At 43.8% G+C, this 57,292-nt stretch carries 57 protein-coding genes and 2 pseudogenes (1 of these 59 cut by a window edge); 36 read left to right on the top strand and 23 right to left on the bottom strand.

All coding sequences use genetic code 11. The annotated features are described in order from the left end of the window. Both IM485_RS04305 and lspA read left to right on the top strand, forming a co-directional pair. On the top strand, window positions 1-139 hold the end of the coding sequence (locus tag IM485_RS04305; RefSeq protein WP_104397966.1) for a biotin transporter BioY. It extends 512 nt beyond the left edge of the window; 139 of the gene's 651 nt are visible here — the last part of the coding sequence; its start codon lies off the left edge, out of view; it ends in the stop codon at window positions 137-139. 11 nt (window positions 140-150) lie between these two features. Continuing rightward, a complete protein-coding gene (gene lspA, locus IM485_RS04300) occupies window positions 151-618 on the top strand; it encodes a signal peptidase II (protein ID WP_287741517.1) in 468 nt (155 codons plus the stop codon). Between the two features lie 309 nt (window positions 619-927). On the opposite strand, the gene IM485_RS04295 is transcribed toward lspA, so the two are convergent. Further along, entirely contained in the window at window positions 928-2,721 is a 1,794-nt protein-coding gene (locus IM485_RS04295; RefSeq protein ID WP_287741515.1) for a fatty acyl-AMP ligase, read from the bottom strand. A 292-nt stretch (window positions 2,722-3,013) separates the two neighbouring features. Between IM485_RS04295 and IM485_RS04290 the strand changes: the two genes are divergently transcribed. The 6 genes from IM485_RS04290 (at window position 3,014) to IM485_RS04265 (ending at window position 7,712) form a co-directional block, all read left to right on the top strand. Continuing rightward, on the top strand, window positions 3,014-3,736 hold the full coding sequence (locus tag IM485_RS04290) for a Uma2 family endonuclease (RefSeq protein ID WP_287741512.1): 723 nt from the start codon (window positions 3,014-3,016) through the stop codon (window positions 3,734-3,736). A gap of 82 nt (window positions 3,737-3,818) precedes the next feature. Next, window positions 3,819-4,352: a 5-(carboxyamino)imidazole ribonucleotide mutase gene (gene purE, locus IM485_RS04285; protein ID WP_002802634.1), complete on the top strand. Its 534-nt coding sequence runs from the start codon at window positions 3,819-3,821 to the stop codon at window positions 4,350-4,352. A gap of 42 nt (window positions 4,353-4,394) precedes the next feature. Next, window positions 4,395-5,195, top strand: coding sequence for a tetratricopeptide repeat protein (locus tag IM485_RS04280; protein ID WP_104397970.1), 801 nt, complete (start codon window positions 4,395-4,397; stop codon window positions 5,193-5,195). A 468-nt stretch (window positions 5,196-5,663) separates the two neighbouring features. After that, window positions 5,664-6,485, top strand: coding sequence for a phosphoadenosine phosphosulfate reductase (cysH, locus tag IM485_RS04275; protein WP_287741510.1), 822 nt, complete (start codon window positions 5,664-5,666; stop codon window positions 6,483-6,485). Between the two features lie 57 nt (window positions 6,486-6,542). Continuing rightward, the gene (locus IM485_RS04270; protein ID WP_104397972.1) at window positions 6,543-7,409 is read left to right on the top strand and encodes an alpha/beta fold hydrolase; all 867 of its coding nucleotides are present in this window, start codon (window positions 6,543-6,545) and stop codon (window positions 7,407-7,409) included. Between the two features lie 99 nt (window positions 7,410-7,508). Then, a complete protein-coding gene (locus IM485_RS04265) occupies window positions 7,509-7,712 on the top strand; it encodes a hypothetical protein (RefSeq protein ID WP_149987003.1) in 204 nt (67 codons plus the stop codon). A 151-nt stretch (window positions 7,713-7,863) separates the two neighbouring features. Here IM485_RS04265 and IM485_RS04260 read toward each other — a convergent pair whose 3' ends face one another. Further along, on the bottom strand, window positions 7,864-8,061 hold the full coding sequence (locus IM485_RS04260) for a hypothetical protein (RefSeq protein WP_002762603.1): 198 nt from the start codon (window positions 8,059-8,061) through the stop codon (window positions 7,864-7,866). A 575-nt stretch (window positions 8,062-8,636) separates the two neighbouring features. Between IM485_RS04260 and IM485_RS04255 the strand changes: the two genes are divergently transcribed. Next, a complete protein-coding gene (locus tag IM485_RS04255) occupies window positions 8,637-8,843 on the top strand; it encodes a hypothetical protein (protein ID WP_002762605.1) in 207 nt (68 codons plus the stop codon). A gap of 2 nt (window positions 8,844-8,845) precedes the next feature. Beyond that, a complete protein-coding gene (locus tag IM485_RS04250) occupies window positions 8,846-9,367 on the top strand; it encodes a hypothetical protein (protein WP_287741507.1) in 522 nt (173 codons plus the stop codon). Between the two features lie 138 nt (window positions 9,368-9,505). Here the strand turns inward: IM485_RS04250 and IM485_RS04245 are convergent, their stop codons facing one another. The 7 genes from IM485_RS04245 to rlmN form a co-directional block, all read right to left on the bottom strand. Further along, the gene (locus IM485_RS04245; protein WP_287741504.1) at window positions 9,506-11,377 is read right to left on the bottom strand and encodes a GTPase family protein; all 1,872 of its coding nucleotides are present in this window, start codon (window positions 11,375-11,377) and stop codon (window positions 9,506-9,508) included. A gap of 45 nt (window positions 11,378-11,422) precedes the next feature. Next, window positions 11,423-11,602 carry a hypothetical protein gene (locus IM485_RS22640; protein WP_002776187.1) on the bottom strand — a complete coding sequence of 60 codons (180 nt, stop codon included), beginning with the start codon at window positions 11,600-11,602 and terminating at the stop codon, window positions 11,423-11,425. Next, window positions 11,589-12,464 (bottom strand): 3'(2'),5'-bisphosphate nucleotidase CysQ family protein, encoded by an 876-nt coding sequence (locus IM485_RS04240; RefSeq protein ID WP_104397976.1) that lies wholly within the window; start codon window positions 12,462-12,464, stop codon window positions 11,589-11,591. Before IM485_RS04240 ends, IM485_RS22640 begins: the two co-directional genes overlap by 14 nt. A 92-nt stretch (window positions 12,465-12,556) precedes the next feature. Further along, entirely contained in the window at window positions 12,557-13,399 is an 843-nt protein-coding gene (locus tag IM485_RS04235; protein ID WP_104397977.1) for a ChaN family lipoprotein, read from the bottom strand. Window positions 13,400-13,497: 98 nt separating this feature from the next. Beyond that, complete coding sequence (cpcD/petH, locus tag IM485_RS04230; RefSeq protein ID WP_104397978.1) at window positions 13,498-14,697, bottom strand: bifunctional rod-capping linker CpcD/ferredoxin--NADP reductase PetH; 1,200 nt, start codon at window positions 14,695-14,697, stop codon at window positions 13,498-13,500. Between the two features lie 287 nt (window positions 14,698-14,984). Further along, window positions 14,985-15,209 carry a rod-capping linker protein CpcD gene (cpcD, locus tag IM485_RS04225; RefSeq protein WP_002772199.1) on the bottom strand — a complete coding sequence of 75 codons (225 nt, stop codon included), beginning with the start codon at window positions 15,207-15,209 and terminating at the stop codon, window positions 14,985-14,987. Between the two features lie 288 nt (window positions 15,210-15,497). Further along, the gene (gene rlmN / locus IM485_RS04220; protein WP_287741500.1) at window positions 15,498-16,511 is read right to left on the bottom strand and encodes a dual-specificity RNA methyltransferase RlmN; all 1,014 of its coding nucleotides are present in this window, start codon (window positions 16,509-16,511) and stop codon (window positions 15,498-15,500) included. Between the two features lie 457 nt (window positions 16,512-16,968). Between rlmN and rimK the strand changes: the two genes are divergently transcribed. The 4 genes and pseudogenes from rimK to ffh all read left to right on the top strand — a co-directional run bounded on the left by rimK (window position 16,969) and on the right by ffh (window position 21,469). After that, window positions 16,969-17,874, top strand: a complete 906-nt coding sequence (rimK, locus tag IM485_RS04215) for a 30S ribosomal protein S6--L-glutamate ligase (protein ID WP_002776181.1) — start codon at window positions 16,969-16,971, stop codon at window positions 17,872-17,874. A gap of 240 nt (window positions 17,875-18,114) precedes the next feature. Beyond that, a pseudogene (locus IM485_RS04210) lies at window positions 18,115-19,157 on the top strand (IS630 family transposase). Between the two features lie 289 nt (window positions 19,158-19,446). Further along, window positions 19,447-19,917, top strand: a complete 471-nt coding sequence (locus IM485_RS04205) for a hypothetical protein (protein ID WP_192576022.1) — start codon at window positions 19,447-19,449, stop codon at window positions 19,915-19,917. 115 nt (window positions 19,918-20,032) lie between these two features. Continuing rightward, window positions 20,033-21,469: a signal recognition particle protein gene (gene ffh, locus IM485_RS04200; RefSeq protein ID WP_104397980.1), complete on the top strand. Its 1,437-nt coding sequence runs from the start codon at window positions 20,033-20,035 to the stop codon at window positions 21,467-21,469. A 3-nt stretch (window positions 21,470-21,472) separates the two neighbouring features. Here the strand turns inward: ffh and thiL are convergent, their stop codons facing one another. Further along, window positions 21,473-22,441, bottom strand: a complete 969-nt coding sequence (thiL, locus tag IM485_RS04195) for a thiamine-phosphate kinase (RefSeq protein WP_104397981.1) — start codon at window positions 22,439-22,441, stop codon at window positions 21,473-21,475. A 39-nt stretch (window positions 22,442-22,480) separates the two neighbouring features. After that, window positions 22,481-23,152 (bottom strand): MBL fold metallo-hydrolase, encoded by a 672-nt coding sequence (locus IM485_RS04190; protein ID WP_104397982.1) that lies wholly within the window; start codon window positions 23,150-23,152, stop codon window positions 22,481-22,483. A gap of 266 nt (window positions 23,153-23,418) precedes the next feature. On the opposite strand from IM485_RS04190, the gene IM485_RS04185 reads away from it, so the two are divergent. The 4 genes from IM485_RS04185 (at window position 23,419) to cax (ending at window position 28,009) form a co-directional block, all read left to right on the top strand. Then, on the top strand, window positions 23,419-24,516 hold the full coding sequence (locus IM485_RS04185) for an RRXRR domain-containing protein (protein WP_104397983.1): 1,098 nt from the start codon (window positions 23,419-23,421) through the stop codon (window positions 24,514-24,516). A gap of 112 nt (window positions 24,517-24,628) precedes the next feature. Then, window positions 24,629-26,113 carry a site-2 protease family protein gene (locus IM485_RS04180; protein WP_287741495.1) on the top strand — a complete coding sequence of 495 codons (1,485 nt, stop codon included), beginning with the start codon at window positions 24,629-24,631 and terminating at the stop codon, window positions 26,111-26,113. A gap of 156 nt (window positions 26,114-26,269) precedes the next feature. Continuing rightward, window positions 26,270-26,893, top strand: a complete 624-nt coding sequence (locus IM485_RS04175; RefSeq protein WP_104397985.1) for a YdcF family protein — start codon at window positions 26,270-26,272, stop codon at window positions 26,891-26,893. Between the two features lie 27 nt (window positions 26,894-26,920). Then, window positions 26,921-28,009 carry a calcium/proton exchanger gene (cax, locus tag IM485_RS04170; RefSeq protein WP_104397986.1) on the top strand — a complete coding sequence of 363 codons (1,089 nt, stop codon included), beginning with the start codon at window positions 26,921-26,923 and terminating at the stop codon, window positions 28,007-28,009. A 2-nt stretch (window positions 28,010-28,011) separates the two neighbouring features. On the opposite strand, the gene rsmG is transcribed toward cax, so the two are convergent. Together rsmG and IM485_RS04160 are read right to left on the bottom strand one after the other, a co-directional pair. Further along, complete coding sequence (gene rsmG / locus IM485_RS04165; protein ID WP_104397987.1) at window positions 28,012-28,689, bottom strand: 16S rRNA (guanine(527)-N(7))-methyltransferase RsmG; 678 nt, start codon at window positions 28,687-28,689, stop codon at window positions 28,012-28,014. Window positions 28,690-28,828: 139 nt separating this feature from the next. Continuing rightward, complete coding sequence (locus tag IM485_RS04160; RefSeq protein WP_104397988.1) at window positions 28,829-29,476, bottom strand: ABC transporter ATP-binding protein; 648 nt, start codon at window positions 29,474-29,476, stop codon at window positions 28,829-28,831. 85 nt (window positions 29,477-29,561) lie between these two features. Between IM485_RS04160 and IM485_RS04155 the strand changes: the two genes are divergently transcribed. Continuing rightward, window positions 29,562-30,476, top strand: a complete 915-nt coding sequence (locus tag IM485_RS04155) for a Sll0314/Alr1548 family TPR repeat-containing protein (RefSeq protein WP_104397989.1) — start codon at window positions 29,562-29,564, stop codon at window positions 30,474-30,476. A gap of 254 nt (window positions 30,477-30,730) precedes the next feature. Further along, a complete protein-coding gene (locus IM485_RS04150) occupies window positions 30,731-31,771 on the top strand; it encodes a fatty acid desaturase (protein WP_104397990.1) in 1,041 nt (346 codons plus the stop codon). Between the two features lie 131 nt (window positions 31,772-31,902). On the opposite strand, the gene IM485_RS04145 is transcribed toward IM485_RS04150, so the two are convergent. The 3 genes from IM485_RS04145 to IM485_RS04135 form a co-directional block, all read right to left on the bottom strand. Continuing rightward, window positions 31,903-33,489 (bottom strand): serine/threonine-protein kinase, encoded by a 1,587-nt coding sequence (locus IM485_RS04145; RefSeq protein WP_104397991.1) that lies wholly within the window; start codon window positions 33,487-33,489, stop codon window positions 31,903-31,905. A gap of 302 nt (window positions 33,490-33,791) precedes the next feature. Next, window positions 33,792-35,282, bottom strand: a complete 1,491-nt coding sequence (locus IM485_RS04140) for a UDP-N-acetylmuramoyl-L-alanyl-D-glutamate--2,6-diaminopimelate ligase (RefSeq protein WP_287741490.1) — start codon at window positions 35,280-35,282, stop codon at window positions 33,792-33,794. Between the two features lie 35 nt (window positions 35,283-35,317). Then, complete coding sequence (locus IM485_RS04135; protein ID WP_287741487.1) at window positions 35,318-35,641, bottom strand: hypothetical protein; 324 nt, start codon at window positions 35,639-35,641, stop codon at window positions 35,318-35,320. Window positions 35,642-35,697: 56 nt separating this feature from the next. On the opposite strand from IM485_RS04135, the gene IM485_RS04130 reads away from it, so the two are divergent. Further along, window positions 35,698-36,444, top strand: a complete 747-nt coding sequence (locus IM485_RS04130) for a DUF4079 domain-containing protein (RefSeq protein ID WP_104396373.1) — start codon at window positions 35,698-35,700, stop codon at window positions 36,442-36,444. 6 nt (window positions 36,445-36,450) lie between these two features. Here the strand turns inward: IM485_RS04130 and IM485_RS04125 are convergent, their stop codons facing one another. Both IM485_RS04125 and IM485_RS04120 read right to left on the bottom strand, forming a co-directional pair. Next, window positions 36,451-38,103: a hypothetical protein gene (locus IM485_RS04125; RefSeq protein WP_104396372.1), complete on the bottom strand. Its 1,653-nt coding sequence runs from the start codon at window positions 38,101-38,103 to the stop codon at window positions 36,451-36,453. 310 nt (window positions 38,104-38,413) lie between these two features. After that, on the bottom strand, window positions 38,414-40,639 hold the full coding sequence (locus IM485_RS04120; RefSeq protein WP_104396371.1) for a glycosyltransferase: 2,226 nt from the start codon (window positions 40,637-40,639) through the stop codon (window positions 38,414-38,416). A gap of 186 nt (window positions 40,640-40,825) precedes the next feature. On the opposite strand from IM485_RS04120, the gene IM485_RS04115 reads away from it, so the two are divergent. Then, window positions 40,826-41,008 carry a hypothetical protein gene (locus tag IM485_RS04115; protein WP_002769951.1) on the top strand — a complete coding sequence of 61 codons (183 nt, stop codon included), beginning with the start codon at window positions 40,826-40,828 and terminating at the stop codon, window positions 41,006-41,008. On the opposite strand, the gene IM485_RS04110 is transcribed toward IM485_RS04115, so the two are convergent. After that, on the bottom strand, window positions 41,001-41,540 hold the full coding sequence (locus tag IM485_RS04110; RefSeq protein ID WP_104396370.1) for an NUDIX hydrolase: 540 nt from the start codon (window positions 41,538-41,540) through the stop codon (window positions 41,001-41,003). The two genes, IM485_RS04115 and IM485_RS04110, sit on opposite strands and share 8 nt — an antisense overlap. A 120-nt stretch (window positions 41,541-41,660) precedes the next feature. Between IM485_RS04110 and rpsN the strand changes: the two genes are divergently transcribed. Continuing rightward, window positions 41,661-41,963, top strand: a complete 303-nt coding sequence (rpsN, locus tag IM485_RS04105) for a 30S ribosomal protein S14 (RefSeq protein ID WP_002740009.1) — start codon at window positions 41,661-41,663, stop codon at window positions 41,961-41,963. A gap of 342 nt (window positions 41,964-42,305) precedes the next feature. Here rpsN and IM485_RS04100 read toward each other — a convergent pair whose 3' ends face one another. Continuing rightward, window positions 42,306-44,459 (bottom strand): polyribonucleotide nucleotidyltransferase, encoded by a 2,154-nt coding sequence (locus IM485_RS04100; RefSeq protein ID WP_104396369.1) that lies wholly within the window; start codon window positions 44,457-44,459, stop codon window positions 42,306-42,308. Window positions 44,460-44,575: 116 nt separating this feature from the next. Here IM485_RS04100 and IM485_RS04095 point away from each other — a divergent pair, with 116 nt between their 5' ends. Further along, complete coding sequence (locus tag IM485_RS04095) at window positions 44,576-44,731, top strand: hypothetical protein (RefSeq protein WP_287741481.1); 156 nt, start codon at window positions 44,576-44,578, stop codon at window positions 44,729-44,731. A gap of 304 nt (window positions 44,732-45,035) precedes the next feature. Next, window positions 45,036-46,136 carry a peptide chain release factor 1 gene (gene prfA / locus IM485_RS04090; protein WP_194018438.1) on the top strand — a complete coding sequence of 367 codons (1,101 nt, stop codon included), beginning with the start codon at window positions 45,036-45,038 and terminating at the stop codon, window positions 46,134-46,136. A 213-nt stretch (window positions 46,137-46,349) separates the two neighbouring features. Here prfA and IM485_RS04085 read toward each other — a convergent pair whose 3' ends face one another. Then, window positions 46,350-47,525 carry a transaldolase gene (locus IM485_RS04085; RefSeq protein WP_104396367.1) on the bottom strand — a complete coding sequence of 392 codons (1,176 nt, stop codon included), beginning with the start codon at window positions 47,523-47,525 and terminating at the stop codon, window positions 46,350-46,352. Window positions 47,526-47,734: 209 nt separating this feature from the next. On the opposite strand from IM485_RS04085, the gene rpmI reads away from it, so the two are divergent. The 3 genes from rpmI to IM485_RS04070 are packed head-to-tail and all read left to right on the top strand — an operon-like array spanning window position 47,735 to window position 49,287. Next, window positions 47,735-47,938 (top strand): 50S ribosomal protein L35, encoded by a 204-nt coding sequence (gene rpmI, locus IM485_RS04080; RefSeq protein ID WP_002740108.1) that lies wholly within the window; start codon window positions 47,735-47,737, stop codon window positions 47,936-47,938. 31 nt (window positions 47,939-47,969) lie between these two features. Continuing rightward, window positions 47,970-48,317 carry a 50S ribosomal protein L20 gene (gene rplT / locus IM485_RS04075; protein ID WP_046661759.1) on the top strand — a complete coding sequence of 116 codons (348 nt, stop codon included), beginning with the start codon at window positions 47,970-47,972 and terminating at the stop codon, window positions 48,315-48,317. A 13-nt stretch (window positions 48,318-48,330) separates the two neighbouring features. Then, window positions 48,331-49,287: a PhoH family protein gene (locus IM485_RS04070; protein ID WP_287741479.1), complete on the top strand. Its 957-nt coding sequence runs from the start codon at window positions 48,331-48,333 to the stop codon at window positions 49,285-49,287. A gap of 162 nt (window positions 49,288-49,449) precedes the next feature. Here IM485_RS04070 and IM485_RS04065 read toward each other — a convergent pair whose 3' ends face one another. Beyond that, on the bottom strand, window positions 49,450-50,343 hold the full coding sequence (locus tag IM485_RS04065) for a hypothetical protein (protein ID WP_104396366.1): 894 nt from the start codon (window positions 50,341-50,343) through the stop codon (window positions 49,450-49,452). Between the two features lie 165 nt (window positions 50,344-50,508). Between IM485_RS04065 and IM485_RS04060 the strand changes: the two are divergent. From IM485_RS04060 to IM485_RS04025, 8 genes and pseudogenes are all read left to right on the top strand, one after another. Beyond that, window positions 50,509-50,727, top strand: a pseudogene (locus tag IM485_RS04060) (PhoH family protein); the annotation flags it as partial. 6 nt (window positions 50,728-50,733) lie between these two features. Continuing rightward, the gene (locus IM485_RS04055; protein WP_104396365.1) at window positions 50,734-51,702 is read left to right on the top strand and encodes a cysteine synthase A; all 969 of its coding nucleotides are present in this window, start codon (window positions 50,734-50,736) and stop codon (window positions 51,700-51,702) included. A gap of 157 nt (window positions 51,703-51,859) precedes the next feature. Next, window positions 51,860-52,138: a hemolysin XhlA family protein gene (locus IM485_RS04050; RefSeq protein WP_104396364.1), complete on the top strand. Its 279-nt coding sequence runs from the start codon at window positions 51,860-51,862 to the stop codon at window positions 52,136-52,138. A 375-nt stretch (window positions 52,139-52,513) separates the two neighbouring features. Continuing rightward, on the top strand, window positions 52,514-52,789 hold the full coding sequence (locus IM485_RS04045) for a DUF433 domain-containing protein (protein WP_008203483.1): 276 nt from the start codon (window positions 52,514-52,516) through the stop codon (window positions 52,787-52,789). 45 nt (window positions 52,790-52,834) lie between these two features. Beyond that, complete coding sequence (locus tag IM485_RS04040; RefSeq protein WP_008203484.1) at window positions 52,835-53,041, top strand: type II toxin-antitoxin system HicB family antitoxin; 207 nt, start codon at window positions 52,835-52,837, stop codon at window positions 53,039-53,041. Further along, window positions 53,034-53,246 (top strand): type II toxin-antitoxin system HicA family toxin, encoded by a 213-nt coding sequence (locus tag IM485_RS04035; RefSeq protein ID WP_110545873.1) that lies wholly within the window; start codon window positions 53,034-53,036, stop codon window positions 53,244-53,246. The genes IM485_RS04040 and IM485_RS04035 overlap by 8 nt, the downstream gene beginning before the upstream one ends. 267 nt (window positions 53,247-53,513) lie before the next feature. Then, window positions 53,514-54,047: a transposase gene (locus tag IM485_RS04030; protein ID WP_287741474.1), complete on the top strand. Its 534-nt coding sequence runs from the start codon at window positions 53,514-53,516 to the stop codon at window positions 54,045-54,047. A gap of 567 nt (window positions 54,048-54,614) precedes the next feature. Continuing rightward, window positions 54,615-57,197 carry a CHAT domain-containing protein gene (locus IM485_RS04025; protein ID WP_353845999.1) on the top strand — a complete coding sequence of 861 codons (2,583 nt, stop codon included), beginning with the start codon at window positions 54,615-54,617 and terminating at the stop codon, window positions 57,195-57,197. Here IM485_RS04025 and IM485_RS04020 read toward each other — a convergent pair. Further along, window positions 57,187-57,292: transposase (locus IM485_RS04020; protein WP_287638279.1), on the bottom strand; the 106-nt coding region annotated here is incomplete at its 5' end. The genes IM485_RS04025 and IM485_RS04020 overlap by 11 nt on opposite strands.

Genomic DNA, 57,292 nt, shown 5'->3' with positions numbered 1-57,292 from the left:
AGCCGGTCAAATCACCTTTCCCGATAGTTTGCCCACCCTATTTATGAATTATTCAGTCTGGCCATTTTTAGGGCAGTTAGTAGTAATTTGTGTGGTGGTAATTATTGCCTTTTTCTTCCGTAAATTATTATTTTATTGATGCCACAGCCAATGTTAAAAAAAAATCGCTGGTTTTGGATAGTGGCGGTGCTTGGTCTAATTTTAGACCAAGTAACTAAGTATATAACCGTGCAGAGTTTTGAGCAAATTGGTGATACTTTCCCGATTATTCCGGGGGTTTTTCATTTTACCTATGTGATTAATACTGGGGCGGCTTTTAGTGCTTTTCGTGGCGGTGTTGGTTGGCTAAAATGGCTATCCTTATTAGTTAGTTTGGGATTAATGGCTTTTGCTTACTTTGGACCGCATTTAAGCCGTTGGGAACAATTAGCCTACGGTTTTATTTTAGCAGGGGCTTTCGGCAATGGTATTGATCGCTTTTTGTTTGGTTATGTGGTGGATTTTCTCGATTTTAGATTGATTAATTTTCCTGTTTTTAATCTGGCTGATGTCTTTATTAACATCGGGATTATTTGCCTATTAATTTCTACCTTTCCCCACAAGTCAAGGGTCCCGTAGGGGCGAAGCATTCGAGCGATAACCTATCGCTGAAACCGTAGATTTCCTATCCGAATGCTTCGCCCTTACTTTTTCTGTTCAAATGCAAGTGGAGTGACTCTTAAATTATTACAGATATATCAGCAGCCGTCTGTAAGCATCCCACCGAAAAACTAATGCGCTCCGGGGTTTGGGGGCGGCACTTCGACAGGCTCAGTGACCGCGCCACGCCCCCAACGGGTAGGGTTGATTCATGAATCAACCCTACCCCTGCCTCCTGCCCCCTGCCTCTGTTATGCTCGACCGGGTGAGCATTGCCCACCCGAAAAACTATGCTTCTGTTGCAGAATTAGAGCGATCGAATTTACTAACTAACTCAGGATTTTCTGACCAAGCATCGATAATACTCATATTACCATTGAGAAAATTCTGTTTAATAGCGCGACGTTGAATTTTGCCACTGGCAGTTTTGAGAATTGTTCCCGATTTAGCCAGAACAATCGCATGGGTCATAATTTCGTGTTCTTCGGCGATTTCCTGACGGATATCGGCGATTAATTTAGCCGTATCTAACTCACCGCTGCGACGTTCTAATTCCTGGACAATAACTAACTGTTCTTCCCCATTATCTTCAATAGAAAAAGCCGCACCATAATCGGGACGAAAAACCTCATTAAGATGCTGTACTGACCATTCTAAATCTTGGGGATAATGATTACTGCCACGGACAATAATTAAATCCTTAATCCGTCCCGTGATATGTAATTCCCCATCGAGAAGAAAACCTAAATCTCCGGTGCGTAAAAACGGCCCTTCTCCTGTATCAGCAAGATAAGCTTGAAAAGTCTCTTTGGTTGCGTCTTCCCGTTGCCAATATCCAGCGGCCATACTGGGGTCACTGGCCCAAATTTCGCCCACTTCATCGGCTGCACAAAGGGTGAAAGTATCGGGATTAACGATAGCTATACGGGTATCACAGACGCGACGACCACAACTGGGGACGTATCTAACTCCAGTGGTTTGATCGGAACCTACAGGGACAATTTTACCGCGTTCGTAGGCGGTGGCATCCAAAGCGGTGATAATTGGGGTGGTTCCCTTGGGTTTATTGGAAATCAAGAGGGTATATTCAGCTAATCCGTAGGCAGGGGCGAAAGTTTGCCAAGAAAAGCCATAATCTGCAAAAGTATCGACAAATTTGGCCATAACCTTCGGGTTAATCGGTTCGGCGGCATTTCCCGCGGCCTGCCAACTGCTCAGGTCTAATTCCGCTAAATCGGCAGCTTTAATCCTGCGAGTACAAAGATCATAGGCGAAGTTGGGGGCCTGACTATGAGTAACTTTGTACTTAGTAATATTTTTTAACCACTGCATCGGACGCTTAATAAAAGCAAAGGGAGACATGAGATAGCAGGGTGTACCGTTGTAGAGGGGGACGGTGATACCCTCGACTAACCCGTAATCGTGAAAATAGGGCATCCAAGTGAGGGTAACGCTATCCGGTTCGTAACCACAAGCTTTTTGCAAGTAACCGCAATGGTGCATCAGGTTAAAATGACTTAGCATCACCCCCTTGGGGATATTAGTCGAACCGGAGGTATATTGCAGATAGGCAAGCGCCGATTTATCCACCTGGGGATCTTGCCATTGGTCCGCTAGGGAAATATCAATACTTTCGGTAGTAATCCATTTCATTTGGTCGAATTCTGGGAATTCTTCCTTCACACCTTCAATAAGAGTCAGAATACTTTCGGTAACTAGGGCAAAGGTGGCATTAGCATCCTTGACAATTGCCCGTAAACGGGGCAGAGTGCGCTTAAGTCGTCCCGATTCCGGTGGGGGGACGGGAATGGCAATCACTCCCGCATAAAGACAACCACAAAAAGCGGCCACTACTTCTAAACTTTGAGGATAGAGTAATAGGGCGCGTTCCCCTTGGGCCTGGTATTTTTGCAAATAGGCGGCGATTGCTCTTGCTTGGCGATCGAGTTCACTGTAGGTTAAAGGTGGGGTTTCTTTTTTACCATCAATAAGAAAAGTGTAGGCATGGCCCTCTGGTTGTGCCGTGGCGCGGTAACGTAAGAGTTCTACTAGGGTTGCGGGTTGAATTAGGGTTTCAGTCATCGTTGTTATCGGGCTTATTGGGGGCCATTGTATAGAAGTTTTAAGATATTTGCCCATGGCGCTAGGATAAAGTGCGAAAGGCGATCGGTCAAGGTATAGGATTAAGTTATTGGTTATATTAAATTAAAAATGGATTTTAGGTTCGATCCCCCCTGCCCTCCTTGATAAGGGGGGTGTCTGATGATTTTTAACGCCTACCTACTTAAGTTATTGGTTAAAATCCCCCCGCCTTATCTCTGCAATTGTGAGAAAAAGCTATAATTAATCAATCCTAAAATACCGGGAAAAAGTCATGACAGCCCTAGACATGATCCCAGAAGTTACCTGTCCCCCCACAGATTTATGGAGTGATGAACCACCCTTGGAAAGTGATCTAAACCTGCAACAGATCATCATTCTCCTTAGTTGTCTAGAATTATTATGGCGCGAGAGGAGTGATTACTACGCTTCGGGAAATCTAACCATCTACTACAACGAGGAACAACTAAAAAAGCGCGATTTCTGGGGTCCTGATTTTTTTGTGGTTTTAGATACCGAAAAGCGTCCCCGCAAAAGTTGGGTGGTTTGGAGAGAACAGGGTAAATATCCCGATGTAATTGTCGAGATTCTTTCCGATTCTACGGCCAATATTGACCGCAATAACAAGAAAATTCTCTATCAGAATACCTTTCGCACTCCTAATTATTTTTGGTTCGATCCTAATAGTTTAGAATTTCAGGGATTTAGACTAATTGAGGGACAATATCAAGCCATTTCTCCCAATGAACAGGGTTATCTCTGGAGTGAACAGTTAGGATTATATTTAGGCATATTTGACTGTAAACTGCGTTATTTTACCGCCGATGGTCAATTAGTCCCCACTCCTCAAGAAGCGGAATTAGAGCAAAGACAGGCAAAAGAACAGGCTCTTTTAGAGAAAGAACAGGCTCTTTTAGAGAAAGAAAGGGAACGACAAGCTAAGGAAAAATTGGCCCAAAAATTGCGAGAATTAGGCATTGATCCCGATACAATTTAGGGGAAATCTGATCAGTCGGGTTTGAAGACAAAATAACAAACCCTGCTATAAGATTAAAAAGCAAAATTATTTTTTAGTAGCTATGGTGACAGCAGCGCCCCTAGTGGGTGTGATTATGGGCAGTGATTCCGACTTACCCACCATGAAAGAAGCGATCGCAGTTTTAGAGGTTTTTCAGATTAGCCACGAAGTCGCCATCGTCTCAGCCCATCGTACCCCAGAAAAAATGTTTGAATACGGCAAAAACGCTCATTTAAGGGGAATAAAAGTGATTATCGCTGGAGCCGGCGGCGCTGCCCATTTACCCGGGATGGTAGCATCTTTAACTCCCTTACCCGTGATTGGAGTTCCCGTAGTCACGCGCACTTTACAAGGGTTAGACTCTCTCTATTCAATTGTACAGATGCCCGCAGGCATTCCCGTGGCCACGGTGGCGATCGGTAATGCCAAAAATGCCGGACTTTTAGCGGTTCAAATTCTCGCCACCGGTAATGCTGATCTTTTAGAGCAAGTTATCGCCTATCGTCAATCCCTCACCGATTCCGTCCTCGAAAAACAAAGCAATCTTCAACGACTAGGCTATCAAGACTATCTAGGGCAGAGTTCACCTAAGTAGGGTAGATTGAGAAAAGATTAAGTAACAAATTATGAAGTAATTATGCGTTGGATCACTGCTTGTGTATTGAGTCTATTACTCTTTTTTGCCCTACCCATAGCGGCCTATGCCGATAGCCCGACTATTAGCGAAGAACAGATGAGAGAAGGGGAAGTTATCGCTGAAAAAGCCCTAGAAGCTACAGAAAAAGGTGATTACGCCCAGGCCGAAAGCTATTGGACCCAATTAGTCGCCAAATTCCCCACTAACCCCGCCGTCTGGAGTAATCGCGGCAATGCCAGAGTCAGCCTCAATAAATTAGAGGATGCGATCGCTGACTTTAACCAAGCAATCGCCATTACCCCCGATGCCCCCGATCCCTACCTCAATCGTGGCACCGCTTTAGAAGGAGAAGGCAAATATCAAGAAGCGATCGCCGATTATAATAAAGTTTTAGAACTGGCCCCCAATGATGCCTTTGCCTATAACAATCGCGGCAACGCTGAGGGCGGTTTAGGGGACTGGGAAGCCGCCGTCAAAGACTATCGCCAAGCCACTCAACTGGCCCCGAATTTTGCCTGGGCGCAAGCTAATCTGGCCCTGGCCCTGTACGAATTGGGCAGATATCCCGAAGCAGTCCAAAAAATGCGGAATATTGCCCGCAAATACCCCATGTTCCCCGATGTCAGAGCCGCCTTAAGCGCCGTTTTATGGACCCAAGGACAACAGGGAGAAGCGGAAAGCAATTGGGTAGCCGCCGTCGGCATGGATACCCGCTATCAAGACCTCGACTGGGTAAAAAGCGTGCGCCGTTGGCCGCCAAATATGGTTCTAGCCTTAGATAAGTTTCTTAACTTAAAGTAAAAAATTACTAAATATGGTTGGCTGAATAAATCTAAAAACCTTGTTGGCTAAGACTTTTAGACTTTTTGTCAATCAAAAAGTAGCAAATATGGGAGTGATCGGGGGGAAAATTCAGGGACTTTTTCCCTGAAAATTAGGTAATTGACCCCCTCAAAATCGGTAAAACCCTACACCCTACACCCCACACCCCACACCCCACACCCTGTCCCCACGAAAAACTTTTTCAGCAGACCCTAAATAGTAACTTTTCTAGCAGTAGCGGGGCTGAGGGTCTAATTATCCTGAAATCAGCCATTAAGATACAATTGAGGCCTGATAGTTCCATTATCCTCGATCGAATAACCAGGCTCTGGAAAGGAAAAGGAATAGCTAGAACGGGCCAATGGCTCAATGCTATAATCCAATCACAGGGATAGATTGGACTCTATCAGTATCCGCCGCTACTGTACACCTTAAATCTTAGCCAGAATGCCAGATTTACACTTGCTTAATTCTCATCCACAGGCCCTAGAAACCGCCTTCATCGCCACTGCCGACCGGTCTTCTTCCTCCCCTCTATCCCTCGACCTCGCCAGAATTAATCAACGTTTTGACTCCGCTAACGCCGCAGAAATCGTCGCTTGGGCTGCGGCCACCTTTGGGGAAGGTTTGGTGATGAGTACCAGTTTCGGCATTCAAGCGGCGGTGATGTTGCACCTCGTCACCGCAATTATCCCCGATATTCCCATCATTTGGATCGATACCGGCTATCTTCCTCCGGAAACCTATCAATTTGCCGAAGACTTAAGCCAACGCCTCCATTTAAACCTGAAAGTTTATCAATCTCCCCTCAGTCCCGCCCGCATGGAAGCAATCCACGGTAAACTGTGGTCAAATAACGATCTCGACTCCCTCAATCTCTACGACAAAATCCGCAAGGTGGAGCCGATGCAACGGGCCCTGAAGGAATTAAAGGCCACCGCTTGGTTAGCGGGTTTACGTCGCGACCAAACCGACCACCGCAAAACTCTCCAATGGGTCAATCAACAGGGCGAACGTTACAAAATATTACCGATACTTGACTGGAATGCCAAAACCATCTATGACTATCTGACTAAATACGATCTTCCCTACCATCCCTATTTTGATCTGGGTTATGTCTCCGTCGGCGATTGGCACTCCAGTCGGCCTTTAACCGCCGATGATAGCAACGAACGAGACACCCGTTTCAAGGGTTTAAAACAAGAATGCGGTCTTCATTTACCCTTAACCCCCGGAGAAGCACAAAGTCTCGACGCAAGCTCCCTATAACTGCTGGGGTGGAAAATTTGCCGGTGCGATCGGTTCCTAGACGTTAGACAATGGTTAATGATTATTAATCCCCCATTAACCATGGCTATTTTAGAAAATTTTCTCGAAGTCGGCTCTCTCAAGTGGTTCTATCGACAGGTTAACCCCGCTCAACAACCGGATACAACCCCCGTGATCCTACTCCATGGTTTACCCGCCCATGGCTATATTTGGCGGGAATTATTGACCAGTTTAGAAGAATATAACATTAATGCTATTGCCCCCGATTGGATCGGTTCCGGTTTATCCGCTAAACCCGATGCCAGAGATTTCGCCTACACACCTAGCGCTTTTTGTCAAGCCTTGGCGGATTTTATTCAAGCTCTCCAATTGCCGAAAATCTCCCTCATTGTCCAGGGTTTTTTAGCCTCCGTCGGTTTACAATACGCCCTAGAAAATCCTGATAAAATTGAGCGCTTGATCGTTTTAAATACTCCCCTCTCCAGTGATGTCAAATTACCCTGGATAATGAAACAATGGGGGCTACCTTTCCTCGGAGATATGGCGACTCAAGACCCCTTATTAGTCGATCGTACTTTAGAAACTGGTAGCGGTTTTGTGATTAGTGATGCAGATCTGGCTATTTTCCGTCAACCTTATCTAAAAACTTCGGCAGTGGGTCGCGCTTTACTGGCCACGATTCGCAATTTAAACCTATCGAAAACCATGGCAGAAATTGAGACAGGTTTAGAGAACTTTGAAAAACCTATCCTTTTTGTCTGGGGAATGGCCGATCCTTGGTTATCTTCTGTCACCGTTGAAAAATTAGCTACTAAATCAGGAGTGGAATTAATCCCCCTCGCAGAAGCGAAACACTATCCCCAAGAACATTGGTCAAAAGAAATTAGTCCCCGGATTATTAATTTTCTCGGACGCAAAACCTAAAACCCGATACTTTCTGGGAATTGATAGCAAAATCTCCCTAGAAAGTATTGATCAAGTTATCCTTAGTATATCACTGTAGTTCTGCACTGGCCACCACCTATGGAAATACCAGCTTTAGGAAGGATAAATATAACAAATAATCCCCCAGATATTAATAATTTAACCGATTGGGAGCGAGTTAAATCGATGGGTGATCTAGAAATCGAGGCTAATGCTTTGTCAGATCCCGATGCACTTCCTTTTGATGATGATTGGGAAAACGCGGCGATTATTTCTGCTTACAATAAATTAACATCTCAATAATTGCTAAAACTGATAATTGTCTCAGGGTTACTTGTTATGAAAGTTTAATAAAATGTTGATCAAGAAAATAGTGATAAAATTTTTTGTTAGCTCAAAACAATAAGCAGGGAATCATTTGATAGTAATCATTCCACATTACCCTCAAATCGAATTACTTAATATTGATTATTTGAACCATATTTTCAAGTCTATGTATATAGGCCTGATGATATCTCCATGCTTCTAAAATACTTTGTAATAATTCATCTTTTGAAAAACAACCAGAATCAGCTACGTCTTCAATTTGTCTGATTAGATCATCTTCTAACTCCAATTCTAGCATACTCACTTGTTTAGTTGTGTCTGCCATACTTTTATCTATCTAAAAGTTGATGGAACTATCATACCATAGGAACTCAGCACTGTGGTATCTATTAAGCCCCACAATATACCCATTGCTAGGTCTTGCATATATGTATATATAATACCACCTACTAAATACCCTATTATACCCCCTGTTGTACCTAATCATGAATAAAACCTAAGATTATTTTGGTTAAAATTTGCGAAAAATAGCTTTTTAATAGCAAATAAGTCGATAAGTCGATGGTATTTGACCTATTACACCCATTAAGTACCGTCAGGACTCGTTTATGTTGATTTGACATATCTGGTGCGATTGCTTGACATATCTGGTGTAATTGCTTGACATATCTGGTGTAATTAGGGTAAGATAGGATACTGTAGTTAGGATGCTAAGTTTCTAAAGGCAGACTATTATGGACATCTATAAGAAAGGACGATGACAACCCTTAAATCAAACTGTAGGGTCAATTCATGAATTGACCCTACTATAGCCCTCAATGGTAAAAATGGCTCTTCTCGACCTTAGTGATCAGTTATCAGTGAATCGATACAATCCATTCACTAAATTAACAAAAAAAAATGGCCACCAGACAATTTCGAGTAAATCTTAGTCAAAAGGACTCTGAATATCTTAAAGAAATAGCTAAAGAGCTAGACTTAACAGAGTCTGAAGTCATTCGTAAAGGATTAAAACTAATGGCTTTATATGCTAAAACTGAGACGGAGGAAGATACTCAATTAATACTGCAAAAAGGTAATGAACAGAGACCACTACTAATTGTTTAGTTATGACCAGTGATTCAAAAAATGAGACAGGGGAAGTTAACAACCCAAAAGATACCAGCGCTTCTTTGGTTCTTCCAACTGAGAGGAACTCTGTGCGTCATAACCTAAAGAAGAATCAGGATGGTTATCATTTAGACAATGAAGTATCTGAATTTGATAAACCAGCTACAGCTATATCACCCTCAGATCAACGACATAATTTTAATACTAAAGTAGCTGGTTCCTTAGCAAGGTGGCTTTGGTTGGGATTGTTAACCACTGCTGGTTTACAAATTCTTTCTATTTGTCTCATTTCTTTTGCTTCTCTTGGAATTTTTAATTTAAATATAAATTTGAAAGCTATCGAAGAACAAGAAGTACAAAGTAGAGTGGATAAAGCGGCAACCCTAATTAATGATTCTTCTAAGACAATTTATACTTTTTTAGGGCCAATAGCTACAGCAGTCACCGCCTTTTATTTTAGTGGTTTGGGTAGTTCGTCGAAAACTAACGATGAAAACTCTGAAAATGAAAGAAATGAATAGAACTTTTAAAAAAACACGAAAAAATCTCTCCCATTGGTAATTTTAGTACAAAGGCTAGAAATCTCAACCCCAGAAACCTCTCCTCCCCACTCTCCTATACTTTTAGATTGGAATAAAGTTTTAGCTTAATTAATCTGGTTAAAGGCCTGTTTTTGTCGTTTCTAAATACCCCTGATAACTTGACCGGAACTGTTCGATCGATAGGTTCTTTGTCCAATATTCTACCAGAGCATGACCCCAGGCCCAAGCTTCCTTGTCGGCAGTGCTAGAATTTTCTAATAGTATTGGCCAAAGTGCCAATAAATCAAAACTTTTATTCTCTGGATTTAAGAGAGAAGAAAGCTCATAGGCCATCTGTAATTTACCGATCGCTACTGGTAATTGTTCCACAGGAATTTGTTCAGCTAAAAGATAGGCTAAAGTCGGTCTTCCCGTGGCTAAAGTGGAGATAAAACCTAGAATAGGACTTTTTAATAGGGCCGTTAAACCTTGTCCCGTGGCCATCTGTAAAGTATAGCGATCGATTATTTTCGCCGCTGCCAGAGTTCGAGTTTCTAAATCCGCTAAAAAACGGGCTAAACGCAACTGTTTTGCGGGCGAAATTGCCCCCAGTAAAGCGATTGATAACTCCTCATCCCCCCAAGCTTCTCTATCCGGCTGTTGACTGACCATCGGCAAAATGCGATCGCAGAGATCCTCGAATAATTCCGCCCGATACTGCAAGCATTCGCGGATATTGACTTCTTTGGGACTTTCTCCCGTCAGCCAATTATAGGGAGGTTGCCACTCTCGCACCGGACGCAGACGATCGACTTGAGAAACACAGACTATAACTGGTAAATTGTCAATAGTTTGTTGCAAATCTTTAAGAAAAGCCTCATCCATGGCTAGGGCGGGATCGAGGGCGGGAGTGACAAGAATTAATAAATCGGCGTTTTTGGCATAATTTAGAACCTTTTGCCGATCATCGGCCCGATTTGCCTGTTCATAGCCCGGAGTATCCCAGAGGATTAACTCGTCTCCTTCTGGGGTTTGCCAATGGTAGGATTGGATCGCGTCGGTACTAGGCAATAGATCCACTTGGGCTAAATCGGCCCGAAAGAGAGTATTAATTAAACTGCTTTTGCCGGCCCCGGTGCGTCCAACCAGCAGAATATTAACCGGTTGGCGATCGATTTCCGTGATCGGTTCAGCTTGGGCGAGAATTTCCTTGAGAGTAGTGGTGGCGATTTTGGTCTTGGTGGGGAGAGTTGGGGCGAGATTACTGCCACTGTAGAGTAACACCGCTTGGCGAGAGAGATTTCTTAGGGCATTTTCCCGCAAAACTTGCCCTAAATTGACTAATAATTGCTGATCCGCTCGATCGCTGTACTTTTGACTGGCCACTTTAGCCACAGCCGCAGCGGGATTGATCACCCATTGCGCCCAATTCCAGACCTGCCAAAGTTTCTGGGCCGAGGGTTGCAATTTTTGATAAACTTCGTAGGCCTGATAGGCTTGGCCGATGGTGATTTGATTCAGGGCCGGGGAAAGATTCTGCATCCAGCGATCGCTATCATCCACAGTTCCCCGAATTAAACCGTAGGCCTGGGGAATGTAAATATTTAATAAGGGGTACTTGACATCGGGGTAATATATATGAGCGATGGCACTGACCAAATCCTGACAGCGTTGCCAAAAAGTCGCCCAATCTTCCCAAACCGGGCGATCATTGCGGGCTGCGACGATAATCCTCTCGATAATTTCCTCGACATTTCCCCCGGAATCACCGTCAGGAGGGGTTAATTCTGCCTTAATTTCCCCGATGGCGGCTTCAATTTCCCCGACTGCTGGGCGCGTCCATTTGACCAACAGGAAGCGCCAAGCGACAAAAATCAGGGTAAAAACTGCCCAAATCCAATTCAAACCCCATTGATTGATCTGGACACTGGCGGCCACGATCAGAAAGATGACCACGGCGGCGATCGGAACTGCTAAAATCAACCCTTGCCAAGTTTTTAACCGTAACATTGCTCGATCTGGTTTTTTTCCATTCTACCGATCTCTGATTCTCGGTTAGGGGGCAGAAATTAAGCTCTCTTGGGTTTGGTGGGTAAAATGTATTCTAAGATACAGTACCGCCGGCGAAGGACTAGAACGAACCACAAAGACACAAAGGACACAAAGATTGATCGCTCCTATATAAGTTAAACCGATCACACAAAGAATAAGAGAGCAGAAATTAGACAGTGGCATCAATTTGGGCGAGGATTGCCGTGGACAACTGACAAAGTTGTTGATGACAAGGACCATTACTGGCCATGATCCCCCCCCATTGCCGCACATCGCCGCGATTATAGCGCACGGGTTGACCGTCAAAATAGGAGAATTTGCCGCCTGCTTCCGTTAAAATCAACTCTGGAGCGGCAAAATCCCAGTCTTTAGCCGCCGATTTCCCCGATAGGGAGATATAAACATCGGATTTTTGTTCGAGGATCGTGGCAATTTTACAGCCCACACTACCCACATAATTTTTACCTAAGAAGGGTATTTGACTTAATAAATTATCAAAACGTTGGTCGCGATGGGTACGACTAACCACCAGATAGAGGTCGGTAATTTTATCTTTATTGGCAACTTTTACCGGTGTAATATTTCCGTCGCTAGTTTCTAGAAAAGTACCTTTTCCTTTTTGGGCAAAATAGAGTTTTTCTTGATCCGGTAAGGCAACCACGGCGATCATCGGTCTTCCCTGATAACATAAGGCGATATGTAGGGCATATTCTCCCGTTTTGTTGATAAAATCGCGGGTTCCGTCCAAAGGATCGATAATCCATACCCAATCTTTCGGGATAGCTTCATTACCCTGATGGGTTTCCTCGCTTAGATAACCAAAGTCGATATCAGAAAAATTTGCTTGTAATTCCCCTAAAATATAGTGATTTGCCGCTAAATCCGCCGCCGTTACTGGCCCGCCTTTTTTTTCCTCGTTGACGGCTAAATCCTGTTCACCCCGGTGGTAGGATTGGAGGATTTTAGCACCACCCCAACCCACGGCACGAGTCACAGCTAAAATGCGATCGAGCGTTTCGGTATCTTGACAGGTTAAATTAATCATAAAATAGCCTCAGTTTTTCAGACTTATTATCCACTAAATTAAAAGACTGGCTTCTTAGCTTATCATCTCTTGTTTCCTAGCTCCTGATGGGCTTAATTTTGCTCTTGCCAAAAATAATCGGCGGGTTTTTTGGTTTCTGCTGGTGATGATTGGGGAGCGTCTCCCAAGAAAACCGAGCGCTGGCTGACGCGATCGCCTAATCTTCTTTGGACTCGACTGGGAATGCCGTAACCGTAGGCAATATGACCTTTTCCTGCTAGGACGATGATCTGATATTCGGGATGAGCTTGCCAGAATTTAGCGATCGCATCGGCCATGGTTTCATCCCAGAGAACCTGTGCCAAAAAAAAGCGATCGAATCCCTGACTTTTGCCCCCCGTGTGTTGCTGATAAACGGCTAAGATCTGTTGACGGTACTCCTCGTTATCCTGGTTTATTTCGCTTTTAGGGGGAATGTAGGTCATTTCTGAGGTGGAGAGGCTGTCTAAGCCCTCCTGTGCCACTTTTCTAGTGATTTCCGTGGGTGTATTTAGGGCGATCAATGGTAGTTTTTTCGCCTTGGCCAAGCGCAGGATCGGGGCGTAAAATTCCCAATCAAATCCCCAACGTTGGTCGTATTCACTTTTTTCTCTCAACTGATTTTCGCTAATTTTGCCGGCTAAATACTGATCCAAATAGATTTGGTAAGGACGTTGAAACATCTCAAAAGCGATCGCTATTTGGGGATTATTAGCCTGTAAATACTCGATAATAGCTAATTGGGCCTGATGATCGGCTTGACTATCGTGCCTTTCTCCCAGATAAATAATCTCGGCTGTTTTTAAATCTGCCAGAATTTCTTTTTGGCTATTAGTAAAACTCCAGGCCCGGGGCAGCAAAATAAACAGCAAGCAGAGGGCAAGGAAAACGGGAAAAAAGCGTCGAGAGAATTTCATCTTTTTAAAGGTCTTTTAAAAAACCGATCTTAACCGAAACCAAGACAAAAAGGGTGGGCAATGCCCACCCGAAAAAATTTTCAGAGAACGTTTTTGGTTTAGTAGGTTTCTACGTGCCAGCGATGTTCTTTTTTCAGTTGTTTCTGATAGACAGACCAATCAGCGCCATTTTTAGCAGCAGCACCACTGATAGCATCGTCGATACCATCTTCCATCCCTTTCAGTCCGCACATATAAGCGTGGGTTTTGGGACTTTGGAGTAGATTCCAGATTTCGTCAGCGTGTTCGGCTACCCGGTGTTGAATATACATTCTGCCGCCCTGGGGATTTTGCTGTTCCCGGCTGATGGCATAGGTGAGACGGAAGTTATCGGGGAATTCCGCCGCGATTTGCTCTAATTCTTCTTGGTAGAGAATATTGGCCGTTTTGGGAACTCCGAAAATCAACCAAGCTAGACCTTTGAATTTATAATCTTCGTGTTGTTCCTTGAACATCCGCCAGAGGAAAGCTCGGAAGGGAGCGATTCCCGTCCCGGTGGCCATCATAATGATAGTGGCATCTTCATCACCGGGTAGCAGCATTTCTTTACCCACGGGGCCAGTAATAGCCACATCGTCCCCCACCCCTATATTACAGAGATGGGTGGAACAAACCCCATAAACGGTTTCCTTGGTTTCTGGGTGCTGGTATTCTAACTGACGCACGCAGAGAGATACGGTTTTATCGTCTAATTTATCACCATGACGGGTGGAGGCGATCGAATAGAGTCTCAATTTATGAGGTTTGCCATTAGCATCGGTACCCGGAGGGATAATACCGATACTTTGCCCTTCTAAATAGCGTAAATCGCTCCCAGAAAGGTCAAAGGTGACGTGTTGTACGATGCCGATACCCCCCTCATCAACGAGAGGATAATTCTCGATACATTTGCCGATAAAGGGTTGATTCGGACGGTAGATGTTGACGGGGATATCTGTTTTTTCTTTCGCTTGAGTCATGGCCTTTTTCTTGGTCTGTTCGGGGACGGGCGATGATTGAGCGATTGGCTGTGGTGTGGAGGCACTAGAAACAGTTGCTACGGGGGCAATCCCATTGAAGGGTTTGATGCTGACGATACGACCACCTAAACGGGTAATCCGACGCATTTCTTGATTCATGCGACTGTAGGGAACCGTGAAAAACACGCTTCCACTCTGACGGATTGAATAATCCAAGCTGTCAGTATTGTCGTTTTGATTGAGACCCGCCACTTCGTAAACAAATAAACGGTTTCCCGCTAGTGTACTCGGACTGTACATTAAATATAACTCCCAACTCAAGTCACGATAATCGTTCCATAGTTTAGCCTACCATCGGTACACTACACCTAGGCCTAATTGAGAGTTATCTTAAAAAAACCACAGACATCGCTTTTATCCTTTTGGATAGGATAGGTTAAGTCTCTGGTTAAAATCTGTTACATTTGCAGCATTTTACTTTTTATTAAGATTTATGCTACTTTTTCCCATTTATGCTAAAAATCCCCCTGGTTGGCCTGATGAGGACAAGAGCGGGGGACAGATATTAGCAATAATTATTTTATGAACTACTCGGCCGCAGCAGCGTTTAAGGGTTTAATGCTGACGATGCGAGCGCCTAAACGGGTAATCCGACGCATTTCTTGATTCATGCGGCTATAGGGAACGGTTAAAAAGACACTGCCACTCTTACGGATAGAATAATCTAGGTTATCAGTCTTGTCATTTTGACTCAAACCGACGACTTCATAGACAAAAAGGCGATTTTCTTTGGCACTAGAGAGACTTTGCATCGAAATGGCTCCTACATTGATGTTATAGTTCTCTAGTTTAGCCTAGCAGGGAGACTAGCAATCTAGTTAGGGTTTGCGGCAAAAAGTTTCTCGTGGGGCCAGGGTGTAGGGTGTAGGGTGTGGGGTGTAGGGTGTAGGGTTTTATTTTAAGGGACTTTTTCCCTGAAATTTCCCCCCGATCCCTCCAATGGCTGGCACTTTTTGATTTTCCAAAAGTCTAAACGTCTTACCCAACAAGGTTTTTAGATGTATTCAGCCAACCCTAGTTAATGGCCGATTTACGGCCGTTTATTGTACCATGACGCTCGATCGCAATTGTCCACAGGCCGCATCGGTCGCTAAACCTCTCGAATAACGGACAGTAACGGCGACTTTCTCCTGTTCTAAAATAGTTTTAAAAGCCTTAATTCTCTTTTCATCAGGCCGTTGATAATCCACCTCTTGAATGGGATTATAGGGGATTAAATTGACATGAGATTGAAAACCTTTCACCAGTTTAACTAATTCCCTTGCGTGTTCAGGTAAATCATTCACTCCCGCTAAAAGAATGTATTCAAATGTCACCCTTCGTCCCGTGATTTGAACGTATTCCTGACAGTCTTGGATCAGATTACTTAGGGGATAATGGTCGGCACTGGGGATTAATTTAGCTCGAACTTGTTGATTAGAAGCATGGAGACTAACAGCAAAAGTTACTTGCAAATTATGTTCGGCTAGTTGCTTGATTTTCTGGGGCAATCCCACCGTAGAAATCGTTAAACAACGCTGACCGATCCCCACATCTTGATTCAGGGAATGAATTGCTGTCACCACTTCGGGGATATTTAATAAAGGTTCCCCCATACCCATAAATACCACATGACTAACTCGCTGTTGAAAATCCTCCTGTACTGTTAACACTTGGTCAACGATTTCATGAGCTTTCAAATTACGAGTAAAACCCCCTTTTCCCGTGGCACAAAAATCACAGGCCATGGGACAACCCACTTGGGAAGAAACACAGACCGTCAATCTTTTTTCACTGGGAATTCCCACCGCTTCGATAATTAAACCATCCGCCAGTTTTAGCAGATATTTACGAGTGCGATCGGGTGCTACACTGCGATAATGTATAAGGGAACGACCGATAGGATAATTCGCCAGCTTGCTGCGCCATTCTTGGGGGAATACGGAAATATCCGCCAAAGAATGTACCCCTTTTTCGTATAGCCATTGGTGTAATTGTTTACCCCGATAAGCGGGTTGTCCCTGGTCTTTTACCCAGTCGGTCAGTTCCTCTAAAGATTTCGCTAGTAAAGTCATAATTATTATAGTTGATCACCTTATCATTCTAGCCGATCGATCATATCTAGTAGCAAAACCGTAACAAAATTGTATTAATCAATTGACATTTTTTCCCTTTGCTCCTTCTCTAGTCTTTGTTCGTCAATTAAATACTTAAGTAGTCGTGCAAAATTAATTTCTTGGTTAGGATAGGCAAAAGGCAAAAGGCAAAAGCTTTATCGAAATGTGTAGTTAATTTTGCTTAGGTACTTAAAACTATAACTTAAACTGAGCCTGACGACAAAAATAAATCTAGTCTTAAGCTTGATCTTTTTTACCTTTCATTTAACTTAACTGTTCAAGGGGAACTGTCAGCGCCATAATGATCGATGGACTTCGATCGAGAGCAGAAATTTTATGAGTTGCCAGCAAAAAAAGTCAATATGGGGAAATAAGGAGCTATTCAGTTGTAAAAGCAATATTTAAGCGAAAATTTATGAAAATCGCTATTTTATCGCAAGACGCTTCTCTTTATTCCACCAAGCGACTGAAAGAAGCGGGAGAAGCTCAAGGCCATGAGGTACGAGTGATCAATTATTTGCGATGTTACATGAACATCACCTCCCATAAACCCACGGTTGTCTATAACGGTAAACCCTTGGAGAGTTTCGATGCGATTATCCCCCGTATTGCCGCCTCAAAAACCTTCTATGGAACCGCAGTCGTCCGACAATTCGAGGTGATGAATGTTTTTACTGCCAACGACTCGCAAGCAATTTCTCGGTCGCGGGATAAATTGCGTTGTCTGCAAATCCTCGCTCGGGAAGGGATAGGTTTACCGGTGACGGGAATTGCTCACGCAACTCAAGATATCGATGGTTTAATCGAAACCGTCGGCGGCACCCCTCTGGTGATTAAATTATTAGAAGGAACCCAAGGTATTGGGGTAGTCTTAGCGGAAACCGACCAAGCAGCCAAGTCAGTTATTGAAGCTTTTCGGCAACTAGAGGCTAATATTCTAGTACAAGAGTATATTAAAGAGGCCAGTGGGGCAGATCTGCGCTGTTTTGTCATCGATGGAAAAGTGGTAGCCTCGATGAAGCGACAGGGGGCCGAGGGGGATTTTCGTTCTAATCTTCACCGCGGTGGCAAAGCAGAAAAGATAAAATTAACCCCAGAGGAACGCAGTACAGCTATACGGGCCACTAAAGCCATGGGTTTACGGGTTGCGGGTGTGGACTTATTGCGGTCCAATCACGGGCCTGTGGTTATCGAGGTCAATTCCTCTCCTGGTTTGGAAGGAATAGAGGCGGCCACTGGTGTGGATGTGGCCAAAAAAATTATCGATTTTGTCGCTAAAAATGCCACCCTAGTCCTAAATCGCGATCGATATCAATATTAGCCGTCAGCCTTGGATCAGTTATCAGTTATACTTTGCACGGCTACAACTTACATTTTTTACTCAAGGACAATAATATATAGCGTTTTTCAGTCTGCTGAGGTACAAAAGTTATGGGTTTTAGGCAAAAGGCAAGAGGCAAAAGGCAAAAGGCAAAGGGGAAGAAAAACAGGTGTACCTCACTAGCTTAGGAAACGCTATAGTTTAAGAGTTATAATTAGAAGCAAGGCACTCATTAAAAACATGATTAACCTAGAATTCACGGAAGAAGAAAAGAACTCACTGTATTATGAAAGATTTCATCATCCCCATCCCCGGGTTCAACTGAAGATGGAAGTTCTCTGGTTAAAGAGCCAAAAGATACCGCACAAAAAATTTGTCAGTTAGCAGGAATCTCGCCAAATACCTTATTAACCTATCTTCGAGATTATCAAGAAGGCGGAATAGAAAAATTAAAAGAAATCAACTTCTATCGCCCTAAAAGTGAATTAGAGTCTCAAAGAGAAACGCTCAAAAAATATTTTGAGAAAAATCCACCAGCCACAATAAATGAAGTTGTATATAGGATAGAAGAATTGACAGGAATAAAACGAAGTCCTACCCAAGTGAGGAAATTCTTAGAATCTCTAGGAATGAAATGTTTAAAAGTAGGTTCTCTTCCTTCTAAAGCTGACCCAGATGAACAAGAAGACTACAAAGAAAAAAAGCTAGAACCCAGACTAAATGAGGCTAAAGAAGAAAAAAGGGCTGTTTTTTTTGTTGATGCCGCTCACTTTGTTATCGGAGCTTTTCTCGGTTTTGTTTGGTGTTTTGAGAGACTTTTTGTTAAGTTACCGAGTGGTGGTAAACGCTTTAATGTTTTAGGAGCATTAAATGCGATAACCCATGAAGTTATTCTGGTAACATATTACACTTATATTACAGCATCTCAAGTCTGTGAACTTATTGAAAAAATAGCTGCTTTAGGACTAATATTTCCCATCACTCTAGTCTTAGATAATGCCCGCTATCAGAAATGTAAAATTGTTGAAGAATTGGCTCTTTCTTTGTCAATAGAGCCACTCTATCTGCCGTCTTATTCGCCTAATCTAAATTTATTTGAAAGGCTGTGGAAATTTGTCAAAAAGAAATGTTTATATGGTAAATATTATGAAAACTTTTCTGACTTTTCTTCAGCTATTTATGAATGTCTGAATGATGCCCATCTGAAACATAAAAAAGAACTGGATTCCTTGCTGACTCTACGATTTCAGAAGTTTAATAAATCTCAGATTATGAACGTCTAAAGTATATCACTTTTACCAAGACTCCGACATCGATAGGTTCGCGCAGATATTCTTTCACTCCCAAGGAACTCAGGCCAAGCTTCATGGCAGCCTCAACCCCGTCCTCGACCGTTACCTAGAAGCTTCTGAGGAGGAAAAAGTCGGTTTTCGCGGTAAACTACAAGAATTTATCCGACTTTATGGCTTTGTCTCTCAATTACTCCCCATACCTGCTGCAGACTTAGAGAAGTTCTATGAATTTTCCCGCCACTTAATCTGCAAACTTCCCACCTCCCCAGAGGCCCTTCCCTTGCCTATTCAACAAAGTATCGAACTAAACTCCTACCGCATCCAAGAGACCCACAGGGGCAAAATTGAACTAAAACGGAGTGTCTGGGAAAGTACTAGGGTTTATTCCCTAGGCACGGGCCAACCCTCCACCAAAAAGATAGAACCCCTCTCGAAAATCATTGAAGAAATTAATCGACGATTTGGTACTGATTTCAGTGAGGATGAGCGAGTTTTTATCGAACACCTTGAAACTAAACTGGATGACAGCGCACCCCTGAAAGCGAGCCTTAAGATCAATACTCCCGAAAATGTTAAACTTGCCTTTGATATCCTGGCATCCGACATCATGCAGGACATGGTGGAAATCAACTTCAGCTTTTATAAAAAGTTCACTGACGACCTTGAATTTAAGGCCCTGCTCCTCGGTTTTCTCTTTAATCGATTCCTGCAGCGATCGAATACTTCCGAAGCTAAGACAGACTCAGTTTAACATTCGATCGAACTTTCCCACCCTATGCCAGTCCGAGACCAATGACAGGGGAAGGGGGGTCTTCCCCCGACATTTGAGATAAAATCGATCTAGTTAAAAATTTAATTCCGAAACTATGTTCGACGCACTGGCCGACCGCTTAGAAGACGCATGGAAAAAATTACGAGGTCAAGATAAAATCTCCTCGGCCAATATACAAGAAACCCTCAAAGAAGTCCGGCGGGCTTTATTAGAAGCAGATGTTAACCTACAGGTAGTCAAGGGATTTATTGCTGAGGTCGAGAAACAAGCCCTCGGCGCTGAAGTTATTTCCGGAGTCAATCCCGGCCAGCAATTTATCAAAATTGTCTATGATGAATTAGTTAAAATTATGGGGGAAAGCAACGTTCCCCTAGCTCAGGCCGATAAACCCCCCACCGTAATTTTAATGGCCGGGTTGCAAGGGACAGGAAAAACCACCGCCACCGCCAAATTAGCCCTATATCTCCGCAAACAGTCCAAAAGCTGCCTGATGGTGGCCACCGATGTTTACCGTCCGGCGGCCATTGACCAATTAATCACCCTCGGTAAACAGATAAATGTTCCCGTCTTCGAGATGGGTTCTCAGGCTAATCCCGTCGATATCGCCCGTCAAGGTGTGGAAAAAGCCAAAGAATTGGGCGTAGATACGGTTATCATCGACACTGCCGGTCGTTTGCAGATAGATACCCAGATGATGGGCGAACTAGCACAAATCAAGAAAATTGTCAAGCCCGACGACACTTTATTAGTGGTGGATGCGATGACCGGTCAGGAAGCGGCCAATCTCACCCACACTTTTCACCAACAAATCGGCATCACGGGGGCAATTCTCACCAAACTTGATGGCGATACTCGCGGTGGGGCAGCCCTATCAGTGCGGCAAATATCGGGACAACCGATTAAATTTGTTGGGGTTGGGGAAAAAGTAGAAGCTTTAGAGCCATTTTATCCCGATCGCCTTGCCAGTCGCATCCTCAATATGGGTGATGTCCTGACGCTAGTGGAAAAAGCCCAGGAACAGTTAGACCTAGAAGACGCGGCCAAAATGCAGGCCAAGATTTTAGAGGCTAAGTTTGATTTTAATGACTTCCTCAAACAGATGCGGCTGTTAAAAAATATGGGTTCCCTGGGGGGAGTCCTCAAGTTAATCCCCGGTCTGGGCAAACTGAGCGGGACAGACATCGAAAAGGGCGAAAAAGAGTTAAAACGCACGGAAGCGATGATTAATTCCATGACCACGGAGGAACGCGCTAACCCCGATTTATTGGCTAAGTCTCCTAATCGTCGTCGTCGCATTGCCAAAGGTTCGGGACATCCAGAAACAGAAGTTAACAAACTAATTACTAATTTCACCAGAATGCGATCGATGATGCAACAGATGGGACGGGGACAAATGCCCGCTATGCCGGGGATGCCCGGGATGGGTGGCGGAATGTTTGGGGGTGGCAATCAACCGGGGTTCCGCGGTCAGGGTGGCAGCCCGAAAAAACCGAAGAAAATCAAGAAAAAGAAAGGTTTTGGCGATTTATAGAGGCTAAAAATGTTGAAATCCAGAGCTTAAACTGAGGTTTCTACCATCGGCTAATTTTATCTCTCTCCCGGGGACAATTTGACCGATTATCGCCCCCTCTTCCCCCACTTTCTCCAACAATTCTCTGGCACTGTCCGGAGGCAAACACAAAACTAACTCAAAGTCTTCACCGCCGTATAAAGCCCATTCTAGAGCTTTTTCGGCTCCTACATATTCTTTCAGGGTTGGATGCAGGGGAATCCTCTCGATTTCGGCACCAACCCCACTACAGCGACAAATTTGCATGATGGCATCTGCTAACCCGTCACTGCTATCCATGCCCGCGATGGGAAATTGCTTGACAATTTTTTGTAAATGTGGTATGCAATCAAGTCTCGGTCGCGGCCGTTGATGAGCTTGGATTAATCGCTTTTTTTGGGCGGAATTTAAATTCCTGCCGGTTTCAGGGTGAAAGAGTAACTCTAATCCAGCCCGCGATAAACCGTGATAACCAGTAATAACGATACTATCGCCAACTTTTGCATTAAAACGTCTAATTTCTTCATTTTTTGCCACTTGTCCCAGGGCGGTGATGCTGATGTTAATCTCCGTGGCCCGACAGACATCGCCACCAACGATCGCCGTCTGATATACTTGCAGACAAGAGCTAAGACCCCGATAGAGTCCTTCTAGCCAATCGATGGCTAGATCGGGAGTTAAAGCCAATCCTACCGTAATTCCCAGGGGTTCTGCCCCCATAGCCGCTAAATCGGATAAATTAGCCGCCGCCGCTCGCCAGCCCACATCTTCCGGAGAGGTGGTAAGATCGCTAAAGTGGACGTTATTAACTAAAACATCAGTGGTGACGACGAGAGAGTAACCCTCTTTGATCGATAAAATCGCCCCATCATCACCGATAATCTCCGCAGGACAATATTTTTGCAGAATCGGCAGCAATCCCTGTTCACCCAAGTCTTTAACGGTTAAATTCATGATGTTTGAGAATTGAACGATACAGCTTCTAAAAAGTCTTTAGTTAAGAGGATTAGCGCTGATTTTTTCGTAGGCGCGATCGATAATTCCCCGACCTCGCAGAAAGCCGGTATTAGCCCCCGGACAAAGATAGGAGAGGGTTTCCGGGCTAAAACGGTCTAAAATGGCCTCTTGCGATCGCAATTGCCGCAGCCAGTGGAAAGTTTTCGCGGTCTGTAGGGGTCGCGGTTGACCCTTGGTGTCGGGGAGAAGATGACGACCGGTAAATAAAACCCCCCCGTGACGGTTCCAGTAGAGACAGGAAGAACCGGGAGAATGGCCAGGAGTCCAAAAACCGCTACAAGTGGGAGATAACTGGATTTGCTGCTGAAAAACGGTAATTTGACGGTGAGGAAGCAGATAGGCTTCCTGTTCCTGTAGAATAATCTCACAATCAAGTAAACTTTGCAGAGAATCGCTCTGTTTACCCTGACCCCCGCGATGGGTAAAAAATAGGTAACGGACACCCTTTTCTAGGAGAAAATCTCGCTCGCTCTCCTCACAGCTAGGACAATCCACCAGAATATTGCCGGTATTTTCTACAATAAGATAAGAGGTTCCCCCTAGGGTTTCCCGATTAGGCGAGAAAGCGTATAAACCTTCTAGAATTAATCGAGGGGGTTTTGTGGTTTTGCTAACCTCTAAAGGAGACGATTCGGTTTCCGATCGCATGGTTTGCCTATCCAAATCACAATCAATGCGGTTTACAATTTAGCACGATCGGTCACTAACCCAGCCATAAAAGCGACGGGGCTTGTCTAAACCAATTTAGGCGACGCAAGTAGAGACTACCGCATCGAGACACAATCTGGCACAGACCTCCGAATACTTCCCTAGTTCGGATTCCCTCTAAGCTTTATTGGTAAAGCGTTGTTAGACAAGACATCTTGATTGTGTTGCGGTAAGGGACATTAACTTCACTCTTAAGGATTATCTCCATGGCAAGAGTTCCTGTTATCTCAAAAAACGGAAAACCGTTAATGCCCACCAAACCCAGTCGGGCCAGACGGTGGATTAAGGAAGGAAAAGCTATCGGTAAATTCAACGACTTAGATATTTTCTATGTCCAGCTAACCACTGAATCCTCTAACAACAAAACCCAACCGATTGCCATTGGTATTGACCCGGGTAAATTATTCTCTGGAATTGGCGTTCAATCCTCTCTTTTTACTCTTTGGAAGGCTCACTTAGAACTTCCTTTTAAACGAGTAAGAGAGCGCATTGACAATAGACGGTTAATGCGAAAAGGACGTAGAGGAAGACGGATTAACCGCCAACTTCCTTTTAATCTAAGAGCGCATCGACAAAAACGATTTTCAAATAGAAAACAAAGAAAATTAGCTCCCTCAATCAGAGCTAATCGTCAACTTGAACTTCGAGTCGTTTCCGAACTAACCAAAACCTATCCAATTACTGACATTTACTTTGAGTATGTCAAAGCCGATGTTGATTTAACTTCCGGTAGAAAAAGAGCTAAGTCTGGAAAAGGTTTCTCACCAGTTATGGTCGGACAAAAATGGGCTATTGAGCAACTGTCTCAATTGGCAACAGTCCATACTCGCTTTGGTTGGCAAACCTCTAATCTTAGAAAACATTTGCGACTAGAAAAGTCCAAAAATAAAGCAGAACAATCACCAGAAAGTCATGCTAACGATGGCATTGCTCTTGCCTGTTTTCAATTTTTAGATTATTTGCCATTCCACAATTCTAATGGTCATGGATATGATTGGAAGGGTTATGTTAAAGTAACGAACGCTCCCTTCGCTGTCATCAAACGTCCTCCTATTAGTCGTCGTCAACTTCACCTGATGGTTTTTTCCAAAGGTGGTAAACGACGTAAATATGGTGGCTCTACCACAAGACATGGGTTCCGTAAAGGAGATTTAGTTTCTTCTCCCAAAGGAATTGGTTATATTAGTGGAGATACCGAAAAACAGCTATCTGTAAGCGATACTAATTGGAAACGATTGGGACAGATAGCTGTTAGTAAGATTCAGTTAATTCGTCGTTCTAACGGTTTAATTGTTTCTCGCTAACTTATGTAAAGCCGCCCTCCGCTATCGCTAAAGGGCGGGGTTTCAGACCCAGTTTTTCGATGACCAGGCCGGCTGAAATTAGCCGCTTTTTATTCAAGAGAAAAGAGCCGATATGGAAATGTGGTTGTTATTAGGGATTCTTGGCGGTTTCACTTATTTTATCGTCAAGCGTAGCGTGGCCAAAATCACGACAACACCAATTTGGTTAATTTGGTTAGTCCTGATGACTCCGGCTCTTATTTGGACTGGCTGGACGTTAATCTATGGACAGGATACCCCCATGCCGGCATTTTTGCTGGTCGGTCCTTTTGTGATCTGCCCTTTTTTGTATTGGTGGCTAGTACAGAAGGGTCGGGTTACTCCCCAAGAAGGCCCCCCATCACCACCGAAACAAGCGAATTTAGTCCTAGAAAATATTGATAGTCCCGCACCTAAAAATGATTTAAAACCGATCACTGCTGAAGAGGAAAAATCCCTACGAGATTGTTTTCCTTGGGGTGTTTATTATCTGCAAAATATCGATTATCGTCCCCAAGCAATTCTCTGTCGGGGCAAATTGCGAGCAGTTCCCGAAGAAGCTTATCAAGTGATTAAAAACAATGTGGAAAAGGTTTTTGGTGATCGCTTTTTATTGCTTTTCCAAGAAAGTTTTCAGGGACAACCTTTTTTCGCTCTTGTGGCTAATCCCTGGCAGCAAAAAACAGAAACTATAGAAACTGAAAAAGTTACTCGCCCCCTTCTTGCCCTGGGTTTATTGTTATTAACTATCTTAACTACCACAGTGGTCGGTGCGGGATTAAGTGGCATTACCACCCAACAATTAGAAAATAATTCTAGTTTATTATTGCAAGGTTTGCCCTACAGTTTAGGCTTAATTGCTATTTTAGGACTGCACGAATTCAGTCATTATTTTACCGCAGTTAAATATAAAATTAAAACTACTTTGCCCTATTTTATCCCCTTTCCTTTCTTCCTAGGCACCTTCGGGGCTTTCATTCAAATGCGATCCCCTGTACCCACCCGCAAAGCTTTATTTGATGTGGCGGTGGCCGGTCCTTTGGGGGGTATAATCATCGCTATTCCTCTACTGTTTTGGGGGTTGTCCCTCTCGGAAATAGTTCCCCTAACTAATCAAAGCAGTTTATTAACTTTTCAGTCCTTAAATCCGCAGTTTTCTTTTCTCTTATCTATCGTAGCTAAACTAGCCCTCGGCAGTAATTTAATCGCGGGAAAAGCCATCCATTTACATCCTTTAGCGGTGGCAGGTTATGTGGGAATTATCGTTACAGCCCTAAATTTAATGCCCGTGGGTCAATTGGATGGTGGTCATATTGTTCACGCCATGTATGGGCAGAAAACCGCCATAATTATCGGTCAATTAACTCGATTATTCATGTTTATTTTAGCCCTAGTGCAGCCAGATTTTTTACTCTGGGCGATTATTCTCTTATTAATGCCAGTCAGCGATCAACCAGCTTTAAATGATGTCACCGAATTGGATAATAAACGAGATTTATTAGGTTTATTTTCCCTAGCTTTATTATTAAGTATTTTGCTCCCCCTTCCCGAAGCGGTGGCCCGTTGGTGGGGGATGTAAGCGACCCCATCAATCCCCCTGAGTTCTGGGAAAATTATCGGTCAGTTAGGGAATAAAATCCCTATCTCCTACGTCAAGTGAGTTCGATGATCCTCACCCTCGATCACTTTAATCCACAAAGCTGAAGGCTGACAACCGCTCACAGATCACTGATATATGGTTCTCAAGGCTAATTCTCAGAGAAAAAAGCGAGTTTCTCTGAAAGGGAAGTTAGGCAAATCTAGGTTAAAATTGCTGGCTATTCCGCTAATTTTGGCGAGTTTAGGCTGGTTATACCACGATTTACGTCAGCAGTGGCTAAAACCAGAAGCGATTTTTGTTTTGGGAGGTCATGCCGATCGAGAACGTTTTGCGGCAAAATTAGCGAAGGAATATCCCGATCTACCGATTTGGGTGTCTTCCGGTAGTCCGCGACGATATGTGAAAAAGATTTTTAAAAAAGCGGGAATTCCCCTAGAACGTCTCCATCTCGATTACAATGCGCGAGATACTGTCACTAACTTTACTAGCCTAGCCGATCAACTGAAAGCCCAAGGTATTGATAGTGTCTATCTGGTCACTTCCGATAATCACATGAGAAGGGCGCGATTAGTGGGAGAAATTGTTTTTGGTAGTCGCGGAATTATGATTAAACCGGTGACTGTTCCCTCCCAATCACCCCCCGAACCCCTAGAAAAGTCCCTCAGAGACGGTTTTAGGGCAATATTATGGATAATAACCGGTTCTACTGGGGAATTTTGGCTAGAATCCGATTCTAGTTCCCATCTCCGATCAAAATGAAATTATCTTGACAAAATCACCCACTTTATGTTAAGCAAAAACACCATTTTCGCCATCTTATTAATTTTTGTGCCGCTATCGATCGCCGGTTCCCTGTTACACTGGGGCGGAACGGTAGTTTTTATCACCGCTTGTCTAGCCATTATCCCCCTAGCGGCCTACATGGGGGAAGCCACCGAAGCGATTGCGGTGGTGGTCGGGCCAAATATTGGCGGTTTGATGAATGCCACCTTTGGCAATGCCACAGAATTAATTCTCGCCTATGTCGCTTTGCGGGAAGGTTTTATCGATGTGGTAAAAGCGACGATTACTGGCTCAATTATCGGTAATTTACTCTTAGTTATGGGATTATCGATGTTTTTAGGCGGTTTACGCTTCAAAGAACAGGAATTTCAACCGATAACCGCTCGTTTAAATGCCTCAGCTATGAATTTAGCGGTGGTGGCGCTCCTTTTACCCACTGCCGTGCAATTTACCTCCACGGGAGTCGGGGAAGCAGTCCTGCAACGTCTATCCGTGGCCGTGGCAGCGGTGTTAATTTTCGTCTATGGTTTAAGTCTCTTATTTTCTATGAAAACCCACACCTATCTCTACGATGTCGGGATTGCTGGTATTGAGGAGGAAAGCGCCAGAGAAAGCACCGCAAAACCGAAAATCTGGTTTTGGTCTTTGATTTTATTGATCGTTACCATCGCTGTGGCCGTAGAATCGGAGTTATTGGTGGCATCCCTAGAGGAGGCTACGGAACAGCTAGGTTTAACGGCACTGTTTACCGGGGTGATTCTTTTGCCTATTATCGGTAATGCGGCCGAACACGCTACGGCCGTCACCGTCGCTCTTAAGAATAAAATGGATCTATCGGTATCTGTGGCTGTCGGTTCCAGTATGCAGATCGCCCTGTTTGTGGCTCCGGTTTTGGTTATCATGGGTTATATTATCGGTCAGCCCATGGATCTAAATTTTAATCCCTTTGAGTTGGTGGCAGTGGCTGTGGCGGTGTGGTTGGCTAATTCGATTAGTAGTGATGGGCGATCAAATTGGTTAGAGGGAATGTTACTCTTAGCGACCTATGCTATCTTGGCCTTGGCTTTCTTTTTCCATCCTCTCACCGCTTAAAGTTATCCCTTGCCGATATATAGACAATGACGGACGCTTTGGCTTAAGGGAGTGGTAAAACTGGCAATTTCGAGGATTTTACCGCCAGCTTTCCCTAGATTCTCCTCTAAACTCAAACTATCCTGCGCGGACCACTGACCACGATAGAGAATAGCGATTCCGGTCTTTTTCAGGAAAGGCAAAGCATAGTTAACACAGATATCCACATTACCTACCGCTCGCAAGCAGACGATATCGTAAGCACAGTTATGTTTAAGGTTTTTCCCGACGATTTCCGCCCGACCTAAACGAGTTTTCGTGTTATTTAACTCTAATTTGTCAATAACTTCTTCAAGAAAATTAATCTTTTTTTGGGTGGAATCCAAGAGAGTCACCGACCAATGGGGATATGCGATCGCAATTGGCACTCCCGGAAACCCGGCCCCCGTCCCCAAATCAATGACTGATAGGGATTTTGTCAATAGATCTGGCTGGGATTTTTGTAACCAAGCTAAACCCGATAAAGAATCCCAAAGATGTTTTTCCCAAAACTCCTCTGGTTGGGTAATTCGGGTGAGATTAAAACGTTGATTACCCTCTAAAATCAACTCATAAAGTTGTTGAAATCGCGCTTGTTGGGCCTCATCGGGTTGCCATTCTAGGGTTTCTTGCCAAAGCTCAAATAATTCAGGAAGGATCATTAATTCAGTTATCAGTTATCAGTTATCAGTTATCAGTTATCAGTCATCAGTTATCAGGTATGAGGGAAGTGGGGAAGTGGGGAATTTCAACTAAAAACCCCAATACCCTAAAACCCTAAAACCTCAAAACCCTAAAATCTCAACTATCTGTTTTTTCACTTTTTACTTCCCTCAAATGTCCTTGTTCAATTTTCCAGTGACGGTCAGCAATAGGCAATAATTCCCCAGCATCGTGACTAACTACTAATAAAGTCCAGTGTTGTTTGAGACTAGCGAGAAGTTTAGCCAATTGACGACGCATAGACCAATCTAAACCGGCCGTAGGTTCATCGAGAAGTAACAGATTAGGCTGCCGGATTAACTGGACAGCGAGGGATAAACGACGCTGTTGACCCCCACTAAGATTGTGGGGAGAAGTATCCAGAGGAATATTTTCTAATCCTACCTCCTTTAAGGCCGCCGTTAGGCGATCGCTTTTAATCTCCGGATGACCGAGACGCAACTCCTCAAGGATGGTTTTACCGCAAAAATGACGTTCAGGAAACTGAAAAACGATTCCTCCTAATTGTTGCAGGTGCAGCACCGTTAATTCTTGGTCGCGCCAGTGAATTGTCCCTCCTGTTTTATCGGCAAAGCCTGCTAAAATTTCCAAAAGAGTCGTTTTTCCGGAACCACTGGGGCCGACAATCAGACCTAATTCTTGGGGGGCTAATTCGAGATTAATCCCCTGTAAAATGGGATTGAGAGCAGCGGGAGGATGATAAACCACATCTTTGAGATAAAGCATTGACAGGAAAATAACTGGAAATTAAGTCTAGAAACCCGTTTCTATTGTGACAGATTTTTTCATTCGCTCAAGGAGACTTTTGACCATGGTGCTGAGGTTAGGTTTAACGAAAAAAATGGCGATCGGTGCTTCGCTGGCTGTTATGGTAATGGTTAACTGGATTGGTCCCGGGTTAGCCGGAGATCCTTTCCGCAAAACCAATCCCCGACCGATTGGCGATAAGACCGAGGCCGCTTTTAACGCTATTTTTAAACAAGGTAACTATCTAGAGGCAAAAAAATTAATTGTTGAGGCCACGGAAAAGGAACCCCAAGAACCTTTGTCCCATGCTATGCGTGCCTCTCTTGCTTTTACCGACCAGGATTGGAACACCCTCAAAACCTACTCCGAGAAAACTAAGGCAGCGGCCAAACAAATGCAGGACAGTGACCCTTTAAGGGGAAATTTGTATCTCGCGGTGGGGAGTTTTTTGGAGGGAACCTACGTTTTTCAAACCGAAGGAGCAGTATCGGCTATCCCCAGATTACAACAGGTGTTTCAGTATTTGGAAACCGCAGAAAAGGTTAATCCTACGGATCCGGAATTGAACCTGTTAAAGGGTTATATGGATTTGATTTTAGCGGTTAATTTGCCCTTTTCTAGTCCTCAAGAGGCAATTCAACGGCTAGAAACCTATGGGAGTCCTGATTACTTGGTCGATCGAGGTATCGCTCTAGCTTACCGGGATTTAAAGCAGTATGATCAGGCTTTGCAGTTTATCGATAACGCTCTGAAAGCGACCCCCGATAATCCAGAATTAATGTATCTGAAGGGTCAAATCCTGAGAATTCAAGGCAATACGGATAAAAATACTGGCTCTTTGAAACTGGCATTAGATTACTTTAATAATGCCCTGAAAAAACAGGAACAACTCCCCGAATCGGTCAAAAAACAGTTAAATCGCGAACACCGTAAGGTACAGGAGGAGATTAAATCCCTAGAAAACACCGCTAATCGTTGAAAAAAGCCTATTATCAGTTATCAGCTTCTGAAGGCAAGAGGCAAGAGGCAAGAGGCAAGGGGCAAATTTTGCCAAAACAGAAAATCCCCTCTTATGTTATATAAAGTAAAGGATTATTAAGCTTCGCGGAAGTTTATTAATTAAAGTTAAAAATATATTGACAAAAAAATTGGCTTGTGGTATAGAGCAGAATTTGGCTAAACCTCCTAGCTGATTTATTGTCAAGGGTTCACCTAAGTGTAATTGGAGATTTCATGACGGCAACGACGGATAAATTGCATGGGGAGTTGATCACCTCGATCGAGCCAGACTTTAAACTGAAAGATATTATTAAAAGCATTCCCAAAGAATATTTCCAGAAAGACCCAGTTAAAGCTTGGTTTGGTGTGATTACGAATATTTTGGCGGTCATTGCGGGTTATGCAATGCTAGTTTATTCTCCCTGGTATTTACTGCCTTTAGCTTGGATTTTCACTGGTACAGCTTTAACGGGATTCTTTGTGATCGCCCATGATTGCGGTCATCGGTCTTTTTCTAATCGACCCTGGGTTAATGATCTTGTCGGTCATATTTTCCTCTTACCGCTTATCTATCCCTTCCACTGTTGGCGTTTCCTCCATGATCGCCATCATGCTAAAACTAACATGGTAACGATAGATAATGCTTGGGATCCTTGGGAATTAGAAGCTTTTAACTCGGCCAATCCCCTAGTGCGTCTCTTTTATCGCGGCATTCGCGGACGTTTCTGGTGGCTCGGTTCGATCGCCCACTGGGCTATTCTACACTTCAACATCGAACAATTCAAAGAGAACGAACGGGAAAAAGCGCGCTTTTCGATGATTGTCGTCCTAGTTTTTGCCGCTATTTTTTTCCCAACCCTAATTTTCTACACTGGTGTTTGGGGATTGGTTAAATTTTGGGTGGTGCCTTGGTTTGTCTATCATTTTTGGATGAGTACCTTTACCCTTGTCCATCACACAGACCCCGATATTCAATTTTCCTATCCCGAAGAGTGGAATCAAGCTTTAGCGCAACTAGAAGGAACAGTTCACTGTAGCTATCCCCGTTGGGTAGAAATTCTCTGTCACGATATTAATGTCCATATCCCCCATCATATCTCGACGGCGATTCCTTCCTATAACCTCCGCAAAGTTCACGCTAGTCTCAAAGAAAATTGGGGTAGTCACCTAAAAGAAACTGAGTTTTCTTGGCCATTAATGAAACGAATTGTTGATTATTGCCATATTTTCGACTCCGAAACCGCATACAAAACCTTTAAGGAAAGTCGCGGTTAAATCAGTTATCAGTTATCAGTTATCAGTGGGTAAGTTATCAGTGATCAGATTTGAGTTTTAAGTGACAGTATTAAATCGAAGTTTTCTACTGTCTTTTCACTGATTACTGATTACTGTTTACTGAAAAAAGATTACCAGGAACCGCGTTTACCATTGGGCATCACTGTTAACCAATTGGTTTTTGCTAGGGCGATTTGTTCTCGATTTACTTGGGCATCAGAGAGATTGGCACCGCAAAGATTAGCGTTTTTAAGATTAGCGTGGCGAAGATTGGCTCCAGTGAGATTCGCCCCGCGCAAATCGGACTCTTCCAGGTCTGCATAACCGAGATAGGCATTATTTAAATTGGTATTTTTGAGAATCGCTTGACTGAGATTAGCCCGGCCCAAATCAGCATTGGACAGATCCGCCCCTTGTAAATTAGTTCCTGTTAATTTGCATTGAAAGAAATTTACCCGCAAAAGTTGTACTTTAGACAGATTGAGATTCGATAATTCCTCCTGGGCGAAATTGCGCCGGCCGTTATTGTAAGCATCGAGAATCGCTTTTTCATCTAAGCGGCGTTTTCTCTTCGGTGAGGTTATATCTGGGCTGCTGTGGTCTTTATTTTTAGATTGTATATTTGTATTGGTTGTTGAAAAGGCCATCTGCGCCCCCGGCAGATTATCTGGAGAGGCCTCTGGATTTTTATTTTTGGGGCGAAATTTAGAGTTGAGAGAGCCAGAAACGAAGGAAGTGGCTATTTGACCTGAATCTTGTGGTGGTTTCGGGGAAGTAACCATTGGAGCCGCGATTAAACTTTGGGCTAGACTATCGGCATAAGCGGTCATGTCTAAAGCATCCATTACCTCTTGGGCGGATTTGTAGCGATGACGGATGGAGACTTCCAGCATTGTTTTCAGGACTTTAGCAAACTGGGGACTCACCTTGACTAATTTTTCCCAGAGTAATTCACCTGTATTGACATCAACTTCGATAGTCTTAGGAGATCTGCCCGTGAGTAGATAGATACAGGTAACTCCCACGGCATAGATATCACTGGCATAGACTGGACGCATGGCCATCTGTTCGGGAGGGGCAAAACCTTGGGTACCCACGGCAAAATTAGTGAAAGCATTTTGAGAATTGACATTGGCAATAACAGTGTTAACTTGATTTTTGACAGCCCCAAAGTCAATCAGAACCAATTTTCGATCCGTTTGCCGAAGAATTAGGTTAGCGGGTTTGATATCCCGATGAATTACCTTTTGTTTGTGGATATATTTCAAAATCGGCAAAAGTTCACTTAAAAACTGTTTGACTCCCGCTTCGCTAAACGGGCCACGTTTTTTTACCTCTTGGTAGAGGTTATGACCTTTAACGTATTCCTGAACTAGATAAAACCGTTGATTATCTTCAAAATAGTCCAATAATCGGGGAACCTGCGGATGAACCCCCAGTTTTCCCAGGGTTTCCGCTTCTCGCTCAAAAAGTTCCTTGGACATCTGAAAAATATTAGCATCATCAGTGCAAGGTCGCAGTTGTTTGACCACACATAGGGGGGTACCTGGTAGGGATAAATCCGATGAGACAAAGGTTGCCCCAAACCCTCCTTTCCCTAAAATACCTAGAATTTGATAGCGGTTGTGCAGAAGCAGTTTTGAACCGCAACTCTCGCAGATTAACGCTGTTGGGGCGTTTTTCGGTTGAGGACAGTCGGGATTAAGGCAGTAGGTCATATAGAGTCACCAGTTGACCGATACTTTTTTGCTAAGACAGTTCAAAAATGCACCCTCAGAGATTCTCCTCAAGAGGAGGTATCTCCGAAAGTCCAAAACCAGAGGCCTGAAACATTCAAAGCGCCTGTAACGCTTTTTTGTGTCATTGCTTAGTTAACGCAGGAGCAACTTATCAAGATGGCGTTTGCTTGCTAACTGGGATTTTTACCTAAACTCTTTTAGCTTACCACAGATTTTAAAATTGGATACCTCTGTCAATTGTCAACTAATCTTAGCTTTTCTTGATAATTCAACACCCCTAATCACTTTTTCCCTTTCATCAAAGCGGCCCGGGCCTGTTCGCGGTCATCGAAATGGATTTTTTCCGTCCCCAAAATTTGATAATCTTCGTGACCTTTACCGGCAATAATTACTCCGTCTCCCGGTTGTGCTGCTTGAATAGCGGTGTCAATAGCCAAAGCGCGATCGCTAATTACCTGCACAGTAATTTCTGGGGGAATGCCAGCGATAATATCCTCAAGGATTCCTTCAGGAGACTCTGTGCGGGGATTATCCGAGGTAACTATGGCTAAATCTGCTAATTCTGCGGCTATTTTCCCCATTAACGGCCGTTTTGTCCGATCTCGATCGCCGCCACAACCAAAAACACAAATCATCCGACCAGAAATAAAGGGACGTGTTGCTTTTAAAACATTCTCTAAACTGTCAGGAGTATGGGCATAATCGACAATGACGCTGATATCTTGGTCAGGCGCGATGCTAACCCGTTCCATCCGCCCTGGTACTCCTGAAAACTGGGGAATTTGGGCGATTACTGTCTCTAAATCTACACCACATTCTAACACTGTCGCCACCGCCGCTAAGAGATTAGCCAGATTATATTGACCCACCAGAGGAGAAGCAAAGGCTATTTCTCCTTGGGGAGTCACCATCACCCCTTCCACTCCCGTGGGTTGATAGTGTAAATCTTTAGTATAAAAATCGGCATTAGCATCGGACACACTATAGGTTAAGACCTGTTGGGGAGACAGGGAGGCCGCTAAACGTTGACCATAGGCATCATCAAGGTTAATAATCGCCTTACCTTGCAGATAATCGGGACTAAATAATTTAGCTTTAGCGGCAAAATAATCCTCCATATCGAGGTGATAATCGAGATGGTCCCGGGTGAGATTAGTAAACACCGTCACGCGAAAAGTACAACCCTGTACCCGTCCCTGGGCCAGTGCATGGGAACTAACTTCCATGACGGCGATTTCATTGCTGGCGCTCACCGCTTTGGCTAAACTGGCTTGTAACTCGTTAGCGAAAGGAGTGGTATGATTGGCGGTTTCTTGGAATCCTTGCCAACGGGTGTAAAGAGTCCCGAATAACGCGGTGGGAATGTTTGCTTGGCTGAGAAAATATTCAATTAAATGGGTGGTGGTGGTTTTGCCGTTGGTTCCCGTCACACCGATTAATTTGAGGGTAAGGGCCGGATAATGATAAAATTTAGCAGCGATCGCAGCAGTGGCAGTAACTAAATCTGCCACAACGATTACGCAAGCATCCTCCGGGGGGGGAAATTTAGCAGCGGCTGCCGGGGAGATAAGCGCCGCTACAGCCCCGCTTTCCAAAGCAGAACGCCAAAATTCGCCGCCATCGACGCGAGTACCGGGTAAACCGATAAATAAATCTCCCGGTTGACAAGCATGGGAATTGGTGGAAATTCCTGTAATCTCGGTAATAGAAGCGATAGGAGAAGAAATCGGGGAAACCAGAGGGATAGTTTTTAAAAGTTCTTGTAGTTTCATAGTCAGGATTGAATCTAGGGATTGCTGCTTTTAGATTAGCCGATTATCAAAGAGGTTCCTAGTCCGAAATGGGAAGTGGGGGTGTAGAGTGTGGGGTGTAGGGTGTGGGGTGTGGGGTGTGGGGTGTGGGGTGTGGGGTGTGGGGTGTGGGGTGTGGGGTGTGGGGTGTGGGGTGTGGGGAGAATAAAGCTGCCTTTTGCCTTTTGCCTTTTGCCTTTTGCCTTTTGCCTTTTGCCTTTTGCCTTTTGCCTTTTGCCTTTTGCCTTTTGCCTTTTGCCTTTTGCCTTTTGCCTTTTGCCCTTTGCCTTTTGCCTTTTGCCTATTGCCTCCTGATATCTGCGATAAGCTAAAAAAAACAAGGCTATAGCTTGTCAACTATTGAAGATTTTCTGCTGACTATTTTCGGGATATTTATATGCAATTCGTCGATTTTCTGGCTCTCATTCATCCTGTCCTAGCGATAGTGGTCGTTTTCCCTATTATCGGCCTCGTAGTTAACTTTGCTTGGCAAACCCGTCAACGTCGCCTAGAAAGCAACGCGGGAAATAAAAGTAAAATTCCCCCAGTGGTCGGGCCAGAACATCTACGTTTAGGCCGCTGGTTAACGGGTACAGTGGTAGGGGTTAACCTGTTAGCATTAGCTTACTCGGTCGTTTACGGTTTTAATGGTTTTGTCGATAAACAAAAAGACGGAAAATTAGACTCCTTTCAGGTCATTTTTGTGATTTTGATGTTTTTTGTCACCATTGCTTCTTTGGTCTGTCTCTACCGTGCTAGACAAGCACTCTGGCGCGGAATTTTTGCCACCTTGACTGGCATCGGTTTAATTATTATCGGTTCTCAGGATGGGGTCTGGCGACTCTCGGACCAATGGTACTGGTCTCACTACTATATCGGCATGGCGGCATCATTACTGATGATTTTCTCTCTGGCCATTGTCGAAGATATCTATAAAGACCGTTCCCATCGTTGGCGCATTGCCCATACAATCCTCAATTGTATCGCTCTGGCTCTCTTTCTGGGACAAGCCATGACCGGTTCGAGGGATTTGCTGGAAATTCCCCTCAGTTGGCAAAAACCGGCAATTTATCGCTGTGATTTCACCAATAAAACCTGTCCTGAACCGAAATCCCAAACCCCCCTCATCAACCCGATAAGTTAAACTTTTTTAGGGACTGGGAGAGGGTGAAGGAGTTGGGAAAGTGGGTACACACTTAGATGGCTCCGTGGGGGTATCACCCTCCTCCGGTACGAGTTCCTCACACCAATTGGCAATCTTACCAAGTTGGGGCAAAGTGCTTAAGGGATTGGGTTTCAGGTTTTCGATTAAGTCAGTCCATTCTACTCCTTGTATCACAGCAACTGCGCCGCTATTTGAGGCACAGGTTGAAATTTTCCCCCACTTCTTACCCCAGGCGGCACCGACGAAGTCACCGTTACCGGTTTTACCGAGGGAATAGTCAGGAGCAAAGATAAACGCTTCTAGTCTTTGGTTTTGACCCACTCTCAGACAAATTTGCGGCGCGGTGGAAGCTAATTCATTATTGGCATAAATTTGTAGATTGCCCGGTTTACAAACCGTGGGTGGGCTAACACTGCTGCAGTCGTGTTCGATGACACCGTTAATATCACCTCTAACATAAAAAACCACCCGTTGCCCTGGAGTAATGGCAATCTTATCGTTACCACTCAAGTTGATATTATCAACGATATACTCGTACACCTGTACGCTTTGACCGTTAATCGTGCGATTAGTGGGTGTGTCTCCCTGTCTGGGAAAAGTTTTCTGAGCAGGCAAAAGAGGACTGGTAAGTTCTCCTAGGTTTGTAATACCGTTGGGAGGCTCCGGTAAATTGGGGAAAGGGACACCGACAAATTGCGCTTTGTAGGGGGTATTGGGTGCAGGTTCGGGGGGTTCGGGCTGTTGAATATTATTTTGGTTAATATGACATTCTAGGTTCGGTTGCAAACTTCCTGTCTCCTCGACAAATCCCGTCGCCACCGTGGTGTCGCTCATAACCACATCCCCCTGAAATTTAGCACCGCCAGAATAATTCGGATTGCTGACCGTAATCTGGCTAGTTTGACTGAGATCTTCTGTGGCTCCCTCCCTTATCCACAAAGTCGGGACCGTGGTGCGAGTGAATGCGAGGGGACGGGAAGGAAAAATAGGGATAGTTACTACCACGCGGTTACGCGAGGCGGCATTGTCGCCATCGATGTTATTTAGGTCTCCTGTTGGACTGAGGGAAAGTCCTTCGAGGGTGAGAACTCCCCAACCCAAACCGTCAGGGGGGGGATTGGTATCATCGAAATTGTATCCAACCACGCGATAATAACGATTATCATTCAACTGAAACCGAAACCATTCACCACTAGCCAAATCTCTTAATCCTGGATTTACTGCTCTTTGTTCTTCTGTGGGTGCGAGTATTTTGTAGGCAATTTCGTTATTACGATTGGTATTACCACAGGCGGTGGCAATGGCTAATTTTTTTAAATCTTTTTGTAAATCGGTACTGGGATTACCACTAGGTACTTCGGCGGTCTGCCAACAATCGCCGGAAGTACAATTACTATCAACCTTCGCCATAACTCGAATGCTATTAAGTAAATCCTGCACGCGAGCCAGCCCAGCTTCGGAACTTGTTAAACTATCAGCCCGGGCTTTTTGGGCAATTACTTTCGATTGGTTCCCTTGGACGCGCATCATCACAGTTATCCCTGTTCCCATCAGGATAAGTCCAATTAACAGGACAAGAGGCAAGGCAAACCCTTTTTCCCTATTAGCCATCAGGTGAAGGTATAAATGATTGTTCATGGGCCAGTCCATCTAAGAATGGTTACTTTTATTATAATACTGTCAAGTTTTGGTCAAGTGACAAATGTGATAATACAAGTATAGCACTGTGAGTAAAATCACAAACAAAAGCCAGTTGATACGATAATTAGCAATTAGTTTTTCGATAAGTAGGTAGGCGTTAAAAATTATCAGATGCCCCCCTTATCAAGGGGGGACTAAGGGGGGATCGGCACCCCCCTTATCAAGGGGGGCAGGGGGGATCGAACCTAAAATCTATTTTTAATTTAATTATAACCAGCTACTTAAGTATTTTCGACTTTTGAATAAACTAAAGGGCTGTTTTTCGATTCATAACTGCCCGCCAAATCAAGCCTATCCCCCGAAAAAAGCTGATAATTAACAACCAAAGGGATTGTAATTCTCCCGCCGTATTTTTCAGTGGCCAGCGCTGGGGACGACAGAATAGAAAAGTAATTAATTTTCTTTGCTCTGATAGGGTAAGTGGCTGGAATTTAAGAGTCGCTTGCCAGATTTTTCCTCGTTTTTCTAGATTGACTAGATGAGCAGATAAGCGCAAATCTTCGCCTAAAATATCTAGGAGTAATTTTTCTGAGTAGATGGGTTCCCCTAGGTGAATTTCTGCGCCTATTTCCGAAAGTTTTTTGAGATTGCCCTGTATAATTATATCCGATTCTGTGATCAAGTTAACGGGAGATTCCCGCGCTTGATATTGAGTTTCTAGGGTAAGGGGAGCTTCCAATAAAGCCACCAGAGCAGTCATGATAATAACCACGTTATATATAGCCAAAATCAAGCCAAAATTTATGGGACTTTCTTGATAATTGTGATGGTGTAAATTAAAGAAAATACTAATTAAAGTAATGGTGAAAAAAAACAGTAATGGGTAGGATAAGTGCCAATTATATTGATAATTTTGGCGAGCAATTCCCTTCGGTGTCACCTGAAATCCTTTGTCAAAGGGTTTCCAAAGAACATGGAGAACTGTTAGGGATGTTGGTACACAAATAATCATCGATAGTACCTCAGAAAAAACAATTGAGCGCGAGCGAAAATTTAACCAGTGATAAGTGGCTAACTGGATCATCATGTAGGGTAAAAATATATAGATTGTCTCATCAATGGTAATGTTCAAAGGTACGATATAACCAAAGGTATAAAGGAGAGGAATAAGCAGAGAAAATAAACGAGCTAAGGGAGAAAACCAAGATAAAAGTCCTTCTAAGTGTGCCAATCTTTGGGGTAGAGTTAATCCCGCAATTTTTAGGGGATTAGCTTTGATAAAAAAGGCCTGTAAAGTTCCCCTTGCCCAGCGCAATCTTTGCCGTAAATAAGCTGATAAACTTTCAGCAGATAAACCAGCACTGAGTTTTTCATTTAAGTAAATAACTTCATAACCTTTGGCAGAGATAGCAATCCCAGTAAAATAGTCTTCACTAATAGATTCTATATTAAAATATCCCACTTCCTCTAAGGCTTTTCTTCTGACAATAAAAGAAGTGCCAGCACAGACAGGACTACCCACCCCATCTTTAGCTGGTTGGATATGACGATAAAATAATTCTTCGTCGGGAGTAACGATATTTTCTAAACCTAAGTTATGGGCAATAGGATCGGCATTATAAAAGCTTTGGGGCGTTTGCACTAGGGCAATTTTGGGGTTTTGAAACCAGCCAACAGTTCTTTCTAGAAAGTTCTGACAAGGGATAAAATCTGCATCAAAAACTACCACTAATTCCCCTTGGGTTTGTCTGAGAGCATGGTTTAAATTACCTGCTTTAGCATTTTTTCTATCCTGACGAGTCAGATAATTACAATTTAATTTTTCTGCCAATTCATAAATTTCTGACCTCTGGGTATCATCGAGAATATAAATATTTTTATGGTGATAATTAAGGGCTTGACAACCGATAACAGTTCTTTTTAAAATGAACGCTGGCTCATTATAGGTGGGAATCAGAATATCTACCGTGGGCAAATACTGTTTATTGATCACTGCTTGGCTATAAAAATCAGCTTCTTTGCGTCTATCCTTCGTGGTTAAGACTAAAACTAACTGAATTATGCTAATACTTAAAACCATCATCTCAACGCCTAAAAGTAGTAAACTAAAAAAGCCATTGAGAGGAGTAGAAAGATTTAAGGTTTCCAGAATCCTCCAGAGTAGATAGCGCAGGGTGATAGCGAGAGTGATAGAAATAATGACTAATCTTGACCAAACTTGCGGACGCGGAGACAAGAAAATGATTAACTGCGTAGAAATTAGCAGGATAACCGTGGGTAATAATAATTGATAGCTATGAGCAACCGTGGGAACTTTGATCCAAGCAAAGGGGTTAAAAAAATCTTCTACTAAGCCAAGTAGTAATCGATAAATATTGTGTTCTGGCCAACATAATGATAAGCTGACCACCATTAACCCGCCGATCACTGCTAACATAATTAAGATAACTGATATTATCGCTAAAATCGGCTTGAATACGGAGGAATACACTGGTTTTTGAGGGAATGGAAAAATCGATTCTTGGTTAGACATGAATCCTCTTCTGATCAAATAAATCTAACTACATTTTACAATTCTTAACAAAAACTAGGACATTTTTGGCAATGACAGGAGCGCTCTCCACCAAAATGCTAAATTTTGTATCAAACCCAAGATGAAACTAGCCAGAAAAAGTCTAGAAATAGTATACTCTGGTTAACCGTGAGGAAAAATTAATCTATGATAGCCGTCAAAATCGCCGTTGTTAGCGCTCTCGTTTTAGTTGTGGTCAAATTCGTCGCCTCTGTTCTAGGCAAAGGCAATATACCCCTACTTAATCAGGCTGTCACCGTGATTTTAAGCCTTTTTATCGGTTTTGAGTTGATTCAACTAGGACAAGCGGTGATTGAAAAGATTAATTAAGGGCTAAACGGGCCAGATAGAAGCTAGTAATAGTTTTAGCATCGATCGATTCTCCCCGAGCGATCGCCGATTCCATTTCCTCAAAACTCATAAAAACCACTTCGATATCTTCATCGGCATCTTGAGCGGGGGGCAAGCTTAATTTTTCCAGATCCCGGGCCAGAAAAGCATAGATATATTCATCGGAATAACCCGGTGCCAGGGCAAATTTACCTAAAGATTGCCAATTATGCGCCCGATAGCCCGCTTCTTCCTCTAATTCTCGTTTTACCGTTGTAGCGGGGTCTTCTCCTTCATCAATCGTCCCGGCGGGAAATTCCAGAATTCGAGCTTGCAAACTAAATCGATACTGACGTACTAAAACTAATTGACCTTCCTTGGTGATTGGAACTGCTAAAGCACCCCCCGGATGACGGACACATTCCCATTCTCCCTCGACACCGTTAGGTAAACGCAGTTTCGAGACTTCAAATTGAAAGACGCGACCCTGATAAAAAAGACGTTGTTGGAGAAATTGAGGCGGTTCAGACATAGAAAATTTGCAACTAGGACTTTAAGAATTAATATCAACAAATGTCACCTTTGTCACCGGTGTTTCAGGTTATAATGGGAAATGCTGTCTTTACAGGTTAAATCTTTTTCGAGAAACCCCATGGCAAAAAAATCGATGGTAGAACGCGAGAAAAAACGCGCTCGTCTCAGACAAAAATACGAAGCTAAAAGAGCGGAACTAAAAGAACAATTCCGCACCGCCGAAGATTTTGAAGAAAAACTGGCAATTCACCAAAAATTACAGGAATTACCCCGCAATAGCGCTCCCAGTCGTCACCGCAACCGTTGTTTAACGACCGGCAGACCGAGAGGATACTATCGCGATTTTGGTTTATCCCGCAACGTTTTACGCGAATGGGCCCACCAAGGTCTTTTACCCGGTGTGGTCAAGTCTAGCTGGTAGTCAGAAACAATATCTAGGGAAAATACCGGGATAGAGGCGTTTTTTTTACGTCTCTATTGCTGTTTTTAGGTAGGGTTTGCGGCAAAAAGTACGGGCGAAGCATTCGGATAGAAAATCTACGGTTTCACCGATAGGTTATTGCCCGAATGCTTCGCCCCTACAGGACGCGATCGCCGCTCAAGATGCCAGGTTTTGAAGCACGATTCTCTCAAAATCTTGCACCTGTTTCGCCAGAAAAGCCACAAAACCCTTACCTTGCCTACATTTCACATTTATTCAGCAAGCCCTAAACAAAAACTCTCGATCGAGCGATCGAGAGTTAACCATGAACAAAAAATTCACCTAGACTACAGTAGCAGCCTTACGGGCAGCGGCGGCCTCATCGGGATGAATACCGAGACGGGTGAGATTGAGACGACCTTTACTATCGATCTCGCGTACCTTGACTAACACCTCATCCCCCACGGCCACTTCATCTTCGACCTTACCGACGCGTCCCTCGGCCAATTGGGAAATATGGATCATTCCCTCTTTCCCCGGCAAAACTTCCACAAAAGCGCCGATTTGGATAATGCGAGTCACGCGACCGAGATAAACCTCACCCTCATTGAGTTTGCGGGTCATATTGTAGATCAGTCGTTTAGCTTTTTCGGCCTGTTCCCCATCGGTGGAGGAAATAGTGACAGTACCATCGTCATCGATATCGATTTTCGTGCCGGTCTGTTCAGTAATCCCTTTAACCGTCTTACCACCCGGCCCGATTACTAACCCGATCAGATCCGGATCGATCTTGATCGTCAATAACCGGGGTGCGTGGGGAGATAATTCTGTGCGGGGTTTTTCTAGGGTCGCTAACATCTTCTCGAGGATATGTTTGCGGGCCGGTAAAGCTTGTTCGATCGCCTTGGCCACCACTTCCATGGTTAAACCGGGGATTTTCATATCCATCTGGAGAGCGGTGATGCCGGAATCAGTGCCAGCCACCTTAAAGTCCATATCTCCCAGAAAATCCTCGATACCTTGGATATCGGTCAAAATCCGCACTTCTTCCCCTTCTTTAATTAAACCCATGGCCGCACCGCTAACGGGTTTTTTCAGGGGAACACCGGCATCCATCAGCGCCAGGGTAGAACCGCACACGGAACCCATGGAGGTGGAACCATTAGAAGAGAGGACTTCCGACACCACCCGCAGCACATAGGGAAATTCCTCCTGGGGGGGGAGGACAGGTACGATCGCCCTTTCCGCTAAAGCACCGTGACCGATTTCTCGACGGCCGGGAGAACGCATGGGACGGGTTTCACCGACGGAAAAGGGTGGGAAATTGTAGTGATGAAGATAGCGTTTTTCATCTTCGGGATGGAGATCGTCCCCTAAATCCTGAGCATCACCGGGGGTGCCAAGGGTGGCGATCGAAAGCACTTGGGTTAAACCGCGATTAAACAAACCGCTACCGTGAACCCGACGGGGTAAAACTCCTACCCGGCAAGAAATCGGCCGTACTTCGTCCAGTTTGCGACCATCAACCCGCACCCCATCCTCGATAATTTGGGCGCGCATCAGTTTTTTGGTCAGATCCTTGAAGAGATTACCGATTAACTTCGGCTCTTCCAGCGTTGGAGATTTTAAGGGATCTTCATCGGGGAGAGCGGTTATAGTTTCCTTGATCCGATTTTCGATCGCCTCTAATTTCTCATCCCGTTCGGTTTTGCTAAGGGTAAACTGGCAGAGAATCTGTTTAATTTCCTCTTTAGCTTGTTCTTTCAGGAAATTCTGCACGGTTTCGCTTACTGCCGGCGCTTCCCGGGTGACGAGGGGAATACCCAACTGATCGATCAATTCCCGTTGAGCGGTGATCAGGTCGCGCACTGCTTCATAACCAAAATCGATCGCCTCAATAATATCCCGTTCTGGTAACTGATTGGCTCCCGCTTCGATCATCACTACCCCTTCGGGACTACCGGCCACCACTAGATCCAATTCTCCGTTATGGATTTCCTTGTAGGTGGGATTGATGATAAATTCATCCCCCAGTAAACCGACGCGCACCGCTGCCATCGGTCCTTGGAAGGGAATACCTGCCAACAAAACCGCCACGGAGGCTCCAGTAACAGCCAAAACATCCGGGGGGACTTCCTCATCCATCGAGAGGGTCGTAGCGACTACTTGGATATCATCCCGCATCCAATTGGGGAATAGGGGACGCAGGGGGCGATCGATCAAACGACCGGTCAGAATTGCTTTTTCCGGGGGACGACCTTCACGACGCAAAAATCCTCCCGGGATGCGCCCTGCGGCGTATAATCTTTCTTCGTAATCAACGGTTAAGGGCAGGAAATCTACTCCTTCTCTGGCTTTGGCTGTGGTTGCTGTCACTAAAACCGCCGTTTCTCCCGATTGGATCAGAACACTACCGCCAGCTTGGGGGGCTAAAAGCCCTATTTTTAGTCGAATATCCCTGCCATCAAAGGATATTGACTTGTCAAACTCTTCCATGTAAAGCTATATTCCTTTCTTTCACTTTTCTCTGTGCTGTCGCCATCCTAGCATTTTTTGTCCCCCTTTCCGACAGGTTTAGTATTCAGTGATCAGTTATCAGTGATCAGTTATCAGTGATCAGTTATCAGCTTTTTTCTCCCTGCTTCCATCTCCGATCTCCCCACTTCCCCAATTTCCCACACCCCACACCCCACACCCCACTACACCCCACTTCCCCAATTTCCCACACCCCACACCCCACACCCCACACCCCAATTCCCTGCTTTTAAACAGGATTTAACATGACTTGCTCAAACCAGCCAAAAAATGATAGCTTCAGATATAGGAATAATCTGGTTAAGAAAAAAATGTCTTCCCTTGCCGCTTGCTGGCCCAAAAATATTTCTAAGTATTAGCAAAACTGACTTACTGTCAGCAGTTGAGCGGGATTTTTCCTAGCTCGAAGAACTCCAGACAAAGAAAATTAAGACAATTAAAAGGATTGCGTCTCTATTATCTCTCAGACGCTTTTAATCCAGAGAATTTGCGGGTTATCTTCCAATTAACCCTGTTTAACCCTATTTATTATCGATCATGGCTGAAAGTTATTTACTAGATAAACTGCAATCTGTAGAACAGACCTACAAAGAATTAACCCGTCGTCTAGCGGATCCCGATGTCACCAGTAATCCGGGTGAATTGCATCGTCTGGCCAAATCCCGCGCTTCCCTAGAGGAAACGGTCAACACCTACGAAATTTGGCAAAAAAGTCAAGAGGATTTAATCGGTGCGAAACAAATCTTCAAAGAATCCGCCAGCGATCCCGAACTACGGGAAATCGCCGCCCTAGAAGTGGCAGAATTAGAGGCAAAAATCGCCTCTTTGGAAGACCAATTAACCATTCTGCTGCTGCCCCGGGATCCCCTCGATGAAAAGAATATCATGCTGGAAATTCGCGCCGGGACTGGAGGTGATGAGGCCAGTATTTGGGCGGGGGATTTAGTGCGTTTGTACTCAAAATATGCCGAAACTCAAAACTGGAAAGTTAGCCTTTTGAGTGAATCTCCGGCGGATATGGGGGGATTTAAAGAGGCAATTTTAGAGATTAAAGGCGATAACGTCTATAGTAAGCTGAAATTTGAGGCGGGAGTCCATCGGGTGCAGCGGGTTCCTCTGACGGAAGCGAGTGGTCGTGTCCACACTTCCACCGCTACCGTGGCGATTATGCCGGAAGTGGACGATGTGGAAGTGCATATCGATCCCAAGGATATTGAGTTAACCACGGCTAGATCCGGGGGGGCAGGCGGTCAAAATGTCAATAAAGTGGAAACTGCGGTCGATTTAATCCATAAACCCACGGGAATCCGGGTTTTCTGCACCGAGGAGCGATCGCAATTGCAAAACCGGGAACGAGCTATGCAGATTCTCCGGGCGAAACTGTACGATATGAAGTTACAGGAACAACAGGAAGCGGTCAGTTCCATGCGACGCTCTCAGGTGGGAACCGGTTCGCGTTCGGAAAAAATTCGCACCTATAACTATAAGGATAATCGTCTCACCGATCATCGCTTAAATCAGAATTTTTCCCTCGATCGCATTTTAGACGGCGCCATCGAAGAGGTGATCCAATCTTGTATCGCCAAGGATCAACAGGGAAAACTGGCAGAATTAGCCGCTGCCCAAGAGACAGCTTAATCAGTGATCAGTGATCAGTTACCAGTGATCAGATTTTATTTTTCAGTGAATAGTATTGAGTGGCAAGTTCAGAGCTTTCTGTTCACTGATTACTGATTACTGGTTACTGTTTACTGTTCACAACAAAAAGCTCCCCACTCCCTGCACTTTCCCCACTGGTGGGGGTGAGTGCGGGTGGGGACTGATGCCGGTTAGTTCAACTCACGACTAATTCTAAGCTTCCACTAAACGAAAAGCCGCACCCAAACCGACAGCGATCTCATCGGGAGAAATTTTCCCATCATGGTTAATATCGATCGCATCAAATACCGCATCGGTTCCCGCCCATTCTTCCCGGGTGATGAAACCATCGCCATCATGGTCATAGACTCGGAAAATATCTTCGGCGGCGTGTTCTAGGGTTGACTGACCTTCCAACTGGGTTAAACGTTGAATCAGCAATTGTTCCAATAATTCTAAAGCTTTGGTAAAACCTTGAATACCTTCCGCTAGTTTTTCGGAAGCCATGGCATCTTCGGCGTGCATTTTCTCAAAAGTCGCTTGATCCATGGCAATTTTGACAATATCAAGGGTTGCGGCCTGATCTGGATCGAGCTTACGGGGTAAATCGGCTTCTGTCTCCTGCAATTGCTCGAGAAGTTTCGGAGAAATGGTTAAAAGATCACAACCAGCTAACTCGCAAATTTCGCCGATATTGCGGAAACTTGCCCCCATAACTTCGGTTTTATAACCAAACTTTTTATAGTAGTTATAGATCTGGGTAACGGATTGGACTCCGGGATCTTCAGCGCCAACGTAGTCTTTACCGGTTTCTTTTTTATACCAATCGAGAATCCGACCGACAAAGGGAGAAATTAAGGTGACTCCCGCCTCCGCACAGGCGATCGCCTGATGAAAACCGAATAATAGAGTTAAATTACAGTGAATTCCCTCTTTTTCGAGGACTTCTGCGGCTTTAATCCCTTCCCACGTCGAGGCAATTTTAATTAAGACTCTTTCTCTAGAGATACCCGCTTGTTCATACTGGGAAATGAGATAACGGGCCTTGTCGATGGTAGCTTGGGTATCGTAGGAAAGACGAGCATCTACTTCGGTCGAGACGCGGCCGGGGACGATTTGCAGGATTTGCAGACCAAAACCGATCGCTAGGCGATCAAAAGCTAATGTGGCCACATCTTCTGGGGTGGCCTGCTGCCCTAATTCTTTTCTGGCCGCTTGCAGGGTTTGATCGACAATCGGCCGATATGGGGGCATTTGGGCCGCAGCCGTGATCAGGGAGGGGTTAGTGGTGGTATCTTGGGGGGTAAAAGCTTCGATCGCTTGGATATCGCCGGTATCGGCAACAACCACTGTAAATTGGCGTAATTGTTCTAGTAGGGTTTTAGCCATAACTTCTCCAGATGCGTGTTAACGCAAGACTTTATCTGGATCTTAGCGATTCGATCGAGAGGCAGGGGAAAATTCCCGATTGATTTAATTCCCAAGCACAGACCTGGCCAAAGTAAGGATGAGCCGGGGAATCTTTTGGCGACTCCTTGCCCAAAGTCCTTTATTTGTGATAGTATTAGTGATTGTGTCGATTTAATAAAACGGAGTTTATGCCCAAGCTAAAAACGCGAAAGGCGGCGGCCAAACGATTTGAGGCCACGGGAAGCGGCAAAAAAATCAAACGTCGCAAAGCCTTCAAAAATCATCTACTCGATCATAAGAGTGCCGAACGCAAGCGCCGTCGTTTGTCCCAGATTACCCTAGTGGACGAGCGCGACGAGAAGGAAGTGCGCTTAATGTTGCCCTATTTGTAAATTTTCCAGAAAAATCGTCTAAAGGATTATCATGTCTAGAGTAAAACGGGGGAATGTCGCCCGCAAGCGACGCAAAAAAATTCTCAAATTAGCCAAGGGTTTTCGCGGTTCTCACTCTCGCTTATTCCGTACAGCTAACCAACAGGTAATGAAGGCGTTGCGGAATGCCTATAGAGACCGTCGCAAACGTAAACGCGATTTTCGTCGTCTTTGGATTACCCGCATTAACGCCGCTGCTCGTCAACAGGGCATCAGTTATAGCCAACTAACCGGACAATTAAAGAAAGCTAATATCCTCCTCAATCGGAAAATGTTGGCCCAATTAGCTGTCCTCGATCCCGTCGCTTTTGCTAAAGTGGTAGAAACAGCCAAAGGATAATTTAGCCCCGAGCATGACGGAAACTTGGCAAACGATTCAATTCCCCAGTTCAGAAAGTGCGATCGCTTTAGCGGGTCATCAAGAAGCTAACCTCAAATTGATAGCCAGGCAAACTGGGGCGAATTTAGTCCTCAGAGGCATGGAATTGCGGATTGCGGGGCAACCGACCCCCGTGGAGCGTGCCACAGCGATTGTACGCTCCTTAAGTATTTTATGGCAAGAGGCCAAGTTAATCGCCGAAGCCGATATTATGACCGCTATCCATGCCCTCGATACGGGGCGTTCTAGCGAGTATAAAGAACTACAGCAGGATATTCTCGCTCGTACCCGTCGCGGGGAGCTAATTCGGGCAAAAACCTTCCGTCAGCGTCAATATATCCAAGCGATTCAAAGTCACGATATCACCTTTTGTATTGGACCTGCCGGCACGGGGAAAACCTTTTTAGCCGCCGTTTTAGCCGTACAAGCTTTATTAGAAGATAAAGTAGAACGGATTATCCTCACCCGGCCGGCCGTGGAAGCGGGGGAAAAATTAGGCTTTCTCCCGGGGGATTTACAGCAAAAAGTCGATCCTTTTTTGCGTCCCCTCTACGATGCTTTATACGAATTTATCGAAGCGGCCAAAATTCCCGACCTGATGGAACGGGGTAAAATCGAAATCGCACCCTTAGCTTATATGCGGGGACGAACCCTAGCTAATGCTTTTGTGATCGTTGATGAGGCCCAAAATACCACCCCAGCACAGTTAAAAATGGTCTTAACTCGCTTGGGATTCGGTTCGCGCATGGTAGTAACTGGAGATGTCACCCAAACCGATTTACCGCAACAACAGGAATCGGGGTTAATTGCCGCTCAAAACATCCTAAAATCAGTAGAAGGGATTGCTTTTTGTTACCTATCCCGGGCCGATGTGGTGCGTCATCCCTTAGTACAAAAAATCGTCTCAGCCTACGAACAGCACGAAAAATAACAGATTGTTGAGATAGTCCCACATCTACCATTGGGTTAGAAGTCATTATTGAGGAGACAGAATTCAGGAGTCAGCTTTTTTCTCCCCTCTCCCCACTACCCCACCCCCTGCTCATAGACAGTCTTAACAAGTAATTTAGATACACCAACAGCGGCTCAGTTATTAGTATTCTCCCCCATCATTTTTTTTCTGGTCTAAAAGATGATTATAGATCACACTTTTGAGAGATTGCCAAAAAGGAACTAATAAAGTACTCAGAAGTACAAAAACAGTAATCATACTATAGGAAAACATCGCCATTTGTCGGAAAAAAAGAGGATTTTCCGCGAGCGTTTGCCAGTCCTCCAAAGAATTGAACCAAAAGGGAATTGAAGCCAAAGCTACTGACAGAATATAAGCTGGAATAATTAATAAACTGGCAATAAACATCACTCCCACAATTCTCCAAGCCGAGTTTTTAGTTAAATGCCAACCTCTCTTGATTGCTTGCCAACTGCCTAAATTATCTTCAATTACTAAGGGCAATTCGGCAATGTAAATCCGAGCAGATAACCAAAGGAAGAAAAAAGCAAGACAGAAAGAAGCCAGTAAAATAAGCAATACACCAAGGATGGGGATAAAACTGACTAGCACCAGAGACAGCGTTATCGGCAAGATTATTGCCGCTCCCAACAAACCGATCAAAACCTGCATCCACCACAAGCGCCACATTTTAGGCTTAACTTTTTTTTCCGCTTGTCCGGCAGTTTCTGGCTGATAAATGATGTCTTGAAAAGCTAATCGTGAGATAACCGCATTATTGAAAAGATACTTAGCAGCCGAGAAAATTTGTATCGGGAAAATAAATAAACGTAAACCGATATCGCTGCCTTGTTCGGGGGTAATTGTTTGATAAAGTAATTGACTGAGAATTAATTGCAAAACTAAGGGGAGAAGCGACCACAAACAGGCGCGGACAGCAAAGAATACATAAGTTTGGAAGCGATCACGATAAAGACGGAAGGCAGTATTAATCGTATTGCCAATATTCAAAGGCTCGATGGAATTGTTAGTCACGGCGGGACTCCTTACAGAACGCCACCACTATATTAGGTTAAGTAACTAATAACAGCTAAAAACTTCCAATTTAATCAATATTTCCAGCTAAGACAACAATTTTGCTAAAGTGGTAGAAATTGGCCAACGATTCAATTCCCCAGTGGAGAAAGTGCGATCGCATTGATGATCTTAACTCCCTTCGGATTCAGTTCGCGCATGGTAGTAACCAGAGATGTCACCCAAACCGATTTAACGCAACCACAGGAATCGGGGTTAATTGCCGCTCAAAACATCCTAAAATCAGTAGAAGGGATCGCTTTTTCTTACCTATCGCGGGCCGATGTGGTACGTCATCCCTTAGTACAAAAAATCGTCTCAGCCTACGAACAGCACGAAAAATAACAGATTATGGATATTAAAAATGGTTTCGTCGATGCGGTGGGTAATACTCCCCTAATTCGTCTCAATAGTTTTAGCGAGGAAACCGGCTGCGAGATTCTCGGTAAGGCCGAATTTCTTAACCCCGGTGGTTCGGTCAAGGATCGGGCCGCTTTATATATTATTCAAGAAGCGGAAAAAGCCGGTACTCTGCAACCGGGGGGAACCGTTGTCGAAGGAACCGCCGGCAATACTGGCATCGGTTTGGCCCATATCTGCAATGCTAAAGGTTATAAATGCCTGATTATCATTCCCGATACCCAATCCCAAGAGAAAATCGACCTATTGAGAACCCTTGGCGCGGAAGTGCGTACTGTTCCCGCCGTTCCCTACCGAGATGCCAATAATTACGTTAAATTATCGGGGAGATTGGCCGGCGAGATGGAAAATGCTATCTGGGCTAATCAATTCGATAATCTCGCTAATCGTCGCGCTCACTACGAAACCACTGGCCGGGAAATCTGGGAACAAACCGACGGTAAAATTGATGCTTGGGTGGCTGCCACGGGAACCGGGGGAACCTACGCGGGGGTGGCGATGTTTTTAAAAGACCAAAATCCCCAGGTGCGTTGTGTGGTGGCCGATCCGATGGGTAGCGGTTTATATAGTTATGTGAAAACCGGGACAATTACCCTGGAAGGTAGTTCAATTACGGAAGGGATTGGTAATAGTCGTATTACCGCTAATATGGAAGGCGCACCCATAGATGATGCCATTCAAATTGATGATCCCACTGCCATTAAAGTTGTTTATCAACTATTACAAAAAGATGGTTTATTTATGGGGGGTTCTGTGGGTATTAATGTTGGTGCTGCGGTGGCTTTAGCTAAACAAATGGGGCCAGGCCACACCATCGTTACTGTTCTTTGTGATGGTGGGGCCCGTTATCAATCTCGTTTATATAATCCTCAATGGTTGGCTGAGAAAGGATTGGCTTAATCAGGAATTATCGGCTCATAAATTAGTGGAGATAATGGGAGGGGGAGGGCAACAATGAGGGAAGGCAGCAAGGGAAAATGAGGCACGATTTTGGGCAAGCAATTAAGACAAGATAGATAACAATACTGATAACTATCATTATTAGGAGAATCATTAGATGTCAGTTACTATTGAACAGGATCTCAAAGAAATTTTAGGTTCAATTAATCAGAAGTTGGATAATCTACAAAAAGATGTTATGGATATTAAAATAGTACAGGCGAGATTAGAGGAAAAATTCGATAGTTTAGAAAAAGATATTGAAGGAGTAAAAGAAGATACAAAAGAATTAAAAGGCTCTCAGAAAGCCCAGATTTGGACGTTAATCGGCATCTTGGGAACAGCTTTAATAGGAACAGTGATTCGCTATATTATTCTCCCTTTTACTCAATCATAATTAAGATAATGAATTTTGAACCGCCTTGTGCAACAGTGATTCCTCAAATTGCAGAAAATCCCTGTACGGGCGAAGCATTTGGGCATAACCTATCGCTGAAATCCTAGATTTTTTATCCGAATGCTTCGCCCCTACCTATCAATTCCCCATCTACCACGCTATGAATGAACAACGCACCCAATACCGTCTAAACTATGATTTTTTTTGATTGTTTGATTGACTATTATTTTTTTCGGCTATCGTCCCTGTGATAGAATTCTGATAATCTCCCCATTCAATCCCCTACCCCGACCAATGCTTGGGCTATGCTAGAATGGTGATAAAAACATAGAATCCTATGTAGTTTAATTAGTTGAAACTGAATCGAAGAAAGTTATGTTAACAGAGATCAATATTGGCACTTTCATAAAAAGCGATCCCAAAATTCATGGAGGTTGTCCTATTATCGCGGGAACTGCTGTTACTGTACGAAGAATAGTGATCTGGTATAAGTTAGGATATAGTCCTGAAGAAATTGCCGATGAAATCCCTCATCTTTCTTTGGCACAAGTTTATGCCGCTCTAACTTACTATCATACTAACAAAGAAACAATAGAAGCAGAAATTATAGCCGAAGCCGCCGAAGCAGATCGCATTGAAGCATTACAATAATAGTTTTGCCCAAATTTTTATTAAGGACGGGATGATCTTAAAAATATGCAATATCAAGTCAATCTCAAGCAATCAGAAGAGGGATATGCTGTTTGGTGTCCTAGTTTACCTGGCTGTGCTTCTCAAGGGATAACTAAAGAAGAAGCACTCAATAATATTCAAGATGCAATTCAGTCTTATTTAGAAGTTGCTGCGGAGTTGAATCAAGGGATCGAATCTTATTATGTAGAAGTTGAATTAAATCATGCCTAGTCTTGCTGTAATTAATCATCAACGAGCAATTAAAGCCTTTGAAAAAGCAGGATTTCAGATTGTTATACAGGGGAAACATATTACCATGACTGATGGAGAAAATATTCTCACTATTCCAAGGGCTAATCCAATCAATGCTTATACAATGGGAACAATTATTAAAGGTTCTGGATTAACTATTGAAGAATTTAAAAAACTTTTATAAAACAATCTCAACCTATGAACGAACAACGCACCTAATTCTGTCTAAATTATGATTTTTTTGATTGTTTGATTGACTAGGATTTTTTCGGTTATTATCCCTGTGATACAATTTTGATAATCTCCCCATTAAATCCCTGTAGGGGCGAAGCATTCGGATAGAAAATCTAGGGTTTCAGCGATAAGTTATTGCCCGAATGCTTCGCCCCTACCCCCGAACAATAACCTATCGCTAAAGATAACTGAATTAACCGCCACCATCCGCCACGCCATGAATGAACCCAAAAAACATCGACAATCTATTCGTTTAAAAGGCTATGATTATAGGCTTAATGGAGCTTATTATATAACAATTTGTTCTTATCAGAAGCAGTATCTATTTGGTGAAATTGTTGAAGGAAATATGGAGCGAAATTTACTTGGTGATACTGTTGAAGCAGTATGGTATAGACTGCCTCTACATTTTAATTTTATTGAACTAGATACTTTTATTGTCATGCCCAATCATATTCATGGAATTATAGTAATACAAAATCAAGCTCTGGAAAAGGCTGCACACGATTCGCAATATCCTCACGGTACAATGCCGGAATCTTTGGGGGCTATTGTGCAGAATTTTAAATCAATTTCTACTCGTAAAATCAATTTTTTATGTGGCGATCGCCTGAAAATTTGGCAGCGCAATTATTATGAACATATCATTCGCAATGAAAATTCTTATCAAAAAATCCGGCAATACATTCTTGATAATCCGCGAAATTGGGAACAAGACGAGAACAATCTGAATAAATTCAAACCAATGTAGGGGCAAATAACCTGTGGGGACAAATAACCTGCGGGGACGAATAACCTGTAGGGGCGAAGCATTCGGGCAATAACATATCGCTGAAACCATAAATTTCTTATCCGAATGCTTCGCCCCTACCCTGGGCAATAAACTAATAACCTTCGCCTATTATCCCTGTGATACAATTTTGATAATTTCCTCATTAAATCCCTGTACGGGCGAAGCATTCGTGCATAATCTATCACTGAAACCCTAGATTTTATATCCGAATGCTTCGCCCCTACCCCAGACAATAACCTTAGCCTATTATCCCTGTGATAAAATTACGATAATCTCCCCATTAAATCCCTGTACGGGCGAAGCATTCGTGCATAATCTATCACTGAAACCCTAAATTTTTTATCCGAATGCTTCGCCCCTACCCCAGACAATAACCTTAGCCTATCATCCCTGTGATAGAATTACGATAATCTCCCCATTCAATCCCTGTACGGGCGAAGCATTCGTGCATAATCTATCACTGAAACCCTAAATTTTCTATCCGAATGCTTCGCCCCTACCCATCAATTCCCCATCTGCCACGCCATGAATGAACAACGCACCCAAGCCTCCCTAAACCCGCAAGACTATCTCAATTTCTTGATGGAAACATTACAAAAAATCTCTGAAAATCCTAATCCTCAAGTTATTTATCCCTTCTGGGCGCAGAATCTTGATAAGTTAGATTATAATTTAGCGCAAATCCTAGACAGTTGGGCGAGAGAGACATTAACGAAAGTTAATTCAAAACAAGCTTATTCTATCGCTGCGGTTATTTTCTATTTCAGTGAATCAATCCAACAATTTCCCCTCGGTGACATCGCTGTCAACCAAGAAATTGCCATCACGGGTTATGAAATAGCCTTAACTATCTTCACTTTTGACGCATTTCCCCAGCAATGGGCAATGATACAGAATAATCTCGCTAGTGCTTACCTTGACAGAATCAGAGGGCAGAAAGCTGACAATTTAGAAATAGCGATCGCCGCTTGCCAGGAAGCCTTGAAAGTTTATACTTTTGACGCATTTCCCCAGCAATGGGCAAATACACAGAATAATCTGGCTATTGCTTACCTTTTCAGAATCAGAGGGGAGAGAGCCGAGAATTTAGAAAGGGCGATCACTGCTTGCCAGGAAGCCTTGAAAGTGTTAACTTTTGAGGCATTTCCCCAAGATTGGGCAATGACACAGAATGATCTCGCTGCTGCTTACGTTGATAGAATCAGAGGGGAGAGAGCCGAGAATTTAGAAAGGGCGATCACTGCTTGCCAGGAAGCCTTGAAAGTGTTAACTTTTGAGGCATTTCCCCAAAATTGGGCAATGACACAGAATAATCTCGCTGCTGCTTACGGTAATAGAATCAGAGGGGAGAAAGCTAAGAATTTAGAAAGGGCAATCGTCGCTTTAAATGAAGCCTTGAAAGTGAGGACTTTTGACGCATTTCCCCAAGATTGGGCAATGATACAGAATAATCTCGCTAGTGCTTACCTTGACAGAATCAGAGGGCAGAAAGCTGACAATTTAGAAATAGCGATCGCCGCTTACAATGAAGCTTTGAAAGTGAGAACTTTTGAGGCATTTCCCCAAGATTGGGCAATGACACAGAATAATCTCGCTAATGCTTACCTTGACAGAATCAAAGGGGATAAAGCTGAGAATTTAGAAAAGGCGATCGCCGCTTACCAAGAAGCTTTGAAAGTGAGAACTTTTGACGCTTTTCCCCAAAATTGGGCAAATACACAGAATAATCTCGCATTAGCTTACAGTGACAGAATCAGAGGGGATAAAGCTGACAATTTAGAAATGGCGATCACATCCTATCAGAATGCTTTAACAATCCGCACAAAAGAAGCTGATCCCCTTAATTGTTTACAAACCGCTCGTAATTTAGCTATTCTTCACTACAGCGAAGAGCAATGGCAACCTGCCACAGAAGCCTATAATACTGCCATTGAAGCGGTAGAAAATGCCCGCTTAGAAGCATTAAACCCCCAAAGTCGCCAAGAGGTTTTATCTAATGCTATTGGTGTTTTTCATCGCATTGTACAGGCGCATCTTAACCTCAATCAGCCTGAGAAGGCATTAGAATATATCGAACGCAGTAAAGGGCGTAATCTGGTGGAATTAATCACCCAGAAAAATCTACAACCCGAAGGCGTTAGTCAAGAAATTATCGCCCAATTAAATGAATTAAAACAACGAGTTTTTAATGAACAAATTCGCTTACACCATCAAAGCATTAACCAGAAGCTAATGCGTAGTGATAACCTAACTCCCTACGTTCAAGATCAAAGTTATTTGAAAGAATATCAACAAGACTTAGATAATTTTATTGCAAGAGAAATTAAAGATCCTCTCTTTAGCCTCACTCAAAAAGTTGAGCCGATCCCATTTACAGAAATTCAGGAATTAACTGATGCTGAAACTTGTCTCCTGCAATGGTACATTACAGGGGAGAAAATACTCGCTTTTGTCGTGTCTGCTGAGGGAGAGGTTAAAGTTTGGCAATCTTCCGAAGATGATAAAAATCAATTATTTGATACAATCAACAATTATCGACAGCTTTACTACTCCGAAAATCGCAAGCAAGAATGGAGAAATCAACTGTCTAACCTCCTACAGACTTTTGCTGATATTCTGCATATTAATGATATTCTTGCCCTGATTCCCGATACTTGTCAACGCTTAATTATTATCCCCCATTGGTTTCTGCATATCTTACCCTTACACGCCTTACCTGTTGATCCCCCCCAACTCTCCTTAAAAAGGGGGGAGTCGGCAACGGGGGGATCAGAATTACAAGATTTATTTCCGAAGGGTGTACAATATGCCCCCAGTTGTCAAATCTTGCAAAAAATCACCCAAACTTTTCACCATTCCGACTTTAATAAACTTTTCGCAATTCAAAACCCCACCAAAGACTTATTTTACACCGATTTAGAAGTTAATATCCTCTCAACTTTCTTTACTGAACCTCAAGTTATCGCCCAAGATAACGCCACTAAAAACGCTGTTCTTCCCCATCTCAAATCCTCAGATAACCACTGCTATCACTTCTCCTGTCATGGAAGCTTTAACCCCGATAATGGCTCTTCTGGTTTTCGTGTGTTAATTTTTGTTATGAATTAAAGCAAGCAAACAGCTTAAGTCGAAGATGTTGAAAATTGGTAAATCCATAACTCATTCTTTTAATAAGCTTTATTTTGGTATTCATTCCCTCAATT

Origin of the sequence: Microcystis sp. M169S2, assembly GCF_020245865.1 — a bacterium.
GTDB lineage: Bacteria > Cyanobacteriota > Cyanobacteriia > Cyanobacteriales > Microcystaceae > Microcystis > Microcystis ichthyoblabe_A.
This window is presented reverse-complemented; position numbering and strand designations above follow the sequence as displayed.

Excerpts from the sequence above, each read along its gene's own strand:
- lspA (WP_287741517.1), top strand. The coding sequence starts at position 151 with ATGTTAAAAAAAAATCGCTGGTTTTGGATAGTGGCGGTGCTTGGTCTA.
- IM485_RS04295 (WP_287741515.1), bottom strand. The coding sequence starts at position 2,721 with ATGACTGAAACCCTAATTCAACCCGCAACCCTAGTAGAACTCTTACGT.
- IM485_RS04290 (WP_287741512.1), top strand. The coding sequence starts at position 3,014 with ATGACAGCCCTAGACATGATCCCAGAAGTTACCTGTCCCCCCACAGAT.
- purE (WP_002802634.1), top strand. The coding sequence starts at position 3,819 with ATGGTGACAGCAGCGCCCCTAGTGGGTGTGATTATGGGCAGTGATTCC.
- IM485_RS04280 (WP_104397970.1), top strand. The coding sequence starts at position 4,395 with ATGCGTTGGATCACTGCTTGTGTATTGAGTCTATTACTCTTTTTTGCC.
- cysH (WP_287741510.1), top strand. The coding sequence starts at position 5,664 with ATGCCAGATTTACACTTGCTTAATTCTCATCCACAGGCCCTAGAAACC.
- IM485_RS04270 (WP_104397972.1), top strand. The coding sequence starts at position 6,543 with ATGATTATTAATCCCCCATTAACCATGGCTATTTTAGAAAATTTTCTC.
- IM485_RS04265 (WP_149987003.1), top strand. The coding sequence starts at position 7,509 with ATGGAAATACCAGCTTTAGGAAGGATAAATATAACAAATAATCCCCCA.
- IM485_RS04260 (WP_002762603.1), bottom strand. The coding sequence starts at position 8,061 with ATGGCAGACACAACTAAACAAGTGAGTATGCTAGAATTGGAGTTAGAA.
- IM485_RS04255 (WP_002762605.1), top strand. The coding sequence starts at position 8,637 with ATGGCCACCAGACAATTTCGAGTAAATCTTAGTCAAAAGGACTCTGAA.
- IM485_RS04250 (WP_287741507.1), top strand. The coding sequence starts at position 8,846 with ATGACCAGTGATTCAAAAAATGAGACAGGGGAAGTTAACAACCCAAAA.
- IM485_RS04245 (WP_287741504.1), bottom strand. The coding sequence starts at position 11,377 with ATGTTACGGTTAAAAACTTGGCAAGGGTTGATTTTAGCAGTTCCGATC.
- IM485_RS22640 (WP_002776187.1), bottom strand. The coding sequence starts at position 11,602 with ATGCCACTGTCTAATTTCTGCTCTCTTATTCTTTGTGTGATCGGTTTA.
- IM485_RS04240 (WP_104397976.1), bottom strand. The coding sequence starts at position 12,464 with ATGATTAATTTAACCTGTCAAGATACCGAAACGCTCGATCGCATTTTA.
- IM485_RS04235 (WP_104397977.1), bottom strand. The coding sequence starts at position 13,399 with ATGAAATTCTCTCGACGCTTTTTTCCCGTTTTCCTTGCCCTCTGCTTG.
- cpcD/petH (WP_104397978.1), bottom strand. The coding sequence starts at position 14,697 with ATGTACAGTCCGAGTACACTAGCGGGAAACCGTTTATTTGTTTACGAA.
- cpcD (WP_002772199.1), bottom strand. The coding sequence starts at position 15,209 with ATGCAAAGTCTCTCTAGTGCCAAAGAAAATCGCCTTTTTGTCTATGAA.
- rlmN (WP_287741500.1), bottom strand. The coding sequence starts at position 16,511 with ATGACTTTACTAGCGAAATCTTTAGAGGAACTGACCGACTGGGTAAAA.
- rimK (WP_002776181.1), top strand. The coding sequence starts at position 16,969 with ATGAAAATCGCTATTTTATCGCAAGACGCTTCTCTTTATTCCACCAAG.
- ffh (WP_104397980.1), top strand. The coding sequence starts at position 20,033 with ATGTTCGACGCACTGGCCGACCGCTTAGAAGACGCATGGAAAAAATTA.
- thiL (WP_104397981.1), bottom strand. The coding sequence starts at position 22,441 with ATGAATTTAACCGTTAAAGACTTGGGTGAACAGGGATTGCTGCCGATT.
- IM485_RS04190 (WP_104397982.1), bottom strand. The coding sequence starts at position 23,152 with ATGCGATCGGAAACCGAATCGTCTCCTTTAGAGGTTAGCAAAACCACA.
- IM485_RS04185 (WP_104397983.1), top strand. The coding sequence starts at position 23,419 with ATGGCAAGAGTTCCTGTTATCTCAAAAAACGGAAAACCGTTAATGCCC.
- IM485_RS04180 (WP_287741495.1), top strand. The coding sequence starts at position 24,629 with ATGGAAATGTGGTTGTTATTAGGGATTCTTGGCGGTTTCACTTATTTT.
- IM485_RS04175 (WP_104397985.1), top strand. The coding sequence starts at position 26,270 with ATGGTTCTCAAGGCTAATTCTCAGAGAAAAAAGCGAGTTTCTCTGAAA.
- cax (WP_104397986.1), top strand. The coding sequence starts at position 26,921 with ATGTTAAGCAAAAACACCATTTTCGCCATCTTATTAATTTTTGTGCCG.
- rsmG (WP_104397987.1), bottom strand. The coding sequence starts at position 28,689 with ATGATCCTTCCTGAATTATTTGAGCTTTGGCAAGAAACCCTAGAATGG.
- IM485_RS04160 (WP_104397988.1), bottom strand. The coding sequence starts at position 29,476 with ATGCTTTATCTCAAAGATGTGGTTTATCATCCTCCCGCTGCTCTCAAT.
- IM485_RS04155 (WP_104397989.1), top strand. The coding sequence starts at position 29,562 with ATGGTGCTGAGGTTAGGTTTAACGAAAAAAATGGCGATCGGTGCTTCG.
- IM485_RS04150 (WP_104397990.1), top strand. The coding sequence starts at position 30,731 with ATGACGGCAACGACGGATAAATTGCATGGGGAGTTGATCACCTCGATC.
- IM485_RS04145 (WP_104397991.1), bottom strand. The coding sequence starts at position 33,489 with ATGACCTACTGCCTTAATCCCGACTGTCCTCAACCGAAAAACGCCCCA.
- IM485_RS04140 (WP_287741490.1), bottom strand. The coding sequence starts at position 35,282 with ATGAAACTACAAGAACTTTTAAAAACTATCCCTCTGGTTTCCCCGATT.
- IM485_RS04130 (WP_104396373.1), top strand. The coding sequence starts at position 35,698 with ATGCAATTCGTCGATTTTCTGGCTCTCATTCATCCTGTCCTAGCGATA.
- IM485_RS04125 (WP_104396372.1), bottom strand. The coding sequence starts at position 38,103 with ATGAACAATCATTTATACCTTCACCTGATGGCTAATAGGGAAAAAGGG.
- IM485_RS04120 (WP_104396371.1), bottom strand. The coding sequence starts at position 40,639 with ATGTCTAACCAAGAATCGATTTTTCCATTCCCTCAAAAACCAGTGTAT.
- IM485_RS04115 (WP_002769951.1), top strand. The coding sequence starts at position 40,826 with ATGATAGCCGTCAAAATCGCCGTTGTTAGCGCTCTCGTTTTAGTTGTG.
- IM485_RS04110 (WP_104396370.1), bottom strand. The coding sequence starts at position 41,540 with ATGTCTGAACCGCCTCAATTTCTCCAACAACGTCTTTTTTATCAGGGT.
- rpsN (WP_002740009.1), top strand. The coding sequence starts at position 41,661 with ATGGCAAAAAAATCGATGGTAGAACGCGAGAAAAAACGCGCTCGTCTC.
- IM485_RS04100 (WP_104396369.1), bottom strand. The coding sequence starts at position 44,459 with ATGGAAGAGTTTGACAAGTCAATATCCTTTGATGGCAGGGATATTCGA.
- prfA (WP_194018438.1), top strand. The coding sequence starts at position 45,036 with ATGGCTGAAAGTTATTTACTAGATAAACTGCAATCTGTAGAACAGACC.
- IM485_RS04085 (WP_104396367.1), bottom strand. The coding sequence starts at position 47,525 with ATGGCTAAAACCCTACTAGAACAATTACGCCAATTTACAGTGGTTGTT.
- rpmI (WP_002740108.1), top strand. The coding sequence starts at position 47,735 with ATGCCCAAGCTAAAAACGCGAAAGGCGGCGGCCAAACGATTTGAGGCC.
- rplT (WP_046661759.1), top strand. The coding sequence starts at position 47,970 with ATGTCTAGAGTAAAACGGGGGAATGTCGCCCGCAAGCGACGCAAAAAA.
- IM485_RS04070 (WP_287741479.1), top strand. The coding sequence starts at position 48,331 with ATGACGGAAACTTGGCAAACGATTCAATTCCCCAGTTCAGAAAGTGCG.
- IM485_RS04055 (WP_104396365.1), top strand. The coding sequence starts at position 50,734 with ATGGATATTAAAAATGGTTTCGTCGATGCGGTGGGTAATACTCCCCTA.
- IM485_RS04050 (WP_104396364.1), top strand. The coding sequence starts at position 51,860 with ATGTCAGTTACTATTGAACAGGATCTCAAAGAAATTTTAGGTTCAATT.
- IM485_RS04045 (WP_008203483.1), top strand. The coding sequence starts at position 52,514 with ATGTTAACAGAGATCAATATTGGCACTTTCATAAAAAGCGATCCCAAA.
- IM485_RS04040 (WP_008203484.1), top strand. The coding sequence starts at position 52,835 with ATGCAATATCAAGTCAATCTCAAGCAATCAGAAGAGGGATATGCTGTT.
- IM485_RS04035 (WP_110545873.1), top strand. The coding sequence starts at position 53,034 with ATGCCTAGTCTTGCTGTAATTAATCATCAACGAGCAATTAAAGCCTTT.
- IM485_RS04030 (WP_287741474.1), top strand. The coding sequence starts at position 53,514 with ATGAATGAACCCAAAAAACATCGACAATCTATTCGTTTAAAAGGCTAT.
- IM485_RS04025 (WP_353845999.1), top strand. The coding sequence starts at position 54,615 with ATGAATGAACAACGCACCCAAGCCTCCCTAAACCCGCAAGACTATCTC.